The sequence below is a fragment of the Streptomyces sp. NPDC048424 genome (assembly GCF_040651555.1).
Taxonomy (GTDB): domain Bacteria; phylum Actinomycetota; class Actinomycetes; order Streptomycetales; family Streptomycetaceae; genus Streptomyces.
On record NZ_JBEZKE010000010.1, the window covers coordinates 52,710 to 105,813 of the forward strand.

Annotated in this window: 62 protein-coding genes and 1 pseudogene (2 of these 63 only partly in view); 33 read left to right on the top strand and 30 right to left on the bottom strand. The window is 71.7% G+C overall.

Going from position 1 to position 53,104, the window contains the following annotated elements:
* Positions 1-263, top strand: the final stretch of a protein-coding gene (locus tag AB0D29_RS16535; protein WP_362854787.1) for a LysR family transcriptional regulator. Its footprint begins 622 nt before the window's first position; 263 of the gene's 885 nt are visible here — the last part of the coding sequence; its start codon lies beyond the left edge, outside the window; it ends in the stop codon at positions 261-263.
* 157 nt (positions 264-420) lie between these two features.
* On the opposite strand, the gene AB0D29_RS16540 is transcribed toward AB0D29_RS16535, so the two are convergent.
* The gene (locus tag AB0D29_RS16540) at positions 421-1,125 is read right to left on the bottom strand and encodes a class I SAM-dependent methyltransferase (protein ID WP_362854788.1); all 705 of its coding nucleotides are present in this window, start codon (positions 1,123-1,125) and stop codon (positions 421-423) included.
* An 83-nt stretch (positions 1,126-1,208) separates the two neighbouring features.
* Here AB0D29_RS16540 and AB0D29_RS16545 point away from each other — a divergent pair, with 83 nt between their 5' ends.
* Positions 1,209-1,748: a GNAT family N-acetyltransferase gene (locus AB0D29_RS16545; RefSeq protein WP_362854789.1), complete on the top strand. Its 540-nt coding sequence runs from the start codon at positions 1,209-1,211 to the stop codon at positions 1,746-1,748.
* Positions 1,749-1,806: 58 nt separating this feature from the next.
* Here the strand turns inward: AB0D29_RS16545 and AB0D29_RS16550 are convergent, their stop codons facing one another.
* Positions 1,807-2,265 carry a VOC family protein gene (locus AB0D29_RS16550; protein WP_362854790.1) on the bottom strand — a complete coding sequence of 153 codons (459 nt, stop codon included), beginning with the start codon at positions 2,263-2,265 and terminating at the stop codon, positions 1,807-1,809.
* Between the two features lie 397 nt (positions 2,266-2,662).
* On the opposite strand from AB0D29_RS16550, the gene AB0D29_RS16555 reads away from it, so the two are divergent.
* On the top strand, positions 2,663-2,857 hold the full coding sequence (locus AB0D29_RS16555) for a hypothetical protein (RefSeq protein WP_362854791.1): 195 nt from the start codon (positions 2,663-2,665) through the stop codon (positions 2,855-2,857).
* 35 nt (positions 2,858-2,892) lie between these two features.
* On the opposite strand, the gene AB0D29_RS16560 is transcribed toward AB0D29_RS16555, so the two are convergent.
* Positions 2,893-3,150: a WhiB family transcriptional regulator gene (locus AB0D29_RS16560; protein ID WP_362854792.1), complete on the bottom strand. Its 258-nt coding sequence runs from the start codon at positions 3,148-3,150 to the stop codon at positions 2,893-2,895.
* A gap of 232 nt (positions 3,151-3,382) precedes the next feature.
* Here AB0D29_RS16560 and AB0D29_RS16565 point away from each other — a divergent pair, with 232 nt between their 5' ends.
* From AB0D29_RS16565 to AB0D29_RS16575, 3 genes are all read left to right on the top strand, one after another.
* Positions 3,383-3,691, top strand: a complete 309-nt coding sequence (locus AB0D29_RS16565; protein ID WP_362854793.1) for a hypothetical protein — start codon at positions 3,383-3,385, stop codon at positions 3,689-3,691.
* 76 nt (positions 3,692-3,767) lie between these two features.
* Positions 3,768-4,322, top strand: a complete 555-nt coding sequence (locus tag AB0D29_RS16570; protein ID WP_362854794.1) for a DoxX family protein — start codon at positions 3,768-3,770, stop codon at positions 4,320-4,322.
* Between the two features lie 68 nt (positions 4,323-4,390).
* Positions 4,391-4,741 carry an STAS domain-containing protein gene (locus AB0D29_RS16575; protein ID WP_362854795.1) on the top strand — a complete coding sequence of 117 codons (351 nt, stop codon included), beginning with the start codon at positions 4,391-4,393 and terminating at the stop codon, positions 4,739-4,741.
* Here the strand turns inward: AB0D29_RS16575 and AB0D29_RS16580 are convergent, their stop codons facing one another.
* On the bottom strand, positions 4,742-5,122 hold the full coding sequence (locus AB0D29_RS16580; RefSeq protein ID WP_362855122.1) for a toxin Doc: 381 nt from the start codon (positions 5,120-5,122) through the stop codon (positions 4,742-4,744).
* 82 nt (positions 5,123-5,204) lie between these two features.
* A complete protein-coding gene (locus AB0D29_RS16585) occupies positions 5,205-5,798 on the bottom strand; it encodes a TetR/AcrR family transcriptional regulator (RefSeq protein WP_362854797.1) in 594 nt (197 codons plus the stop codon).
* Positions 5,799-5,943: 145 nt separating this feature from the next.
* Between AB0D29_RS16585 and AB0D29_RS16590 the strand changes: the two genes are divergently transcribed.
* Positions 5,944-7,374, top strand: coding sequence for an amidase (locus AB0D29_RS16590; RefSeq protein ID WP_362855124.1), 1,431 nt, complete (start codon positions 5,944-5,946; stop codon positions 7,372-7,374).
* A gap of 31 nt (positions 7,375-7,405) precedes the next feature.
* On the opposite strand, the gene AB0D29_RS16595 is transcribed toward AB0D29_RS16590, so the two are convergent.
* Positions 7,406-8,401 (bottom strand): hypothetical protein, encoded by a 996-nt coding sequence (locus tag AB0D29_RS16595; protein ID WP_362854799.1) that lies wholly within the window; start codon positions 8,399-8,401, stop codon positions 7,406-7,408.
* Between the two features lie 145 nt (positions 8,402-8,546).
* On the opposite strand from AB0D29_RS16595, the gene AB0D29_RS16600 reads away from it, so the two are divergent.
* Positions 8,547-9,416, top strand: coding sequence for a trypsin-like serine protease (locus tag AB0D29_RS16600; RefSeq protein ID WP_362854800.1), 870 nt, complete (start codon positions 8,547-8,549; stop codon positions 9,414-9,416).
* A 69-nt stretch (positions 9,417-9,485) separates the two neighbouring features.
* Here the strand turns inward: AB0D29_RS16600 and AB0D29_RS16605 are convergent, their stop codons facing one another.
* From AB0D29_RS16605 to AB0D29_RS16620, 4 genes are all read right to left on the bottom strand, one after another.
* On the bottom strand, positions 9,486-10,352 hold the full coding sequence (locus AB0D29_RS16605) for an alpha/beta hydrolase (RefSeq protein ID WP_362854801.1): 867 nt from the start codon (positions 10,350-10,352) through the stop codon (positions 9,486-9,488).
* A complete protein-coding gene (locus tag AB0D29_RS16610) occupies positions 10,349-10,987 on the bottom strand; it encodes a TetR/AcrR family transcriptional regulator (RefSeq protein ID WP_362854802.1) in 639 nt (212 codons plus the stop codon). Before AB0D29_RS16610 ends, AB0D29_RS16605 begins: the two co-directional genes overlap by 4 nt.
* 103 nt (positions 10,988-11,090) lie before the next feature.
* Positions 11,091-11,228 (bottom strand): hypothetical protein, encoded by a 138-nt coding sequence (locus AB0D29_RS16615; protein ID WP_362854803.1) that lies wholly within the window; start codon positions 11,226-11,228, stop codon positions 11,091-11,093.
* Between the two features lie 209 nt (positions 11,229-11,437).
* On the bottom strand, positions 11,438-12,667 hold the full coding sequence (locus AB0D29_RS16620) for a serine hydrolase domain-containing protein (protein WP_362855125.1): 1,230 nt from the start codon (positions 12,665-12,667) through the stop codon (positions 11,438-11,440).
* A 379-nt stretch (positions 12,668-13,046) separates the two neighbouring features.
* Between AB0D29_RS16620 and AB0D29_RS16625 the strand changes: the two genes are divergently transcribed.
* Positions 13,047-13,823, top strand: a complete 777-nt coding sequence (locus tag AB0D29_RS16625) for a MerR family transcriptional regulator (RefSeq protein WP_362854804.1) — start codon at positions 13,047-13,049, stop codon at positions 13,821-13,823.
* Positions 13,824-13,872: 49 nt separating this feature from the next.
* Here the strand turns inward: AB0D29_RS16625 and AB0D29_RS16630 are convergent, their stop codons facing one another.
* From AB0D29_RS16630 to AB0D29_RS16640, 3 genes are all read right to left on the bottom strand, one after another.
* On the bottom strand, positions 13,873-14,118 hold the full coding sequence (locus AB0D29_RS16630) for a hypothetical protein (RefSeq protein ID WP_362854806.1): 246 nt from the start codon (positions 14,116-14,118) through the stop codon (positions 13,873-13,875).
* Positions 14,119-14,240: 122 nt separating this feature from the next.
* Positions 14,241-14,981 (bottom strand): ferritin-like domain-containing protein, encoded by a 741-nt coding sequence (locus tag AB0D29_RS16635; RefSeq protein WP_362854808.1) that lies wholly within the window; start codon positions 14,979-14,981, stop codon positions 14,241-14,243.
* 146 nt (positions 14,982-15,127) lie between these two features.
* A complete protein-coding gene (locus AB0D29_RS16640; RefSeq protein ID WP_362854810.1) occupies positions 15,128-15,859 on the bottom strand; it encodes an SDR family NAD(P)-dependent oxidoreductase in 732 nt (243 codons plus the stop codon).
* Positions 15,860-15,954: 95 nt separating this feature from the next.
* Here AB0D29_RS16640 and AB0D29_RS16645 point away from each other — a divergent pair, with 95 nt between their 5' ends.
* Positions 15,955-16,806, top strand: a complete 852-nt coding sequence (locus AB0D29_RS16645; protein WP_362854811.1) for a LysR family transcriptional regulator — start codon at positions 15,955-15,957, stop codon at positions 16,804-16,806.
* 179 nt (positions 16,807-16,985) lie between these two features.
* Positions 16,986-17,543, top strand: a complete 558-nt coding sequence (locus AB0D29_RS16650) for a GNAT family N-acetyltransferase (RefSeq protein WP_362854812.1) — start codon at positions 16,986-16,988, stop codon at positions 17,541-17,543.
* Between the two features lie 34 nt (positions 17,544-17,577).
* On the opposite strand, the gene AB0D29_RS16655 is transcribed toward AB0D29_RS16650, so the two are convergent.
* Positions 17,578-18,510 carry an AraC family transcriptional regulator gene (locus AB0D29_RS16655; protein WP_362854814.1) on the bottom strand — a complete coding sequence of 311 codons (933 nt, stop codon included), beginning with the start codon at positions 18,508-18,510 and terminating at the stop codon, positions 17,578-17,580.
* A 145-nt stretch (positions 18,511-18,655) separates the two neighbouring features.
* Between AB0D29_RS16655 and AB0D29_RS16660 the strand changes: the two genes are divergently transcribed.
* Positions 18,656-19,417: an SDR family oxidoreductase gene (locus tag AB0D29_RS16660; RefSeq protein WP_362854816.1), complete on the top strand. Its 762-nt coding sequence runs from the start codon at positions 18,656-18,658 to the stop codon at positions 19,415-19,417.
* Positions 19,418-19,507: 90 nt separating this feature from the next.
* Here AB0D29_RS16660 and AB0D29_RS16665 read toward each other — a convergent pair whose 3' ends face one another.
* Positions 19,508-20,134 (bottom strand): ATP-binding protein, encoded by a 627-nt coding sequence (locus tag AB0D29_RS16665; protein ID WP_362854817.1) that lies wholly within the window; start codon positions 20,132-20,134, stop codon positions 19,508-19,510.
* A 405-nt stretch (positions 20,135-20,539) separates the two neighbouring features.
* Between AB0D29_RS16665 and AB0D29_RS16670 the strand changes: the two genes are divergently transcribed.
* A complete protein-coding gene (locus AB0D29_RS16670) occupies positions 20,540-21,022 on the top strand; it encodes a lamin tail domain-containing protein (protein ID WP_362854819.1) in 483 nt (160 codons plus the stop codon).
* A gap of 246 nt (positions 21,023-21,268) precedes the next feature.
* Positions 21,269-21,496 carry a hypothetical protein gene (locus AB0D29_RS16675; RefSeq protein WP_362854821.1) on the top strand — a complete coding sequence of 76 codons (228 nt, stop codon included), beginning with the start codon at positions 21,269-21,271 and terminating at the stop codon, positions 21,494-21,496.
* Between the two features lie 14 nt (positions 21,497-21,510).
* Here AB0D29_RS16675 and AB0D29_RS16680 read toward each other — a convergent pair whose 3' ends face one another.
* Positions 21,511-21,795, bottom strand: a complete 285-nt coding sequence (locus AB0D29_RS16680; RefSeq protein ID WP_362854823.1) for a hypothetical protein — start codon at positions 21,793-21,795, stop codon at positions 21,511-21,513.
* A gap of 335 nt (positions 21,796-22,130) precedes the next feature.
* Here AB0D29_RS16680 and AB0D29_RS16685 point away from each other — a divergent pair, with 335 nt between their 5' ends.
* The 4 genes from AB0D29_RS16685 (at position 22,131) to AB0D29_RS16700 (ending at position 25,104) form a co-directional block, all read left to right on the top strand.
* Entirely contained in the window at positions 22,131-22,367 is a 237-nt protein-coding gene (locus AB0D29_RS16685; RefSeq protein WP_362854825.1) for a hypothetical protein, read from the top strand.
* Between the two features lie 117 nt (positions 22,368-22,484).
* Positions 22,485-23,603, top strand: coding sequence for an alpha/beta hydrolase-fold protein (locus tag AB0D29_RS16690; RefSeq protein WP_362854827.1), 1,119 nt, complete (start codon positions 22,485-22,487; stop codon positions 23,601-23,603).
* 243 nt (positions 23,604-23,846) lie between these two features.
* Positions 23,847-24,479, top strand: coding sequence for an NAD(P)-binding oxidoreductase (locus AB0D29_RS16695; RefSeq protein WP_362854829.1), 633 nt, complete (start codon positions 23,847-23,849; stop codon positions 24,477-24,479).
* A gap of 127 nt (positions 24,480-24,606) precedes the next feature.
* Positions 24,607-25,104: a hypothetical protein gene (locus tag AB0D29_RS16700; protein ID WP_362854831.1), complete on the top strand. Its 498-nt coding sequence runs from the start codon at positions 24,607-24,609 to the stop codon at positions 25,102-25,104.
* A gap of 39 nt (positions 25,105-25,143) precedes the next feature.
* On the opposite strand, the gene AB0D29_RS16705 is transcribed toward AB0D29_RS16700, so the two are convergent.
* Together AB0D29_RS16705 and AB0D29_RS16710 are read right to left on the bottom strand one after the other, a co-directional pair.
* Positions 25,144-25,329 carry an FAD-dependent monooxygenase gene (locus AB0D29_RS16705; RefSeq protein WP_362855127.1) on the bottom strand — a complete coding sequence of 62 codons (186 nt, stop codon included), beginning with the start codon at positions 25,327-25,329 and terminating at the stop codon, positions 25,144-25,146.
* Positions 25,330-25,416: 87 nt separating this feature from the next.
* Positions 25,417-25,662 (bottom strand): annotated as a pseudogene (locus AB0D29_RS16710) (SDR family NAD(P)-dependent oxidoreductase); the annotation flags it as partial.
* Positions 25,663-25,857: 195 nt separating this feature from the next.
* Between AB0D29_RS16710 and AB0D29_RS16715 the strand changes: the two are divergent.
* The 5 genes from AB0D29_RS16715 (at position 25,858) to AB0D29_RS16735 (ending at position 29,787) form a co-directional block, all read left to right on the top strand.
* Positions 25,858-26,373 carry an SRPBCC family protein gene (locus AB0D29_RS16715; RefSeq protein WP_362854833.1) on the top strand — a complete coding sequence of 172 codons (516 nt, stop codon included), beginning with the start codon at positions 25,858-25,860 and terminating at the stop codon, positions 26,371-26,373.
* A gap of 113 nt (positions 26,374-26,486) precedes the next feature.
* Positions 26,487-27,527 carry an AraC family transcriptional regulator gene (locus AB0D29_RS16720; RefSeq protein WP_362854835.1) on the top strand — a complete coding sequence of 347 codons (1,041 nt, stop codon included), beginning with the start codon at positions 26,487-26,489 and terminating at the stop codon, positions 27,525-27,527.
* 171 nt (positions 27,528-27,698) lie between these two features.
* The gene (locus tag AB0D29_RS16725) at positions 27,699-28,160 is read left to right on the top strand and encodes a hypothetical protein (protein WP_362854837.1); all 462 of its coding nucleotides are present in this window, start codon (positions 27,699-27,701) and stop codon (positions 28,158-28,160) included.
* A gap of 58 nt (positions 28,161-28,218) precedes the next feature.
* Entirely contained in the window at positions 28,219-28,626 is a 408-nt protein-coding gene (locus AB0D29_RS16730; RefSeq protein WP_362854839.1) for a hypothetical protein, read from the top strand.
* A 108-nt stretch (positions 28,627-28,734) separates the two neighbouring features.
* A complete protein-coding gene (locus AB0D29_RS16735; protein ID WP_362854841.1) occupies positions 28,735-29,787 on the top strand; it encodes a serine hydrolase domain-containing protein in 1,053 nt (350 codons plus the stop codon).
* 86 nt (positions 29,788-29,873) lie between these two features.
* On the opposite strand, the gene AB0D29_RS16740 is transcribed toward AB0D29_RS16735, so the two are convergent.
* The gene (locus AB0D29_RS16740; protein WP_362854843.1) at positions 29,874-30,989 is read right to left on the bottom strand and encodes an AI-2E family transporter; all 1,116 of its coding nucleotides are present in this window, start codon (positions 30,987-30,989) and stop codon (positions 29,874-29,876) included.
* A gap of 113 nt (positions 30,990-31,102) precedes the next feature.
* Between AB0D29_RS16740 and AB0D29_RS16745 the strand changes: the two genes are divergently transcribed.
* On the top strand, positions 31,103-31,651 hold the full coding sequence (locus tag AB0D29_RS16745; protein ID WP_362854845.1) for a GNAT family protein: 549 nt from the start codon (positions 31,103-31,105) through the stop codon (positions 31,649-31,651).
* 625 nt (positions 31,652-32,276) lie between these two features.
* On the opposite strand, the gene AB0D29_RS16750 is transcribed toward AB0D29_RS16745, so the two are convergent.
* The gene (locus tag AB0D29_RS16750; RefSeq protein WP_362854847.1) at positions 32,277-33,248 is read right to left on the bottom strand and encodes a WYL domain-containing protein; all 972 of its coding nucleotides are present in this window, start codon (positions 33,246-33,248) and stop codon (positions 32,277-32,279) included.
* A gap of 137 nt (positions 33,249-33,385) precedes the next feature.
* On the opposite strand from AB0D29_RS16750, the gene AB0D29_RS16755 reads away from it, so the two are divergent.
* On the top strand, positions 33,386-33,781 hold the full coding sequence (locus tag AB0D29_RS16755; protein ID WP_362854849.1) for a RidA family protein: 396 nt from the start codon (positions 33,386-33,388) through the stop codon (positions 33,779-33,781).
* A 116-nt stretch (positions 33,782-33,897) separates the two neighbouring features.
* Here the strand turns inward: AB0D29_RS16755 and AB0D29_RS16760 are convergent, their stop codons facing one another.
* Positions 33,898-35,133, bottom strand: coding sequence for a winged helix DNA-binding domain-containing protein (locus AB0D29_RS16760; RefSeq protein ID WP_362854851.1), 1,236 nt, complete (start codon positions 35,131-35,133; stop codon positions 33,898-33,900).
* A 197-nt stretch (positions 35,134-35,330) separates the two neighbouring features.
* Positions 35,331-36,242: a LysR family transcriptional regulator gene (locus AB0D29_RS16765; protein WP_362854853.1), complete on the bottom strand. Its 912-nt coding sequence runs from the start codon at positions 36,240-36,242 to the stop codon at positions 35,331-35,333.
* A gap of 70 nt (positions 36,243-36,312) precedes the next feature.
* Here AB0D29_RS16765 and AB0D29_RS16770 point away from each other — a divergent pair, with 70 nt between their 5' ends.
* The 3 genes from AB0D29_RS16770 (at position 36,313) to AB0D29_RS16780 (ending at position 38,835) form a co-directional block, all read left to right on the top strand.
* Entirely contained in the window at positions 36,313-37,251 is a 939-nt protein-coding gene (locus AB0D29_RS16770) for an NAD-dependent epimerase/dehydratase family protein (RefSeq protein ID WP_362854855.1), read from the top strand.
* A gap of 14 nt (positions 37,252-37,265) precedes the next feature.
* Entirely contained in the window at positions 37,266-38,150 is an 885-nt protein-coding gene (locus tag AB0D29_RS16775; protein ID WP_362854857.1) for an aldo/keto reductase, read from the top strand.
* Between the two features lie 205 nt (positions 38,151-38,355).
* Positions 38,356-38,835 (top strand): RICIN domain-containing protein, encoded by a 480-nt coding sequence (locus AB0D29_RS16780; RefSeq protein ID WP_362854858.1) that lies wholly within the window; start codon positions 38,356-38,358, stop codon positions 38,833-38,835.
* Between the two features lie 49 nt (positions 38,836-38,884).
* Here AB0D29_RS16780 and AB0D29_RS16785 read toward each other — a convergent pair whose 3' ends face one another.
* Together AB0D29_RS16785 and AB0D29_RS16790 are read right to left on the bottom strand one after the other, a co-directional pair.
* The gene (locus AB0D29_RS16785) at positions 38,885-39,697 is read right to left on the bottom strand and encodes a hypothetical protein (RefSeq protein WP_362854859.1); all 813 of its coding nucleotides are present in this window, start codon (positions 39,695-39,697) and stop codon (positions 38,885-38,887) included.
* 88 nt (positions 39,698-39,785) lie between these two features.
* Positions 39,786-40,268 carry a hypothetical protein gene (locus tag AB0D29_RS16790; protein WP_362854861.1) on the bottom strand — a complete coding sequence of 161 codons (483 nt, stop codon included), beginning with the start codon at positions 40,266-40,268 and terminating at the stop codon, positions 39,786-39,788.
* Positions 40,269-40,447: 179 nt separating this feature from the next.
* Here AB0D29_RS16790 and AB0D29_RS16795 point away from each other — a divergent pair, with 179 nt between their 5' ends.
* Complete coding sequence (locus AB0D29_RS16795) at positions 40,448-40,879, top strand: SMI1/KNR4 family protein (protein ID WP_362854862.1); 432 nt, start codon at positions 40,448-40,450, stop codon at positions 40,877-40,879.
* Between the two features lie 104 nt (positions 40,880-40,983).
* Positions 40,984-41,730 carry a hypothetical protein gene (locus tag AB0D29_RS16800; protein ID WP_362854864.1) on the top strand — a complete coding sequence of 249 codons (747 nt, stop codon included), beginning with the start codon at positions 40,984-40,986 and terminating at the stop codon, positions 41,728-41,730.
* An 83-nt stretch (positions 41,731-41,813) separates the two neighbouring features.
* On the opposite strand, the gene AB0D29_RS16805 is transcribed toward AB0D29_RS16800, so the two are convergent.
* On the bottom strand, positions 41,814-42,593 hold the full coding sequence (locus AB0D29_RS16805) for an NAD(P)H-dependent oxidoreductase (RefSeq protein WP_362854865.1): 780 nt from the start codon (positions 42,591-42,593) through the stop codon (positions 41,814-41,816).
* A gap of 151 nt (positions 42,594-42,744) precedes the next feature.
* Here AB0D29_RS16805 and AB0D29_RS16810 point away from each other — a divergent pair, with 151 nt between their 5' ends.
* Entirely contained in the window at positions 42,745-43,593 is an 849-nt protein-coding gene (locus AB0D29_RS16810) for a helix-turn-helix transcriptional regulator (RefSeq protein ID WP_362854867.1), read from the top strand.
* 112 nt (positions 43,594-43,705) lie between these two features.
* A complete protein-coding gene (locus AB0D29_RS16815) occupies positions 43,706-44,698 on the top strand; it encodes a phosphotransferase (protein ID WP_362854869.1) in 993 nt (330 codons plus the stop codon).
* 64 nt (positions 44,699-44,762) lie between these two features.
* Here AB0D29_RS16815 and AB0D29_RS16820 read toward each other — a convergent pair whose 3' ends face one another.
* The 5 genes from AB0D29_RS16820 to AB0D29_RS16840 all read right to left on the bottom strand — a co-directional run bounded on the left by AB0D29_RS16820 (position 44,763) and on the right by AB0D29_RS16840 (position 52,071).
* A complete protein-coding gene (locus AB0D29_RS16820; RefSeq protein ID WP_362855128.1) occupies positions 44,763-45,644 on the bottom strand; it encodes an ABC transporter substrate-binding protein in 882 nt (293 codons plus the stop codon).
* A gap of 106 nt (positions 45,645-45,750) precedes the next feature.
* Positions 45,751-47,838 (bottom strand): ABC transporter permease subunit, encoded by a 2,088-nt coding sequence (locus AB0D29_RS16825; protein WP_362854870.1) that lies wholly within the window; start codon positions 47,836-47,838, stop codon positions 45,751-45,753.
* A gap of 52 nt (positions 47,839-47,890) precedes the next feature.
* A complete protein-coding gene (locus AB0D29_RS16830) occupies positions 47,891-49,009 on the bottom strand; it encodes a glycine betaine/L-proline ABC transporter ATP-binding protein (protein ID WP_362854871.1) in 1,119 nt (372 codons plus the stop codon).
* Complete coding sequence (locus tag AB0D29_RS16835; protein WP_362854873.1) at positions 49,006-50,571, bottom strand: GMC oxidoreductase; 1,566 nt, start codon at positions 50,569-50,571, stop codon at positions 49,006-49,008. Before AB0D29_RS16835 ends, AB0D29_RS16830 begins: the two co-directional genes overlap by 4 nt.
* 15 nt (positions 50,572-50,586) lie before the next feature.
* Complete coding sequence (locus AB0D29_RS16840) at positions 50,587-52,071, bottom strand: aldehyde dehydrogenase family protein (RefSeq protein ID WP_362854874.1); 1,485 nt, start codon at positions 52,069-52,071, stop codon at positions 50,587-50,589.
* A 218-nt stretch (positions 52,072-52,289) separates the two neighbouring features.
* Here AB0D29_RS16840 and AB0D29_RS16845 point away from each other — a divergent pair, with 218 nt between their 5' ends.
* A protein-coding gene (locus AB0D29_RS16845; RefSeq protein WP_362854876.1) for a diacylglycerol kinase family protein crosses the window boundary here: on the top strand, positions 52,290-53,104 show its 5' portion. It continues 928 nt past the right edge of the window; only the first 815 of its 1,743 coding nucleotides appear in the window; it begins with the start codon at positions 52,290-52,292; its stop codon lies off the right edge, out of view.

The following is a 53,104-nucleotide window of genomic DNA, read 5'->3' on the forward strand; positions in this document are numbered from 1 at the left end:
GCGCCCTGCGGGACGCCGGTGCCCGGCCGCCGCTCGGCCCGCCGTTCACCGGGCTGCGCGAGACGCTCACCGCGATCGCCTCGTCCGCCATTCCCTCCTGGACCGTCTTCTACGAGGTCACGGGCCTGCCCACGCTTCCCGGCATCGCGATCCGTCGGCTCACCGCCCCGCCCCTGACCACCTGGCTCGCGGTCCCCGCAGGCCCGCCGGCGCCCGCCCTGAGACGTCTCTTGGCGGCGGCCACCGCAGACGAGCCGTGCTGACGGCGCCGCCGCCGACTGGATCCGGAATCTCCCGTGTCATATGCCTATCGGCTTGTCCGGCCCCGCGCATATGGTGTGGCTCCGGACCATCCCGGGCCCGTCGCCCTCCCGGCTCCCCACGGGAGGTCGCCGTGCGTCCGCGGGGCGGTGGCCGTGTCTAGGGCTCGTCCAGCGGCACCTCGACGACGAAGAACAGGAAGGTGGTCTTGCTCGAAAGGTCACGGAACTGGTCGGGGAACAGCTCGCGGGCGGCCGGGTCGGGCTGCGGCTCGCCGATGACGGCAAGGCGGAAGCCGGCGGTGGTGAAGGCATCGGTCATCGCGTGCAGCGGCTTGCGCCAGAACCTCATCGGGAAGGACTGCCCGTTGAACGTCCAGTCGAAGGCATAGCTGGTGGTCGCGAAGTAATCGGGCCGCGGATCCTGGAACGTGTAGGCCACGAAGGGGTGGTCCACCGAGGCGATCAACCGGCCGCCGGGCCTGAGCACTCGGCGTAACTCGGCCAGCGTCGGCCCCCAGTCCTGCAGGTAGTGCAGCACCAACGACGCGACCACGTCGTCGAAGGCGCCGTCGGCGAACGGCAGGGGGTCGCTCAGGTCGGCCACGTGCAGCGCCACGTCGTCACCCAGCCGCTGTCTTGCCAACCCCAGCATGCCGGCGCTGGCGTCGATGCCGGTGACGATCGCACCGCGGTCGCGTAGTGCGGCGGACAGCGGGCCCGAGCCGCAACCGGCGTCCAGGATCCGATGGCCGGCAACGTCACCGGCGAGCGCCAACATCGCGGGCCGCTCGTAGTACGCGTTCACGAGGCTGTTGTCGTTCTCCGCCGTGTAGGCCTCGGCGAAACTGTCGTAGTTGTTCACTTGGTCTTGATCTGCTTTCCGTGTCGTGGTGTCACCAGGAAATGGGATTGCCCGGAGGGCGGACCTCGCGTTGGCTGGGCGGCATGACTGAACTGCGTACCGATCGCCTCACCGTCCGCCGATGGCGTGACTCCGACCTCGAACCGTGGGCGGCTATGAACGCCGACCCCGAGGTTCGGGAGCACTTGGGCGACCTGCTGACCCGCGAACAGAGCGATGCCTCCGTGGCGCGGTTCCGGGCCGAGTTCGACCAGCGAGGCTACGGGTGGTTGGCGGTCGAGGTCCAGGCCACGGGTGAGTTCATCGGCTTCGCGGGCTTGGATCGGGTGGATGACGGCATGCCGTTCACCGGAGTGGAGATCGGCTGGCGGCTCGCCCGCTCGGCCTGGGGGAAGGGGTACGCTTCCGAGGCTGCGCTGGCGGTCCTCGCCCACGGGTTCGGCACGCTCGGGCTTCCCGAGATCCTTGCCGTGACAACGGCCGCCAACATCCGCTCACAGGCGGTGATGCGCCGCATCGGAATGACGCGGGATCCGGCCGACGACTTCGACGACCCCACCGCGCCCGAAGGGCCACTGCGTCCGAACGTGCTGTACCGCATCGCCCGGAGTGCCAGGGCCTGACGTTCTCCCCTCCGTCGGTACCTGCCCGGCCAGCCCCTCGGCGTGGCCGGCAGCCCGATCAGTTCTTCGGGCCGCCGAAGTCCGGCAGGGTGACCGAGCCGTCTGCGGCAAGGGGGAATCCCGGGTTGTAGGCGACTTCCCAGGCGTGGCCGTCCGGGTCGACGAAAGCACTGGAATAGAACCCGATCGCATTGACGGCCGCGGGCTTGGTGACGCGGCCGCCTGCCCGTCGTACCGCGGCCAGCAGCTCGTCCACCTCGGCCTCGGAGCGGACGTTGTGGGCCAGGGCGATCCCGCCGAAGCCGCCGACCCCGCCGACCCCGACGGCAGGTCCGGGCTCCACACCGCAGTCGCGAGCCAGCTTGTCGCGGTCCCACAGCACCAGCGCGAGTCCGCCGGCCTGGAAGAAGACCGTCTCCTCGACCTCCTGTCCCCGCCAGCCCAAGGCCTCGTAAAAGTCCTTGGCACGTACGAGATCGGACACTCCCAGAGTGACGAGGGTGATGCGCTGTTCCATGCGATCACGCTAACGCGGCTGGCCACGGCGGGCATACCCGTACGGACTGTGGTCCCCAGGTGCGGCTCCGTGCGTCAGCGCTTCGGCTGGGCGGTCCTGGTCTTCACCCTGGGAACGCTCGGCGTCCTGGCGGGCCTGGCCGCCTACAGCGGGGACGTTCCCCTGGGGAGCGCCAGTACCCGACTCGCCCTGACGGGGGTGCCGTACGCGGTGGCCGCGGCGTCCTTCGTGCCGAACCGGTGGGTACGGGTGGGGGCGTTGGCGGCGCTGGCGACCGCGGTGGCCTACGGGGGGGGTCGCCGGCCCGGCGCAGGCAGCGGAACGCCGGCACGAGGCACAGGTCGCCCGCTACCGGGAACGCCCGCAGCTGCTGTTCCTGGGCGACGCGCCGCCGGGCATGCGGGTGTCCCACGCCCGGATCGAACCCGCCGGCTTCAGCGTTGACTACCGCCCCGTCCGGGAAGGCTCCGATCTCGGGCACGTGGGCCTGGTCGTGCGCTCGGGGCTCACGCCGATGGACACCCTGCACCCCCTCTCGGACACGGAGTTGGAGGCGCTGATCCGGGACAAGCGGATCGTCCACGGCTTCTGAAGCCGCGCTCGCTCCGGGCGGCCGCCGGGCACGGGTCAGCCTGCCGATCGCGCGCGGGCGGCCCGAGCCGCGCGCCGCTTGGCCGCCCGGCGTTCCTCCTCGCTCATGCCGCCGCACACGCCGAAGTCCTGGCCGCCTTCGAGGGCCCACTGAAGGCAGTTCTCCCGGACCGGGCAACGGTGGCACACCGCTTTGGCCTCCTCGATCTGGACAAGGGCGGGGCCGCTGGAGCCCACCGGGAAGAAGAGATCGGGATCTTCCCACCTGCAGGCGGCCTCGTGGCGCCAGTTCATCGTCATTCCTCCATCCAATTCGTCCGCATCCTCACCCACCGCTCCTGGCCGGTACTGGCCGCTCTATTCAGTTCGATTCGGTCCGGGCGGGTGCTACCGCTTGCCGGCGCGGCCCCGGGGCGGGGGCTGCGCAGCGACACCCGGCAGGCGGATGTGCCGGGCTCGAGGAGGTTTGAAGCGCGAGACTGGGGCATCCACAACGCAGCCCTTTGCCAACCGACAGGAGGCAGCAGTGACCACCTACGTCATCACCGTGCCCGGCACGTTCCTGAGGGACGTCGACGATGCGGCTCGCTCCAAGCTGGCGAGGAGGCTGGCTTCGCACCACACCGACTTGAGCGAGGCCGAGGACGTGGAACTGCTCACGGTCCACGAGGGCGGAACCTTTTCCGTCCGGCTCGAAGTCGAGGCCCCGGACCGGGCCACGGCCGAGGACGAAGCCGTACGGCTGCTGGCCGGCGCCCTCGAGGAGCTGGGGTTCTCGGAGAAGGACGCGCCCCTGGGACCTCCGGCGGTCACGGGTCTCGAGGGTGAGTTCTGAGATCCCTTCGGCTCACGGCACGCCGCTGCGGATGGACGGGCCGGATGGACGGGCCGGATGTGGGCAACAGCGGGACATGGCTGTCGTACGAAAGCTCGCCCGTCCCCTGCTCGCCGCCCCCTTCGTCACCGGCGGACTGCGCACCCTGCGCCGCCCCGAGGCCGTCGCGGAAGTCGCCCGACCCGTCGTCCAACCCGTCGTCCGGGCGGTCGGCAAGCGCGTTCCCGCCCTCGCCGGGGATCCGCTGCGGCTGGTACGTGCCACCGGCGCGATCCAGGCCGCGGCGGGGCTGCTGTTCGCGACGGGGCGCGCCCCGCGCCTGGCCGCGCTCACGCTCGCGGCCACCCTGGTGCCGACCTCCCTCGCCGCACACGCCTTCTGGACGGTGGAGGACACGGAGGAGCGCGCGCGGCAGCGCGCTCACTTCCTGACGGACCTGTCCGCACTGGGAGGGCTCCTCATCGCCGCCGCGGACACCCACGGCAAGCCCTCGCTCGCCTACCGTTCCCGGCACGCGCTCGACCACCGGCGACGCCCGGTGACTGCCGTCCGGCGCCCCGTCGAAGCGGCCGCGGCGACGGCGGCGATCCGCGCCAAGTCGGTCGCGGCCTCTCTCACCGGCTCCCGCTGACGCGGCCACGACCCGCTTCGTTCGACCGGTTCTGTCACCGCACCCTCTGGCCCCTTACGCTGAGCCGCATGGCAGATGACCGGGGAGAAGCCCGCGTACCGCTCGTGCGGGTGGAACGCGGGGAACAGAGCGTCGTCGTACGAGTGAGCGGCGAGATCGACCTCGACCGTGCGCCCCTGCTGCGGGACGCTCTGGACACGGTGATCACCCGGCCCGACTGTCCGAACGAGATCGTCGTCGACCTGGGCGAGGTCACGTTCTGCGACTCCTCCGGCCTCAACACCCTCCTCCAGGCCCGCCTCACCGCCCACGAGCACGGCCGACGCATCCGCCTGCACGCCCCGACCTCGCAGGTCATCCACCTGCTGGAGCTGACCGGCACCGACCAGCTCTTCCCCATCACCGGTCTACGGCCTTGATCAGGACCCCGGACGCATGGAGCGCAGTCGGTCGGCCACGTCGTAGACGGTCAGGCGCAGTGCGCGGATGTCGTTGATCAGGTCGCGCCAGGGCTGGAAGGCGGTGTCCACGTCGTGGCCGGAGGCTCGGATGTAGGCCACCGCCACGCCGTAGCCGAAGTACTCGTTCCTGGCCGGCAGTGGCCGCAGGAGCACGATCTGCTCGAGCAGCGCCGCCGACCGCCAGTACGCGTCGGGCTCGTCGGTCGCCCACGCCGGGGTGTTCACGCGATGGCGCGCGACCGCGGCCACCAGGCCCGAGTAATCCAGCACCCCCAGCTCGTTGCCGAGGAGTTCCTCCTGCCGGTCCAGGAGCCAGCGGATGTCGATGTGCAGCTGCAAGATCAGGCCTCGAGTATGCATCGATGAATACCTCCAAGAATACCTTCCGGGAGGTTCGAGGTGACGCGAGGAGACGGACCCGCTACTTCCAGAGACCGGCCAGGTGCGCGTCGAGGACGTCGTGGGCCTCCTGCGAGGTGAGGTGGCCGATGAGGACGTGCGTGGTGAGGCCGTCCGCGAGGGCCAGCAGGCTGCGGGCCTCGCGTTGCGGATCGAGAGGCACGGCGCTGCCGGCGCCCTCGCTCGCTTCCGAGACGAGGCGGGTGAACGCCTCCTGCAGGGTGGCGTAGTTCGCCTGCAGCGTCCTCGCGAGCACCGGGCTGACAGCTGCCTGCGCAACGAACGCGAGCCAGACCCTGGCCTCGGCGCGGTGCTCTTCCCTGAGCAGCGAGATCTCGGTGGCCGCGTGCCCCAGGGCGGTGCCGGCCGACTGGGCCGGGCTCCGGACGAGGCGGGCCCGTACGCGCTCCATGATCCGCTCGCTGATGTACCCGAGAGCGAACACCAGCATCTCTTCCTTGGTGCGGAAGCACCGCTGAACGGCGCCCATCGACACCTGCGCGCGGGCCGCGACGTCGCGGAGGGTCACCCCCTCCAGCCCGCGTTCGTCGGCGAGGTGGCAGACGGCCTCGGCGATGAGGCGGCGTCGCCCCACGTGATCGACCTGCCTGGGCATGCCCGGTCCCCTCCCTGTTACACGGCGTTCCGCTTTCGCAGCACTTTATTCGATGCGGTCGCATCGGTTCCAGGGGTACGGTGGGCTCGGTTCCGATGCGAGCGCATCGGTACGGGAGAGGGAGGCAAGAGCCGTGCAGGACGACATGCAGGACGCCCTGTGGAAGATGCCGGCCGCCGCGCAGGCGGAAGCCGTGCGCAGCGCAGAAATCTCGGCTGTCGAACTGGTCGACAGCCACCTGGATCGGATCGCCGAGGTCAATCCGCGGGTGAACGCGGTCACGCAGCTCCTGGCGGAGCGTGCGCGGGAGGCCGCGGCGCAGATGGACCGTCGGCGGGCCGCCGGTGAAACGCTGGGTCCCCTCGCGGGCGTGCCCTTCACGGTGAAGGAGAGCACCGCGATCGAGGGCGTGCCGACCACGTTCGGCACGGAACGTTTCCGCGATCTCGTGGCACCGGCCGACGCACCCCCGGTGGCGCGGCTCCGCGCGGCAGGGGCCATCCCGATCGGGCACAGCAACATCCCCACCCTGATCCTGGCGGGGATGCACACACGGAGCGAGCTGTTCGGCGACACGGTCAACCCGTGGGACCGCGGCCGGACCCCGGGCGGCTCCAGCGGGGGTGACGCGGTGGCCGTGGCCACGGGCATGGCGGCGCTCGGACTCGGCAACGACTCCGGCGGTTCGGTGCGCATCCCGGCCCAGTTCTGCGGTGTGGCCGGGCTGAAACCGTCCACGGGCCGGTTCCCGGCCGACCACCGCGTTCTCGGCCCGGACGACCCCGGCCCGGCGTCCCAGATGCTGGTCACCGACGGCCCGCTGGCCCGGAGCGTGGGCGATCTTCGGCTCGCGTACGAAGTACTGGCCGGGACCGATCCACGGGACCCACGCGCCGTACCGGTGCCCGCATACGGCGAACCGCTCCCCGGACGCGTGAAGGTCGCGGTCGTGGCGGATCCCGGCGGGCACGGCGTCCACCCCACGATCCGCGCAGCCGTCGCGACCGCGGCCGACGCGCTCCGCGACGCCGGGTACGACGTGTGCGAGGTGGCGGACGTACCGCGGCTGGACGAGGCTCTCGAGGCGTACGGCCGGATCACCGTGACCGAGTTCGCGCCGACCTGGCCGGTGGTGCGCACGCTGCTCGGCAAGGGTGGGGACCGCTATGTCGAGATGATGATGGAGCAGACCCCGCCCGCCGGCGCGGACGCGTTCATGAAGCTGATGGGCACCTGGATGAACATCCGCCGCTCATGGGCCGAATTCCTCGACGAACACCCGCTGTTGCTCGGCCCGGTCTTCACCGAGCCGCCGGTCGAGCCGGGGCTGGAGTCGCGTGACAGGTCGGGCAGGGACCGGGTGGGGTCGGGAATGCGGCTGTGCACCGTGACCAGCTTCGTGGGCGTACCCGGTGTGGCCGTGCCGACCGGGCTGGTCGAGGGGCTCCCCTGCGGCGTGCAGATCGTCGGGCGCGCGTTCCGGGAAGACCTGTGCCTGGACGCGGCCCAGGCGATCGAGGACCGGCTCGGAGTCCTCACACCGGTCAATCCGCGCGCCGGAGGCCGGGATGCCTGAGCCCTCGTGCAGCAGGCCCCCGTGGGCGGACCTAGGCGAGCAGCCACTGAGGTGGGTGGCCTGGGTCGGCAGGGCAGGTGAAGACGTGCAGGTCCCGGTCCCGGCCGAAGCGGAGCCGGGTGGGGGTCGCAAGGGTCCGGTCGAACCGGATGGCGTCCTTCCCCCGCAGGGACGGGTCGCGGTCCTCCAGTGGAACCCAGCTGTGCGAATCGGCGTCCATCTCTTCGCCGGCGGCCGTCAGCAGCAGCCTCATCGGGGTCGCGCAGGACGCGCAGTCGACGGTCAGCGGGCCCGTCGACGCCCAGCTGGGAAAGCCGCCGACCCGCCAGCCGGGCGGGATCGACAGGTCGCACTGGTAGCTCGGCGCCATGCGCCCGTGCTGTGCCGACTGGGCATCCTCCCAGGCGTCGATACGAGCGATCAGCGCGGCGGGCAGCGCGTCTTCCTCCGCCCACGGGTAGGTGACCACCTGCTCGGGATGCAGGACGCACGGCTCGGGAAGCTCGTCCTCCCACCGGAGCAGGGGCAGTTGGGGAGGGGCCGCCAGGAAGCCTTCCGCGGCCTCGGTCTCCGCGGCCCGTCGCCACCGCAGGACGTAGCGGCGCTCGAGGTCCGAACCGTGCCTGAGCGGGCAGCGGAAGAGCTGCACCAGGTCCGCACCGCCGGGCCCGGCCGCCAGGCCGGGGACGTCCCGGCGGAAGAACTGGGCGAGCCCCGTGAACGGCACCGGTCCGCCCTCCCCCGGCGTTCCGCCGCCGGGCCACGGCCGGCTCGCCGGCCATGCGCCTGCGGCGCGGCCGCTGCGGATGTCATCCGGTGCGTACCCCTCGGCCTCCGGCCGGTGGGGCTCCTCGCAGACCGGCCACGGCTCGCCCACCGGCCACAGCATCGGCCCGCCGACATGACTGTCGCGCATGCCGGGCCGCCCCGGCCTCGGGTGCAGCCGCGTCGTCCGCCCCCGGTGCGCGGCCAGCTCCGGAGACACGGCCTCCACGGACACCGGCCTGGCCGGCGTGGTCCTCGTCATGCGCAGACCGTACGCGGCCGGGAAACCGACACGCGCACCTCCCGCGATCCCGGCCCCGGCCCGGGCCCGGGCCCGGGCGGAGACCCGGCGTGCGGGGTCGGTGCGCGCCGTGAAGTAGCCTGAGCCGATCTTGGGGGCGAACCACATGACATTCAGACGAGCTCGGGGCTGGGCGGCGGCGGCGGCAGGGGTGCTGCTCGTTTCGGTCGCCGGATGCGGACCGTCCTCCCACGCGGCGAAGGCAACCGAGGCCGTCCTGGCTCGTGAGGCGGCGCTCAGTGCGGCCGAGCAGCAGCGGGTCGAGCAGTACTGGGTGGGCCACGGTATCGCCGGGATGGCGCGGGCCGAGCGGTCCGAGGACTTCGTACAGCCGGAGTGGGACGAGGGGGGTGCCATCGCCCTGACCGTCGGCCGCCTCTATGCCACGGGCGGGCAGGACGCGGCCTGCACCGCGACGGTCGTCGGCACGAACACCGTCGTGACCGCGGCCCACTGCGTGCGCACGAGCCTCTCCAACGGATCCTCGCAGACGGCGACATGGGACGAGAACCTGTACTTCGTTCCCGGCTACCGGGACGGGCAGAGCCCCCACGGCGGGTTCACCGTACGCAGGGTGCACATGGCCGAGGACTGGCAGGCCGACGGCAACGATGTCGCGATGCTGGAGATGAACCACGCTGCGGATGGACGGACCGTCTCGGCGGTGGTCGGAGCCCAGAGGATCGCCTTCGGCGCGAAACCGGGAAACCCCACCCACCAGTTCGGCTACCCCTACACCAGTCGGGTGCTGCATTGCGAGGGCCCCGGCATCCAGCCGCGGCGTGCGCCGAAGCTCTTCCGGATCCCCTGTCTCATGGGCGTCGGTTCGAGCGGCGGCCCGTACGTCGTCGACCTCGATCCGGCGGGCATGGGAACGGTGGTCGCCGTGAACGTCAGCAGCGACGACTCCCACAGCTACGGCACTGCCCTCGGCCCCCTCGCCGCCAGGCTCTACGCCCAGTCGGAACACCCCTGACCCACCGGCTCCGCAGCCGGCCGGCCTGCTGGAGGCGGGGGCGCGGGCCGGGGCGGTGCGCGGGCTCGCTCATTCGGCCGTCTCCAGCGATTCCAGAAACGGGACGATCGCGTCGAGGAAGTGGTCGTTCCGATCGCCGGCCACCATGTGCCCGGCATCGAGGACATCGATGCGCCGCGCGCGGGGAACCCTGGCGCAGAACTGCTCCGCGACGTCCTCGCGCACCACGTCGCTGACCCCGCCGCGGACGAGCAGGATCGGCACGTCGGCGTGGCGCGCGGCGCCGAGGAGACGCTCCGCCATGCCCGGTGGGTCCATCCGGCCCTCGAAGCAGTCCAGCATCCGGGGGTCCCAGTGCCACACCCAGCGGTCGCCGCGGCGTCGCAGGTTGGTCCGTAGCCCTTCGGGGTCGGACGGCCGCGGGCGGCGCGGCAGGTGGGCGGACACCGCCGCGGCCGCCTCCCCCACGTCGGCGAATCCGTCCGGATGGCCGCGCATGAACGCGACGATCCGGCGGAACCCGCGGGGATCCGGTCGATGGGCGACGTCGACGAGCACCAGGGCACGGATCGCCGCGTGCGGTGCCTCTCCGGCGGCGAGCAGCGAGGCCAGGCCGCCGAGCGAGGCACCGATGAGTACCGGCCGGCTGCCGAGCTGGGCGGTGATCGCCCGGACGTCCTCGGCGAACAGGTCGAGGGCGTAGTCTCCGTCGGCCGACCATGCGCTGGTCCCGTGCCCGCGCAGGTCCGGGGCGATGGCGCGCCACCCCAGCGCGGCCAGCCGAGGACCGGTGCGGTCCCAGGCGTGCCGTGTCTGGCCGCCGCCGTGCAGCAGGACGAGAGGGGGAGAGGACCCCTCTCCCCACACGTCCGCCGCGAGCCGGATCCCGCCGTGGCCCACGAAGTCCCGGCGCCGTGGCGGGGCGCCGGCCGTCATACCGCGCCCCGGGCTCGCAGCGGCGCCAGCAGCTGGTCGCGGTGGGGATCCGCGGCCGCGGCGGCGAGCGCGACGTCCAGTGCGAACAGGGCGTTCGCGAGGAACTCGTCGTCATCGATCAGGGCGGCGACCCATCGGTGCAGCGCGCCGACACACGAGGTACTGACCACGGCGGCCAACGCGTCGGTGTCCACGTCGGCGCGCAGGAGGCCGCATGTCCGCGCTTCCGCCATGGCCCGGCGGAGCTGGACGAGCGGACTGCGGTCGAGTACGAGGCCGCTCTCCTCCCAGCCGCGCACCATGCGACGGGACACGACCGGGTCGCCGACGAAGAGCTGGACGGTCGACCTGACGACCTCCCGCGGGTCACCGGCTCCCAGCTCCGCCAACCGGTCCTCGAGTTCGTCCATGAACCCGTCGGCGAGGGCCTCCCAGATCTTCTCCCGCGGTCCGATCAGGTTGTACACGGTGGCCGGCGAGACCTCCGCGCGCTCGGCGATCCGCTCGGTGCTGATCACCGATCCCGGGCTCTCCCTCAGCAATTCGCGCGTCGCGTCGAGGATCCGGAACCGCCTCCGGGCCTTGTGCTGCTCGCGCAGCCCCCCTTCGGCTGTCTGCTCGCGCTCCGTCTGCACGGGCACCTCCTCCCCTCCCGCAAAACTTAGAGACACTTCTAATTTTAGAGATGCCTCCAGATTGAGTCCGGCAAACCTCCGCGCACGAGGGCCTTACGCCGCATCACGAGCCCGCGTCGACCGGCTCGGGGTGGTCCGACGTGACCTGCTCCACGGCGACGGACATGAACGCCGCGACGGTGTCGGCCTCTTCTCGGGTCAGCGAGAGGACGCTGCTGATGACGACGAGCGAACTCCCCACGCGTACGACCGTCGCGTAGGCGCTTTGCGCGTCGCCCGTGGCGCCTGTGGGGCTTGTGGGGCTCGGGGGGCCCGCCGTCACCGTCACCCGGGAACGAGTAGAGCGTCTCCATGCCGGGTATGACGCCGTACCCGACGGAGTGTCCGCCGCTGAACATGGCCGTCGCGGACGCAGACGATGCCGCCGTACTCGCGGTTTCGAGCTCTTCGTCAGTCGTCGATGGCCTGGTAGAGCGTGGTCCAGAAGTCGTGGATGAGCCGCGGTGAATCCGGGGTGGACATCCCGACCTGGGTGAGCAGGATTCCGGTGAGCTGGTTGGCCGGGTCGGCGTAGGCGGTGGTGCCCGTACCGCCGTCCCAGCCGAACTGGCCGACGGGCGCGTAGTCGACGCGACGGGTGCGTACGGCCATCCCGAAGCCCCAGCCACCGTGCAGTCCCTGGCCGACCGCGACATGGGCGATGTTCCCGTACATCGCGTCGCGGGCGGCTTGCTGCCCGGGCGTGAGGCGGTTGGTGGTCATCAGCTCGACGGCGGGCCGGGAGAGGATGCGTTCGCTGCCGTGCATCCCGTGGTTCAGCAGCATCCGGAAGTAGGCGTGGTAGTCGTCGACGGTGGAGACGAGCCCGCCGCCCGCTCCCTGGAACGCCGGAGGCCGGCTGGACCGTCCGCCGGCCGCCTCGTCCCACACGAGGAACTCTCCGGTCTGCGGATCGGGTCCGTAGAGGGGCGGCAGCCGGTCGATCTTGCCTGCGGGCACGTGGAAGGCGGTGTCCTTCATCCCGAGCGGATCGAGGATGCGTTCCCGCAGGAAGGTCTCCAACGGCCGGCCCGTGACCCTGGCGACGAGCACGCCGAGCACCTCGTTGCTGAGGTCGTACTGCCACCGCTCACCGGGCTGGTACGACAAGGGCAGCTCGCCGAGGCGGCGCATCCACTCGTCCGGGTCGGGCGCCGGCCCGGATGCCACGCTGTAGTCGAGGCGCTCGAAGGTCGCGGCCCTGATCGGGGAGTCCAGCAACTCGAAGTCCACTCCGAGCCCGAACGTGGAGGTCAACAGGTCGCGTACGGTGATCGGCCGCCGTGCCGGCACGGTGTCCTCCAGCGGGCCGTCGGGCCGCTTCAGCACGCGCCGGTCGGCGAGTTCGGGCAGCCACGGATCCACCGGCTCGTCCATCCGCAGCCGTTGCTCATCGAGCAGGATCATCACCGCTGCCATCGTGACCGGCTTGGACGTGGACGCCATCCGGAAGATCGTGTCCCGGCGCATCGGCGGGCCACCGTCATGGCGCATCGTCCCGATCGCCTCGACGTGCGTCCGGCCGCCGCGGCTGACCAGGGCGACGAGCCCGGGAATCCTCTTGGACTCGACGTGCCGTGCCAGTACGTCGCGCAGTGCGCGCAGCCCGCCTTCGGAGAAGCCGCCGTTGCTCGTTCCCATCATGATCTCCCTGTCCATGTGCGTGTCCATGTCCGTGTCCACGGTGTTCGATCCCACGGCAGCCCTGCCGAGTACCCGGCCCCTTCTCGGCGGCCATGCAATGACCATGGACCCTGACCCAAGGTCAAGGTCAACACCCTTCGCGATCACGGTTCGACCGCCACCGATCGCAGGCGTCGTCGGCTCGCCTCCCGGCCTCAACCGGCCTCAACCGGCCTCGGCGGCAAGGGGAATGCGCTCGAACGGATGCGCGCTACCCTCGCCCTTGTGATCACCCGCAACCCGAACCCCGAGGTGAGCCCGAAGGGTTTCCGCGCCCTCGTCGGCCCGGCGGTTCGCGCGACCACAGCCACCCACGATCCGAAGGGGTGCTGAGCCGATGGCAGACGGGCTCACGATCGGGCAGGCGGCAGCGTTCGTCGGCGTCACGATCAAGACCGTGCGGCACTATCACCGGCTCGGGCTGGTCGCCGAGCCGGAGCGTGACAGCTCCGGCTACCGGCGTTACGCGTCCGCCGACCTGCTCCGCATGGTCCAGGTCCGGACCCTGGCCGGGGCCGGCGTGCCGCTGGCCGAGATCGGCGACCTGCTCGACGCCGATCCCGAGCGGTTCGCCGCCGCCCTGGACGACGTACACCGCCGGCTCACCGAACGGATCGAGGACCTGATCGGGCGCCGCGACACGCTGCACCGGCTCGCCCATGGCGACCGGGTCCTGCTGCCCGACCGGGCCTGCGCGGTCTTGGACCGACTCGCCGATCTCGGCTTCGATCCCGACTACGTGGCCGGTCAGCGGGAGGCCCTGATCCTGGCCCGGGCGCTGGTTCCGGAGATCTTCGACAGCTTCCTGATCCGGCTCGAACAATCCCTTGAAGATCCCGAGCACGTCGAGCTGACCAAGCGCGGCTGGGATGCGAGGTCCTGGGATCCGGACGACCCCCGGATCGAGGAGCTGGCGTCGACCCTGACCAACAAGCTGCTGGCCAACCGCGACCTGCTGGCGACGCCGACCGGATTTCGGAACCGGTCCGACGCCGCCTCCCGCTACGGGGTGGTCAACCACCACCGCGAAGACGAGGCACCGTCCATCGCCCGGCTGAACGCACTGGTCGAGGCGAACCTGCGCGCGGCCGGCATCGCCGTCCCGCACCAGTGACGAACACCGGGAACCACTCGCCGCGGGTTCGCACTCGAGTCCGCTGGCCCTACGCGCGGTCGCCGAAGAACCGGCCCTGCTCGCACAGCTCGTCGATCTCCAGGTTCTCTTCCTCGCTCAGCTGCGCGTCGAGCGCAACGTCGATGACGCGCCGGGCCTGGGCCAGCCTGTGAAGGACGTCCCAGTCGTCGACGAACTGGCCGACGGTGCGCTCGTCGGCTGTTCCCGCCCCCTGGCGCGATCTGAGCCTGTCGAGAGAAACGACGAACTCGTTCAGGTCTTGCAGAACCGCCACGACCTGGTCGAGGGGGAGCGGACCTCCCGGGAAGCCATGTCCACCGGCCGAGTACACCACAGGTCATGGACGGCTCGGCCACAGGCGCCCGGCCGCCCCCCACCTCCCGACAACGGCGAAGGTCACACTCCCGCGCCGGCCCCGGCCGGTGCGGGAACCGGGCCGCCCGACATCGCGCGGGCCATCCACGCGGAGGAGCGCAGGGTCTGCGCGACGAACGCACCCCGGCCCACCCCCAACGCCCGCAAGGCCGGGCCGTGGTCCACCGCGACCAGGACGGCGGCGCCGGCCAGCAGTCCGCGCCAACCGGCCGTCACCGATCGACGGGCGGGCCTGGGCAGCCCGGCGAGGCCCTCGCGCAGGCGTAGGCAGTGGAAGGGAACGTGCCGTTCCTCGTCCGCCAGGATCCGGCCCGCGACCTCGGAGGCCAGCGGGTCGGCGACGCCGTCGCGCAGGGCCCGGTAGTACCCCAGCGCCACGACCTCGGCGATCATCAACACCAGCAGCTCCACCCGCAGTCCGAGCAGCCGCCGCACGCGGACGAAGGTCGCGTCGCTCCAGTGCCCGTCGAGGGTGCCCGCCCCACCGGCTGCCAGCAGGAGCTTCAGCATCCGCGCATGGTTCTGCTCCTCGGCGACGAAGAGCCGGACCGCCTCGGAGTAGACCGGATCACCCGCGAGATCGGCCTTGCCGCAGAGCGCGGAACCGTCGCCGTCCTCGCCGACCTGGAACTTCTGGATGCTACGGACGATTTCGGCCGGCAGCCGCGCGCCCTTCCCCCAGTCGGGGTCGCCCACAGCCGCCCGCCGCTCCCGCTCGGCCTGGAACTCGCTCACCCATGCCCCGTACCCAGTTTTGATCATGTTCAAGAACCTAGCGGTCGTTGAGCGTGTTCAAAAGTGCTGGAGTGTCATGGCCCCGTAACAGAACGACGCGGACCGCACCGCCGTCGGCGCCGAGCCGATGGGCGCAGCGGCATCAGCCTGGCGGGTGATGGCCACCGGGCACATCACCAGGGCACTGCGCCGGCGTCGTCGAAGAACTGTCCGGTGGGGCCGTCGTCGGGCAGGGTCGCGAGTGTGATGGCGATCGCCGCGCCCTGTTCGGGGGTGCGCACGCCGCGGAAGCCGTTGAGGTCGGTGGCGACGTAGCCGGGGCAGCCGGTGTTGATCAGGATGTTCGTGCCGCTCAGCTCCCGGACGTATTGGAGGGTGACGGCGTTCAGGAACGTCTTCGACGGCGCGTACGCCGCGGACACCGGACCCGCCGTCTGCTCGGCGGCGGGTCCCGACTGCCGGGTGAGGGAGCCGACGGTGCTGGACATGTTCACGATCCGTGGTGCTGCGGAGCGGCGCAGCAGCGGCAGCATCGCGTTGGTGACGCGGATGACACCGATCACGTTGGTGTCCACGACGGTGTGGATGGTGGCGGGGTCGATCCGGGTGGGCTCCTGTGGCATGTCGCCTGCGATGGCGGCGTTGTTGACGAGCACGTCGAGGCGTCCGGCCCGTTCCTCGATCAGCCGTGCGGCGGCGGTCGCGCTCGCGTCGTCGGTCACGTCCAGCGGTACGGCGAACGCGTCGATGCCGGCGGCGCGCAGTTTCTCCACCGCGGCGCTGCGGCGCTGCTCGTCGCGGGCGCCGACGCCGACGCTCCAGCCGAGGGCGCCCAGGCCTGCGGCGATCTCGTAGCCGATTCCCTTGTTCGCGCCGGTGACCAGCGCGATCGTCCGTTCAGTCATGGGGACGATGCTGCCTTCGGGCCCCGGCCGGGGTCCAAGACCAATCGGGTGCGCAACGATACCGCCAGGGTATTGATCCGGGATAGCGTGGCCGGATGGAGACCCGGGAACTGCGGTATTTCGTCGCTGTCGCCGAAGAGCTGCACTTCGGGCGTGCCGCGCAGCGGCTCGGGATCGCGCAGCCACCGTTGTCACGGGCGGTCCAGCGGCTCGAACGCCGGCTCGGGGCAGTGCTGTTGGATCGGACCAGTCGCACGGTCACGCTGACCGAGGCCGGCTCGGTGCTGTTGGTCGAGGGCCGGGCGGCTCTCGACGCGGTCGAGGCCGCCGAGCGGCGGACCCGCCGCGCCGCCCTTTCCGTGAGCGGCCGCCCCGGCCTGGTCCTGGTCACGAAGGCCAGCGCCTCCAGGGAACTGCTGGCGAGACTGCTCGACGCGTACGCCGCCGAACCCGACGCGGTCCCCGTCGAGGTCCTCCTGTGCGGTCCGGCCGAGCAGGAACGGCTCCTGCGCGAGGGCCGGGCCGATGTGGCGCTGCTGCACCGGCCGTTCGACTCGACGGCCGGATTCCACACCGAAGAGCTCAGCACGGAGGGCCAGGTCGCGGTCCTGCCGGCCGGGCATCCGCTCACCGCCCGGGCCCATGTGCACATGGCCGACATCACCGGGCTGCCGGGCCTGCCCCTCCCCCGCTGGCCCGACCCCGACGGCACCTACCCGCCCGGCCCGGGCCCGCAGGTCCGCGACCATGCGCAGTTGTTGCAGCTCGTCGCGCACGGCCGTGCCTGTGCGGTCTCACCGGAGTCGTGCCGAGCCCAACTGACCGCCGACCTCGCCGCCGTGCCCGTGCTGGACGCGCCGACCGTCACCACCGTGATCGCCTGGCCACCGCACAGCCGGTCCAGAGCCGTCGCCGACCTCGTCCGGACTGCGACACGTCTCCCGTAGCTCCCACCCGCCCGGCCTTCGCACCCTTCGTCCATGGCGTGTCCGGCGGACCGTTCCGGGCGGACGGCAACCGGCAGCTCGTCCGAGCGCGTCTCGGTGTGTGGCGACGTCAGAAGTCGTCGCCTGCCATGGCCGTACGAGGTCGAACCGTGTGGCCGAGAGGAATCAGGAGCCGTTCCATGCCGGACGAGACCACAGTGCACCCCGTCGCCTGGCCGCCTGCCCCGATCAGGACCGAGCGGCTGGTGCTCCGTGAGTCCGAGGCCCGGGACCGTGCGGCGTTCATCGAGCTGTTCGCCTCGCCAGAGGTGGGCACCTACACCGGCGGCTCCCGACCGCGTGACGAGCTCGAGCGCGCGATGCCCGAGGTGCCCGGGCGGCGCCCCGGCCTTTTCGTGATCGAGCTCGACGGAGCGATGGTCGGCATGACCACACTCGATCCGCGCGACGCGGAACGTCCGGGTCACGTCCGCCCGGAAGCCGGGGAAACCGAACTCGGCTACCTGTTCCTGCCGCGGGCATGGGGGCGCGGGTACGCCTCCGAGGCGTGCGCGGCGGCTCTCGACTGGTTCGCCGGCGCGCGGCCCGGCGAGCCGGTGGTACTCACCACCCAGGCCGCCAACGACCGTTCGATGCGCGTCGCGAAGAAGCTGGGGTTCACCGAGGTCGAGCGGTTCGAGGAGTACGGCGCCGAGCAGTGGTTCGGCGTGTGGTCCTCGGCCACGCCGTCCGATTGAGCTCGCACCACTTGAACTGGCGGACCGGGCGACGTCAGGGCCCGCCTGCCCGGTCGGGGACCACGGCCTGTCGGTCCCGGCTGAGCGAGACATCGAGCCTCAGCCGGGCGGCGTCCTTGCTGGGCGGAGTGCCGAACTGCCGCCGGTACTCACGACTGAACTGCGACGGGCTGTCGTACCCGACGCGGTGGGCGACCCCGGTGACGTCGCCGGGACCGGTGGCCAGCAGCAGCCGCGCTTCCTGGAGCCGGATCTGCTTCTGGAACCGGAGCGGGCTCATCGCGGTCACGGCCTGGAAGTTCCGGTAGAAGGCGGACTGGCTCATGCCGGACAGCCGTGCCAGGTCCTCGACCCGGAACGGCTGCGCGTAGTGGCTGCGGATCCACGCCACCGCCCGCGCCACATGGCTCAGGCCGCTGTCGGCGAGACCGAGCTGGCGTACGGTGCCGCCCTGTTCCCCGGTCATCACCCGCCACAGGATCTCGCGCTTGACCAGGGGCGCGAGCGCTGCGCGGTCGCGGGGCCGGTCGAGGAGCCGCAGCAGGCGCACCACCGCGTCGAGCAGTTCGTCGGGCGCGTCGCAGACGGCGAGCGCCGCCGCGGCGCCGCCGCCGGCGCGGGGGACGTCCCCGGGACCCGCGAGCAGCAGCAGTTCGGCGATGTCGGAGGGCTCCAGCAGCAGGCCGAAGCCCAGGGCCGGGCAGTCCGGTCCGACGCGCAGGAACTGGCCGGTGACCGGCAGGTCGACGGAGGCCACGAGGTACTGTCCGGCGCCGTACTCCAGCACCCGGTCCCCCACGGCCAGGCGCTTGGTGCCCTGCGCGATGACCGCGAGCACGGTGCCGGTGGTCGCCGGCTCCGGTGCGTCCGACCGGTCGACCTTCGATACGAGCACCCCGTCGATGGCCGTGGTCGCGTCCGGGCGCGCGTGCCGGGCGAGCAGGCTCCGCAGCTCTTCCAGATCCATGGTTCCAGTGCAGCACAGGACCGGCGTCCGCATCCCGCGCTCGGGAGGATCAGGCAAGTCTCCTGGACGATCGTTCTATCGAAACAGCAGGTCAGAGGCGTCCAATGGAGGTACCGAATCCCTACGGACTCCCAGGAGGACCATCATGAAGGTCGCCATCGTCACGGGCGCCAGCTCCGGTATCGGACAGAGCGCCGCCATCCGGATCGCCGAACGCGGGACCGGAGTGATCCTCACCTACGGCCGCAACCGGCTGGGCGCCGAGGACGCCGCGGCCGCCATCGAGAAGGAGGGCGGCACGGCCGTCGCACTGCACCTGGACCTCGGCGACAGCGCCGGCTTCGACGCCTTCCGCGAGTCCGTGGCCGAGGCGCTCCGCACGATCTGGAGCCGCGACACGTTCGACCACCTGGTCAACAACGCCGGCATCGCCCAGACCTCGCTGATCGAGGACACCGAGGAGGAGGACTTCGACCGGCTGATGCGCGTGCTGCTCAAGGGCCCGTACTTCCTGACCCAGCGGCTCCTCCCGCTGATGGCCGACGGCGGCTCCGTCGTCAACGTCAGCAGCAGCGCGGCGACCGCGACCTCCGGGCTGGAGCCCGGCTACGGGGCGTACGCGGCGATGAAGGGCGGCCTCAGCGTGCTGACCCGCTACATGGCCAAGGAGTTCAGTCCGCGCGGCATCCGCGTCAACGCGGTCTCGCCCGGCGCCACGCGCACCCGGCTCGGCGACGACGCGTTCACCCGCTTCCCCGAGGTCGTACCGGCCATCGCCGCGAAGACCGCCTTCGGCCGGGTCGGCGAGCCCGACGACGTCGGCTCGCTGATCGCGACCCTGGTCGGCGACGAGAGCCGCTGGATCACCGCCCAGGACATCGAGGTCTCCGGCGGCTACCAGCTGTAGGCCGCACGGCGGGATCCGGGGCGTGGTCCACGAGGTCGCCTCGCGACATCCTTTCGACAGCCTCTCGGCCGTTGAACTCGCGCTGATCCCTCAGTCGTTGCGCCGGTCGTCGACGTGGACCTCCAGATGCGGCCAGACCGTGGCCAGGCGCGCAAGGTCGCCGGCGGGCGGAACGGTCACCGAACCCAACGACGGGTCCGGCCTGAAATGGACCAGCGTTCCCGTCGTGCCGTCGACCTCCACGGGCTCAAGGCCGCTGACGGGCACGCCGTGTTCGTAGCGCTGGGTCCAGGCCCCGTTGAGGCGGCGGTTGGTATGGGCGAGCCACTCGCTGAGCGCCGCGACCACCGACATGCCGCGCCGGGGCCGGCCGTCGGGCAGCACCTCGGCCTGCGGGAAGTCGAAGAAGCGGAGATCCTTCGTGGCCATGACCGGCTTCTTCACGACCTGGCCGTGCTCGTCCACGCGGGTGTCGGTGCCCCGTCCGTCATCCCGCACGGACAGCGAACCGTCGGGGTGGAGGACGACGGCGCAGCTTCCCCCGCCCTTGCTCGCCGCTTCGTCGGCGGCGTAGGCGAGCACCTCGAGGACGAGGTGCCAGGGTCCGTCCGGAGCGAACTCCGCGGGATTCCGTCGGATGTGCGCCAGATGGTCGGCATCGACGAGGCCGGACCAATCGTGTGTCGTGTTGGCCCAGGAAGCCCTCGATACGTCCATCGGGCAAGTATCCCGCCCGGTGATGACGGCCCGGAGACCATCCCCCTGGCTGACGCAACGGGATCCGTACGGCGCGAGCGGCTGTTACAGGAGCCTGAACCCGTTCGGCGCACAGCGCACGGCATGGCGCGAATGAACTGGTTATGTGGCCGAAACCCTCTCTGCTCCGACAATGCGGAGGCCGCACCCACCGCTGCGCGATTCACGTCAACCGGGCCTTGACCCTTGCCCCGTACAAGCGAGAGTTACGGACATGTCCGCATTGAGAAACACACATCACGAGTTGTGGCGATTGGCGATGGTGCGCGCCAAAGTGTGGGTTCTCGGCAGGACGCCGGGAACCGCACGGAGCCCGCCCGGCTCGCACAACACCGGGCTGGGCTGACTGTTCAAGGAGCCATCTGCATGTCTGCTTCCCCCGCCACCCGCCGCCTCCTCGCCGCGGTCCTGGCCGCCGGCGCCCTGGTCGGCGCGGCCGCCGTTCCGGCCGCCGCCCACGACGACGACCGGCGCGGCCACCACGGCCGGCAGTCCTCGATCGTCATCGGCGACGTCCAGCACGACGGTCGCGGCCGCGACAGCCGCGCCCTGAACCGTGAATGGGTCGAGGTGAAGAACACCGGCCGGGGCGCCGTCAACCTCCGCGGCTTCACCCTCACCGACCAGGACGGCAACCGCTACCGCTTCGACCACCTCCGCCTGGACGGCCGCTCCAGCGTCAAGGTCCACACCGGCAACGGACGCGACACCCACCGCGACGTGTACCAGGACCGCCGCCACCAGATCTGGGACGAGCGCGACACCGCCACCCTCCGCGACGACCGCGGACGCGTCATCGACACCGAGAGCTGGGGCCGCCGCGGACACCACGACAACCACCGTCGCTGACCAAGACCGGCAGCCACTCCATCGGGGGCAGTGACCTGCCGGCCACCCACAGGGGCGTGCCGCGGCAACCAGCCGCGGCACGCCCTTCGTCCTCAGGTGGGCCGGGCGACGGCGGTGAAATTGCGGGGCCGTTGTCAGTGCCACCTGAGAGCATCGCTCGTGGCCGAACGGCCGACCACGACGGGGGGACAGGACATGGACGGCGAGAACGCGTACACGTGGCCGCGCGGGGCGGCTGCCTCGGCCATGGCAGAGCTTGAGGAGTGGCTGGCCGAGCGCGGCTGGGAGGTCGACCCGACGGTCTACATGGCCGGCGCCGGCGGCGCCGCCGTCCACGTACGGCGCGTCGGGGTAGCCTGGGGCGACAGCGAGGCCGGCCTGCTGATCCTCCCCGCCGAAACCGTGCTGTGGGACGGGACCCGCATGCGGATCGCACCCAGAACCGCCGTGCCCGCACGGTGCCCGGCCTCGTAGACCGCCGCCGGGCGCTAGGCGGAGGCGACGACCTCGCCTGCTGTGACCTGCGGCGCATTGGGGAGGAGCGAAGCGAGGTTCTCCCGCACGAAGTCCGCCGCTCTCTCGATCGACTCGTCGGCGCCCGCACGGTCCTGGAACACGCTCGTCGAAACCATCACCCCATCACCGGCATCGACCCAGTAGTAGGCCACGAATCCGGTGACCTGGCGCATGATCGGCACGAACCCCTCGTCGACGAGGCGCCCGGCTTCGGCCGGATCGGTCACGCCTTCGTACCTCCGGACTGCTGCGTACATGGCTGGTCTCCTCAACGGTGCTCGGCGTCTTCGCTGCGAAGATGACGTACCCCGCCCGCCCCGTGCGCGCCTCGCAACGCGCCCTCCCGTCACCGGAAGAGCCCTCCCCGGTCATACGAACGGTGGGCTCGTGCGGGTCGGACCGGTGCGCGCAGGCCGGCGCGGGAGGGGCGAGGCCACGGCCGTCAGCTGCGCTCCGGAGGCGTGCACGACCGGCGGAGGGCGCGCGGAGAGCAGCGCATCGGGTTCGACTCCCGAAACGACAGTGCGGCTCAGCAGCAGTGCAATGGGTTCCCAGGGGTGTGACCGGCGGTGCGGTACCGCGTTGTTCCGGCATGGAGATGGACGAAGAAGACTTCCTCGGCGTGCTCTTGGACGCCGTCACCGACACCCGCCTGAAGCTGCTCACCGGGGACGAAGCGCGGGCGGTCATGATGCTCCTCGGCGCGCTCGAGGAAGAGAGCCGCTCCGAAGAGGTGCGCCGGGCCGCCGAAGAGATGCGCTACCGCCTGGGCTCCCGCCTCGCTCTGCCCGTAGTCCCCGTTGCGTGTGCCACAGACGCACTCATTTGAAGACTAAACGACATTTACTGCATGTATGTGCAACCTTGGAGTCGAAAAGCGCATCCAAAAAGGAGGACCCACCCGTTCTGCCCGCCCGAGGGCAGCCGCCCCGTTCGGAGCAAGTTCGTGCACGAGTACCAGCAGCCGCAGCCGCAGCAACACAGGCGATCCCGCAAGAAGGTGTGGATCGGCTCCGCGGTGGCGGTGGCCCTGCTCGCCGGCGCCGGCGCCGGGTTGGTCCTCTGGACGACGGACTGGTTCGACGGGAACGGGGAGTCCGTCAGCTACGGGAAGCCTTCTGCCGGAGCGGCCAAGGACGAGGGGAAGGACAAGGCGACCGGCAGCGGGGGCGGAGGCGGAAAGCCGGCCTCCACGCCGAGCGCGGACCCGGACATATCCCTCCCCGCCGGTCCGTTCACCGACTTCAAACAGACGGTGAAGCTGGACGACGGCACCCGCATATCCAAGGCCCGGGTGAAGGGCGCCAAGTCCGGCTTCGAGGGCAGCGTCTGGGTGTGGACGCCCAAGGAGTACGACCGCCCGGAGTACGCGAAGAGCGCTTTCCCCGTCATGATCGCGCTGCCCGGAGGCAACGGGAACGCCGACAACTACTGGGCGACCATGCCGAAGCTGGGCCTCCAGAAGGCCATCGCCGAGGGCGCCGCAGCCGGCAAGAGCCTCCCGTACATCCTGGTCATGCCGATCCTCAACCCGGACAGCAAGTACTACTACGACGGCTCCGACATCCCCGGCCAGGCCAAGATGGGCACCTGGATCGGCGAGGACGTACCCGACCTCGCCCGGGCCAACTTCCGTACCTACAAGTCCCGCGACGGCTGGGCCTTCATGGGCAATTCCTCCGGCGCCTTCGTCGGCCTCAAGCAGCTCCTGCAGCGGCCGGACCGCTTCCGGGCCGTCATCGCCAACGGCGGCGAGATCGTCCCGGACTCCCCGCTCTGGAAGGGCCACCAGGCGGAAATGGACGCGAACAACCCCGAGAAGATCGCCCCGAAGCTGATCAACGGCAAGGGCCCCGAGGTGAACGTCCTCTTCCAGTACGGCACCAAGGAGGGCGGCCGCGACCGGATGGAGAAGTTCCAGCAGCAGTTCGGCAAGGGCCCGATCAAGGTCACGATCCACGAGATCCAGGGCGGCGACCACAACGGCTGGGACTACGTCCGGGGCATGCAGGAAGGCCCCCTGGAAGAGCTCAGCAAGCTGATGAAGGGCCCGAAGCCGCAGTAGGCGAGCCGCCTGGGGGCTCGCCGCCCGTTGACCGAGGGGTCCTCCTGCGCCCATCGTGCAGTCCTCGGTGCGCCGCGTTCGCGGAGCCCGCTGTGCGGAGTGCCGCGCGGCTAGGCTCGTAGTCGCGCTTCCGGCCGGCGGGGAGTTCCCGATGGTGGTCAGCACGGTGCGTCGCCCTTGGGCCGGTCGCCGTGGGGCCCGTACTCCGGACCCCGGGCCCCGCACGCAGAAAGAGGCCTGATCATGCAGCTCACCCTCCTCGGTGCCACGGGCCCCATCGGCCGGCAGGTACTCGGGCAAGCCCTCACGGCCGGGCACGGGGTCACCGTGCTGGTCCGTGACGCGGCCCGGCTGCCGCAGCGCGACGAGGAACGCGTCACCGTCGTCATCGGCGATGCCGCCTCCGCCGCGGACGTCGAAGAGGCGGCTCGGGGCAGCCGGGCCCTCATCTGTGCCCTGGGACCGGGCAAGGACTACAAGTCCACGCTCGCGACCCGCACCGCCGGTCCCGTCCTGGAAGCCATGGCCGCGGCCGGCGTGGAGCGTCTCGTCTGGCTCTCGGCTCTCGGCTCGGGCGACACCTCCCGGCGCCAGTCCCTCTTCCAGGCCACCGCTGCGAAGCTGGTGATGGGCACGCTCATGGCGGACAAGGGCATCGCCGATGAGACCATCGCCCGCAGCGACCGCGTCTGGACCATCGCCCTGCCCGTGATGTTCGCCAACGGCCAGACCACCGCCGACTACAGGACGATCCCGCTGGACGGAACCCGAGGACGCGTCGGCGGAAGGATCACCCGTGCCGACGTCGCGGACTTCCTGCTCTCCGCCGCGACCAGCGACCTATGGATCCGCCGACGCGTCATCCTCACGCGCTGAGCCATCCGAACGGCAGGCCCCGCAGCCCGCCCGCACGAGTCGAACGCGAAGAGCCCTCGCCAACGGGCCCGATCCGCTCCACCTCACCCGTTCGACCGGCATCCAAGGTTGAAGGGAAGATGGGCGGATGCAGTCGACCGAAGCAGCAGCCGGCGAACTACAGGACCGCGCCGCTCTCTGGAGCGTGGGCGAGATCCCCGCAGCCGAAGTCGTCAGCGCGGCCTGTGACGCGCTCGTCGCCGGCCTGGACGGCCCCGGGCTCCGGGTGCTGGCAGCGTGCACACGCGCCGAGGCGGACTACGACGTGCACGACTTGCTCCCCGAAGCGCTCGATGAGCTCGGCCTCATCCTCCATCCGGCCGCCAGCGAGGCCGGCCAGGAGGCCGCCGTGCGAGCGCTCGCCCGACGCATGCTGGCCGGCGAGCTGGAACCTTGGGAGCTCACTTTCCGGATCAACCGGCGTTACGGGCATGAGCTGCGCCTGGCAGCACGGCTCGCCGAACTCGATGACGAGTACGCCTTCCTCGAATTCGGCGGCGACAGCGCGGCGGCTCAGATCGATGCCGAGGTCACGGCCGAGGCCCGCCGCCTCGCCGCAGACCACCCCCGCGCTCCCACCGTGTGACCTGCCCGGCCTTGAGCAGGGGCGGTGCGGAACCGTCACCTACCGACGGGCGGGTTCGCAGTAGTCGCGGAGGGCGACGCGGTGGTCGCCGTGCGCGGCGGCCAGTTCGCCCGCCAGGACGTACGCGCCGACCAGGGCGAGCCCCGACCCCATGCCCGACAGCGAGGACGGGCAGTGGGTGGCGTCGCCGATCAGGGCGACCCGGCCGCGGGACCAGGCGTCCATGTGGACCTGGCCGACCGAGTCGAAGTAGAAGACGGCCTTGGCCTGGGCGTTGTGGCGAGCGCTTGACGAGAACGTCCAGACCGCCGCCAGTCCCACGACCAATTCCTCGAACAGCCGGTCCACCGCGCCGTCCTCGCCGAACCTCGCCCGGATCGCGAACGCCCGCCCGCCCGCGTCCTCGATCCGCGCCACGGTCTCCTTGGCCGCCTCGTCGTTGCCTCCGTAGTGGACGGCGACCAGCGCACCCTCGGCCGCCAGCCGCAGCGCGACCGCCCGGCCGATTCCCCGCGAGCCGCCGGTCACCAGTGCCGTCTCGCCGGTCAGGTCGTTCATCGTCGCTCCCTGTTCGGTGGCCGGTCGGCGGCGGATCCGGCCATGCCCCAACAGTCGCGGCGGGGGCTCACCGCACGCTCACCACGGGCTCACCGCGGGAGGCGAGGCCGTGGGAGTCATCCGGACTCCGCGGCGGGGGCCCGGGGTCCGGGCGGGGCGGCGACCGCTACCGTCGTGCCCTGAGGAGGGAGCCACATGCCCCGCACGTTCAGCGTTTGCGACACCATCATCGTCGCGGCCGACCCGTCGACGGTCTACCAGCACGTTTCCGACCCCGCTCTCATGGGCCGCTGGAGCCCGGAGAACCTGGGCGGGACCCCGGCCGAGGGACCCGGCACCGCGACTCGGGTCGGAATGGTCTTCGACGGCCGCAACAAGCGCGGCCCGTTCCGTTGGACGACCCGCTGCACGGTCACGGCCGCCGACCCGGACGAGGTCTTCCGGTTCAAGGTCCACGCCATAGGCCTGCGCCGCCCGTGGCTGCGCGGCCCGATCGCCACCTGGGAGTACCGTTTCGCCGCCGTACCGGAGGGCACCGAGGTGACGGAGACATGGACCGACGACCGGCGCGGCTGGCCCGACCCGGTGGCGAACACGTTCGACAGGATCGCGACGAGCGGGCACACCTTCGCCGAGTTCCAGCGCAAGAACATCCGGGCCACCCTGCGCAACCTGAAGTCGGAGCTGGAGGCGCACCCCGCCACTCCTTAGCACGCGTACAGCCTCGGAACTCTCCTGACAGGCCCCCTGAAAGCCGTACCATTCGGCGGAAAAGCCGGTGCGCGCGACCTGCTGATCACCGGCCGGAGACCGGGGGAGACGAGATGCGGGGCAGGTACGGGGAGCGCACGCGCGGGGCGGCGTTACGGGAACAGGGAGCGGGACCCGCCGGCCGGGGCGGACCGGCGGCCGGCGGGCCGCACATGCTGTTCGAGGGGGACGACGTCGAGGCGCTGGACGAGGTGGTGACCGAGGAGTTCTCGCCCCACCGTCTGCGCGTCGGCCGGGGACAGCAGGGGCCGGGCCGCTTCCGCCGCCTGCACCGGCGGGGCCTCGCGCTGTACGAGCTGGGGTGGGGCGCCCCGGTCGAGGTCGCGGCGGGCGAGCTGCCCGACTTCTACAACATCCACATCCCGCTCGCCGGTGACGGGACGGTCCGGGTGGCGGGCCGCGAGGTCACCACGTCGTGCTCGGTCGCCGGTCCCGGGATGACCCTGGGCATGTCCCTGTCGGCCAGGGCGGACACCCTCATCCTGTTCCTTCCGCAGGCAGCGGTCGACGACGCCGTCACCGCGCAGACCGGCGAACCACCCGCCGCCGCCCTGCGCTTCGCCCCCGCCCTCGCGGACGGCGACCCGGCGGTGGCCGCCTGGCTGGAGACCGCGCGGGCCTTCGCGCAGTTCACCGCGTCACCCCTCGCGGCCCGGTCACCGCTGGCCGCCGCGCACTTCGAACAGGTCCTCGTGCACGGCCTGGTGGACCTCCAGCCGCACGACCACTGCGCCGCCCTGCCCGCGCACGCCCATCCGGCGCTGCCGCGTGCCGTGCGCCGGGCCATGACGTACTGCGAGGAACACGCGGGTGAGCCGGTGTCGGTCGCCGACATGGCCGCGGCGGCGCGGGTGAGCCCCCGTACCCTCCAGGACCGCTTCCGGATCGACCTCGGGACCACCCCGGCGGCCCACCTGCGGCGCGTACGGCTGGACCGCGTGCACCAGGACCTGCTGCGCATCGCGGGCGGTTCCGCGTCCGAAACGGTCGCCGAGGTCGCGACGCGTTGGGGCTTCACCCACCTGAGCCGGTTCGCCGCGTACTACCGCGAGGCGTACGGGCAGGTGCCGTCCCGCACCGCCGAAAGGCGCTGACGCCCGCCGGGGCGGTTAGGATCCGGGCCGTCCCGGCGATCCGATACGCGCGGACCATTCGGCGGAGAACGGATAGAGGGCGGCCGTTCGCCCTTCATACGCTGAAACCGGGCCCGGAACACGGCATTTGCCGGCGGGTCTGCTCCTCGCCGGAATCCCGAAAGGCACAACATGTCCTTGCAGAAAGACGAGAACCGGAAGATGCGGCGGAACCGGGGGGCCCGGCTGACCCGGCGCGGTCTCGCCCTGGCGGGCGCGGGGGCCGTTCTGGCCACCATGGCGTCCGCCGGGCCCGCGTCGGCCGCGGCGGGCCAGGGCTGCACCCGCATCCAGTCGGGCGCGGGCGCCCTGTGCGTCGAATGGGACGCCCAGACGTCCAAGTACCTCAACACGATCACGGGGAGCTTCACCTCCGCCTGGGGCGTCGGCAACCCGCGCCTCCACGTCCGGGTCCTGGACGCCCAGAACAGGGAGATGTTCGGCAGGGACCGCTCGTGGGGCGGCAGGCGGCACGACGAGGGCGCCCGCTTCGAGGTCACGATCATGATGCCCCGCGACGCCGCGCGCGTCTGCGCCAGCCTCTACGAAGCGGGCGGCCTCATGGACACCGCCTGCAGCCCGGTCATCACCTGAGCCGGCAGGCATCCGCCCGGAAACCCCGTACGCCCGCTCCGAAAGGAAGAACGACAGCATGAAGCGCCGCATGTCCGCCGCGATGGCCGCGGGAATCGTCCTGGTGGGAATCGCCCCCGCCGCCGCCGAGGCCGCACCGCAGGACCGGAGGCGTTGTCAGTCGACCACGCTCTTCATCACCCACACACTGTGTGTGGACTTCGAGAACGACTGGTTCGACGCCGACGTCGTCAAAATGGAGGTCCGCGCCTCCACCACCACGAACCTGGGCCACTGGGAGCTGTACGGCCCGCACGGCACCGTCAAGAACAGTACGGACGGGGAGTGGAAGGACCGCACGCATTACTGGTCCGGGTACCAGGACGGTGCGAACGGCGACCGCTGGTGCGCGGTCTTCTGGATGAATGTCGGCGGCAGCTACATCAAGGGCACCCAGCCGCTTTGCGTGACGGCGGGCGGCGTCTGAGCCCCCTCCCCCGCACCCTCGCCGTACTGCTCAGGTCGCAGTGCCGGCGGCCGGAAATCATCATCTGGGCGCACCTGTCGCGAGGGGGGACGCCGCCATGATTCCGTCATGGCACAAGAACTCGCAACGCTCGCCCAGCAGACCGCGGACCGGCTGGCCGAGCGGCACGTCGGCGTGGTGGTGGCCGCGGTGGCGGATGACGTCGTGGAGATACGGGGTGCCGGAACCACCGGCGCAGACCGCCCGCACGTCCCCGGCCCCGGCACCCTGTTCGAGATCGGCTCGGTGACCAAGGCGTTCACCGCCCTGGCCCTGACGCGCCTGGCATCCGCCGGCACGGTGGGCGTGGACGAGCCGCTCGGCGATCTGCTGCCCGCCGGGACGGTCGTTCCGTCACGGGACGGTCAGCCGATCTCGTTGCGGCATCTGGCCACCCACACCTCCGGCCTGCCCCGATTGCCGAAGGGCATGCTGCTCCAGGCTCTGCTGCGCCCGTCGAAGCCGGATCCGTACGCCGGCTGCACGGCCGACGTCCTGCTGGCGGGGCTGGCCGGAACCCGTCTGGGGGCCACTCCGGGGAAACGGTTCCGTTACTCCAACCTCGGAGCCGGGCTGCTGGGGCTGGCGCTCGCCCGCCGGGCGGGCACGGGGTACGAGACCCTCATCACGCGTGAGATCTGCGCCCCGTTGGGCATGACCGACACCGTCGTGACGGTGGACGACGCCCGCTCGGAGCGCTCCGCGCAGGGTCACGTGCGCCGGGGGCGGCCCGCCGCACCGTGGCACCTGGCCGACCTGGCGGGAGCGGGCGGCCTGCGGTCGACCGCGACCGACCTGGTGGCCTTCGTACGGGCCCAGCTGGACGGCGGTCCCGCGGGGCTCGCCGAGGCGATCCGCCTGAGCCGTGCGTACGAGCACCGCAGGAACTCCTTCACCTGGGTGCACCTCGGCTGGATGGCCCACCGTCTGCACCCCCGGCAGGGCGGCCACCTCCAGATCTGGCACAACGGAGGGACAGGGGGCTTCTCCTCCTTCGTGGGGTTCGACCCGGAGAAGCGGCTCGCCGTCATCGTCCTCGGCAACACGCAGCGCCCGGTGGACGGCCCTGCCTTCGACCTCCTGCGCACCCTCCAGGCAGAGCGTGCGGCCACGCCGAACTGACCACGGCTCGGGAGGGCCGCGGCGCCGGCGTCCTTCCCCGGTGGCGGGGCGGGGCCGGGCCGGACGACGGGCGCCGCGGCGCGGTCCTACGACGGTGCGGGAGCGGTGGGCAGCCGTTCGTCGGCCTCCGGGTCGTGCGGTGGTTCGCTGAGCTGGTCGCGCAGGTAGTTCCATACGACGGCGAAGAGTGCGGTCGCCGGTACGGCCAGCAGGCTGCCCACGACGCCGGCCAGGCTGCCGCCCAGTGTGACTGCCAGCAGGACCACCGCCGCGTGGAGACCGAGGCTGCGGCTCTGGATCATGGGCTGGAACACGTTTCCCTCGAGCTGCTGCACCGCGACGATGATGGCCAGCACGATCAGCGCGTCCGTCAGGCCGTTCGACACCAGCGCGATGAGCACCGCCACCAGGCCGGCGAACAGGGCTCCCACGATCGGCACGAACGCGGAGACGAAGGTCAGCACTGCCAGCGGCAGCACCAGGGGTACGCCCACGATCCACAGGCCCAGGCCGATGAACACGGCGTCGAGGAGGCCGACGAAGGCCTGGGACCGGACGAACGAGCCCAGGGTCTGCCAGCTGCGCGCGGCCACGACCGGGATGTCGGTGGCGAGCCGGCCGGGGAGTTGGCGGGTGAGCCACGGCAGGAAGCGGGGGCCGTCCTTGAGGAAGAAGAACATCAGGAAGAGCGCCAGGACTGCGGTGATCAGACCGTTGAAGACGGTGCTCACCCCCGTGACGACGGTGGAGACCGCGCTGCCGACGCTGTTCTGGAGGCGGTCCATCGCGGCGTCGAAGGCGCCGGTGATCTGGTCGTCGCCGATGTTCAGCGGCGGCCCGGCCGCCCACTCGCGCAGTCGTTGGATGCCCTCGGACACGCCGTCGACCAGTTCGCCCGACTGGGAGGCCACGGGCACGGCGATCAGCGCCACGATGCCCGCGGCCACCAGGAGGAACAGCACGGTCACCGTGGAGGCGGCAAGAGCGGGCCGCCACCCGCGCCGGCGCAGGAATGCGGCCACGGGCCAGGTCAGGGTGGTGAGGAACAGGGCGACTATGAGCGGCCAGACGACCGACCACATCCGGCTGAGGACCCACAGGGCCGCCGCCGCCATGAGCAGGACCACCAGCAACTCGGCGGATACCCGTGCCGAGGTACGGAGCGCGGCAGCGGCCTTCGCGGAGCTCAATGTGACAGACATGGGGTCACCCTATTCACACTCCCCGCGCACCTGGGCACCGCCGATGACAGCGCGGAGCCCGGCGGCCGCAAATGGGTTTGCCGCCGACCAGCCTGGTCGGATAGGAACCTCGCATGCTAAAGGGCAGCAAGGTCGGGCTCAGAGCCCGGCACGACGATGACATCCCGATCCTGCAGACCGAGCTCCACGACGACGTGGTCAACTACTCGCGGTCCGAACTCCGGCCGTGGCGGCCGATCACGCCCGGCTCGAAGGACTCGCGGCTCGTGGTGGACGACAACGAGCAAGGGCACGTCTCGTTCTCCGTGGTCGAGCTGGACGGCGGCACGCTCGTCGGTACCGCGACGCTGTGGGGCATCGACAACCACAACCGGTCCGCGCACATCGGGATGGGACTGCGGCCGTCCTCCCGCGGCAAGGGCTACGGCACCGACGTCGTCGCGGTGATGTGTCACTACGGGTTCATCGTGCGCGGCCTGCAGCGGCTGCAGCTCGAGACGCTGTCGGACAACGCCGCGATGCTGCGCGCAGCCGAGCGCAACGGCTTCGTCCGCGAGGGCGTGCTGCGCTCCTCGGCCTGGGTGATGGGCGAGTTCCTGGACGACGTGGTGCTCGGCCTCCTCTCCCGGGACTGGAAGCCGGACCTGGAGGAGTCGGCCTAGGCCGGTGTGGTGTGCGTGAAGCCCCGGCGTGCGCGTGGGCTTCGCTGCCGGCCGATGCCATGGGCATCGGCCGGCGCGAGTGAGGGGGAGGGCGGCTCTCCCGCGGCGGTTACGCGAGCCAGAGCGAGCCACGCCGATGACGTGCCGGCGGTATGTCCACCGTGTCCGCGGCGTCGAGTGCGAGTTCATCGGTGGTGGAACGCACCAGCCTCAGGACAGTCCCTACTTGGGCTCGCAGCCGCTGGCGCGCCCGGCGTTCCTCCGCTGCGGAGGCCCAAGCGACGGAGCGGTCCTGCTGGTATCGAGGGAACGAGTAGACGTCCACCGTGCGGCGGACCATGCGAGGTTGGGGCCTTCGGGCCTCTCGTGTCGCGTCGCTGAAGGTGAGCGCGCTGTACCTGAGGTCGTAGAGAACCACAGAACGCCAAGGGCCTCCTGATGCGCGGTCGTGTGCGTTCCGGCTGTGTGAAGGGGGAAGATGACGAGCGGTGCGTGTCACGGGACGGACTCCGTTCGCGGCAACCGCCAGGTACCTCCTGGCGGGCTACCTGAAGCCCGTTGGCCCTGTCGAACGTTCGTTGTCCATGCGCGCAACCCTAAACGGTCCGTGGGACCCGCGTCAGGGTCAGTCGCCGTACCGGGCGGCCATCGCCGCGCCGCGGTTGCGCAGGGAGGTGCGCAACGACTGCGGGGCCAGGGCTTCCGCGTCCGTGCTGAGCTGCCACAGTGCCCATTCGGCGTGGCGGAAATCCTGGAAGGTCACCTCCAGCCGCAGCCGGCCGTCTGCGTCGGGTTCTTCCGCGCGGACGGCCAGCGCGGTGTCCAGCAGCTCCTCCCGCCGCGCCGGGTCCATCCGTACCAGCACGGTGATGTGGTCGCCGCCGGACAGGAACTGCGCGGAGCGTTCCCGCCAGATCCGGTCCAGATCGACGCGGTTGGGTCGCTGTGCCGGTTCGGGGAGCTCCTCGGCGGCCAGCACCCGCGACAGCCGGTAGGTGCGGTCCTCGCCGGATCTCGTGGCCAGCAAGTAGCCCCGGTCCCGTACGGTGACCAGGCCGATCGGGTCGACCGTGCGCCACTGCGGCGTCTGTCCCGTGGCCGCGTAGTGGATGCGCAGCTTGTGTCCGGCGAGCACCGCACGCCTGACCTCGAACATGGTGGTGTCGGGGACCTCCTCGGTGACCGGGCGGCGGCGCGAGAGCAGGTCGGCCTCCGGGTCTACGAGGAATCGCCGGGCCGCGTCGCTCGCGGAGGTCCGGTGGCCTTCGGGGAGCGCGTCGACCACCTTGCGCATGGCCGAGGCGAGCGCCGGGCCGAGCCCGAAGACCTGGTCGCCGCGCCCCGATCCGGCGGTCAGCAGGGCGAGGGCCTCGTCGTGGTTCAGTCCGGCGAGCTTGGTCTGGAAACCGGGCAACAGCGCGAAACCGCCGTGCCTGCCGCGTTCGGCGTAGACCGGGACGCCGGCCGCGGACAGTGCCTCGATGTCGCGCAGCACGGTGCGGGTGGATACGTCCAGCTCGCGGGCCAGTGTGTCCGCCGTCAGCTGCCCGCGTTGGCGCAGGAGCAGCACCAGTGAGACCAGCCTGTCGGCACGCATACGAGAACGTTAAGGGAATACATGACGGAGGGTGTCGTGATTTGTTGCGAGGCTCGGTGACGCGACGTCAAAGCGGGTCGGTCGGCTCGCCGATGGACGTACGCACTCGCGATGAATCGAATGGAGCTGATGTGGCAGTGGAGCGAACAGCGGTCAACCCGGTGTCGTGGTCGGAGGAGCTGGGATTCAACCAGGGTGAGCTCGTCTCCGGGCACACACGGACCTTGTACGTCTCGGGGCAGACCGCGATGAGCGGTGACGGCAAGCCCCAGCACGACGGCGACATGGCCGGGCAGTTGGCGCTGAGCACCGCCAACCTGGAGGCGGTGCTCGGCGCGGCCGGCATGTCTCTCGCGAACCTCGTGCGGCTGAACGTCTACACGACCGACGTCGATCTGCTCTTCCAGCACTACGGCGTGCTGGCGGCGCGGCTGGTTGCCGCCGGGGTGGCGCCGACCTCCACGATGCTCGGGGTGACGCGATTGGCGATCCCGGGGCAGATGGTCGAGCTCGAGGGAACCGCCGTCGCGTGATGCGACCACGCCGGCCCCTGCTCCTCGTGCCGGTTCAGCCGGCACGGGGAGCAGGCAGGTGCACCGTGTGGCTCCGGGCATGACCGGCCTCCACGACACGATCGCGCGCGAAAGGGTCAGGCGTGGGGGCCTACGGTGAGTTTGCCGAGGGTGAGGTCCGCGGTCGCCTCGAGTACGGCGGCCGTGCGCTCCACCTGTTCGTCCAGTGCGCGGCGGTGGGGCGCGTTCAGTCGGCCCAGTGGCTCCACGGTGAGTGCGATGCGGCGGCCCGTGCGGCGCTGGTGCCAGACGCCGGCGACCGTACCGTCGATCAGGAGGACGGGGTGGTTGCCGGCCTGGCCGCCGGCCAGGGCGCGGGTGGCCGCGGCGCCGGGGAAGAGCAGTTCGCGGGGGCGGCAGGCGATGACGTACGCGTCGAAGTAGGGCAACAGTCGCAGACCGCGCGGGGGTTCGTCCGGGAAGGCGGTGTCGCCTGCGGCGAGCCATGCCCGGCCGGACACGAAGGCCACCTCCTCGATGCGGTCCTTCTCGGCGAGGGAGGCGAAGAGTGCGGCGGCCCAGCCCTTGGGGGCGGCGAGCCAGGCGGCGAAGTCCTCGGCGGTGGCGGGTCCGTAGGCGCGCAGGTAGCGGTTCACCAGCTCGTGCAGTGAACGGGTCGGGGAGGCAGGGGTGCAGCCGGGGTTGGTGTACGTGACCTTGCGGCCCCGGTCCCGGCCGAACGCCAGCACTCCGCGGTGCGCGGCGGTGTGCGTGACCTGGCGCCAGCGCGGCCACAGGGTCTGGAAGGCGGGCATGACCGGGTCCGCGGCCCAGGAGCCGGTCCGCGCCACGATCGCCTCGGTGAGCTCGTCCACCGTCAGTTCGGCGCCGGTCAGTGCGTCGCCGATCGCCGCGAGCACCTCGTCCGTCTGGGCGGCCGTCATCCGGGCTTCGGGGCTGAAGGTGGTGGGGCGCGCGGGCAGGGCGGAGAGGGCCCCGGTCCACCAGGGCAGGTCCTGGGCGGGCAGCAGATGGATGGTGCCGCGCGGACCGAAGGTCTTGACCAGCGTGCCCTGTCGCGGTCGGGGTCCCGGGCCCTGTCCGCCGGCCGAGTGCTGACCGCCGGCCGCGTCGTGTCCGCCTGTCGGGGCGTGTCCGCCGGCCAGTGCGTCGCGTACGTCCGTGCGGGTCGCGCCGTCCAGGCGTAGCGCGATGGAGAGTTCCGCCGCGGAGGCCACCTGGGCGTGCGCGCCGAGCATCCGCCCGGCGATGTCAGCGGGCGAGGCCTCGGCGGTCGGGGCAGGGGTGAGGAGTCCTTGCCGGTCCATCCGGCGGGCGCCGGCGGCGGCCCAGGACACCGGGATCTTCTGCATGCGGGCACGCTACGTCTCGCTGGGCGGGGCCGTGGCCATCGGCTGTGTCCGCCCCGGAATCCTCACCCTGGGGGCGGGGGCGCGCAATGATGCTTCGTACGGTGCGGATGCGCCCCTGTGCGCCCGCGTGCGCCGACGCGGCGCCCGGCGCCCGGCGCACCGGTGCGGTCGGCGCGGTCGGCGCGGTCGGCGCGCGGTCAGCTCGCCCTGTGCAGCTGCTTCGACTCCTCGCGTAGGGCGTGGATGAGCGCCGTGACGTGGGGTCGGTCGCTGCGGCTGAGCGCGGCGACGCCGATGTGCCGGATCGGGCCCGGCGACGCGATCGGGACGGTGCGCAGGCCCGGGATCTCGGGGGCGAGCGCGATGGAGGGGATCAGGGAGATTCCCATGCCCGCGGCGACGAGCGAGCGGGCGAAGAAGTAGTCGGTGGTCGTGCCGCGCACGTCCGGGGCGAAGCCGGCGCGCTCGGCGTAACGGCGCAGGTACGCCTCGGTCTTCAGGCAGCCGAGGACCCAGGGTTCGGCGGCGAGTTCGGCGAGGTCGAGCGTGTCGCGGTGGGCGAGTCGATGCCCTTGCGGCAGGACGACGTGGAGGGGGTCTTCCAGGAGCGGCGTCCACTCCAGGCGGGCGCTGGGGCCGGGGCCGACGGGGAGCGGGCCGTCGAAGTGGTAGGCGAGGGCGAGGTCCACGGCGCCCTGGCGGACCAGCGGCAGGGTGTCCTCGGGTTCGCCTTCCCTGATGTGGAGGACGGTGCCGGGGTGGGCTGCCGTGAGCCGGGTGAGGGCGGCGGGCAGGAGGAGCCGGCCGCCGCTGGTGAAGGTGGCGACGCTGAGTTGGGTACGACCGGTGCCGAGCCGGGCGACCTGCTGTTGTGCGTGTTCGAGCTCTGCGGCGACGGATTCCGCGGCGCCGACCATGATCTGGCCGGCCGGTGTGAGGGTGACGCCGCGGGTGCTGCGGGCGACGACCTGGGCGCCGAGGCTGCGCTCCAGGGCGGCCACGTGCTGGGAGACGGCCGAGGGGGTGAGGCGCAGGGCCGTGGCCGCCCGGTTGAAACTGCCGTGCTCCGCCACTGCCCGCAGGACGCGGAGCCGTTGCACATCGATCAACAGTTTTCCTTTATACGCATCCAGTAGGTCGGGACTTCTGCTGATGACGATAGGTCTCCAGGATGGGGGCATGCAAAGGATCTGTGTCATCGGCGGAAGCCGGTACTTCGGAAAGCTCCTGGTGAAGCGCCTGCGGGACGCGGGCCACCAGGTCACGGTGATCAACCGCGGCTCCACCCCGCCACCCGCCGGTGTCGAGCACCTCGTTGTCGACCGGAACGACGAGAGCGCCCTGACGGCCGCGCTCGGCTCCCGTACCTTCGACGTCGTGGTGGACCAGGTCTGCTACACCCCCGTACAGGCCGCCATCGCCGCCCGCGCCTTTGCCGGCCGCATCCGGCGCTACGTCATGACCTCCACGATCGAGGTCTACGACCCCGCGACGGCCGCGCTGCCGGCGGTACCGCCGGGCACGCCGGTGCCGGAGGAGAACGTGGACCCGGCCGCCTGGCCGGCGGTCATGGACCTTCCCTGGCACGACGACGCGTACCTGGAGGCGCGCTACGCCGAGGGCAAGCGCCAGGCGGAGGCCGTCTTCGCCCACGCCGGCGGCTTCGCGTTCGCCAGTGTGCGCAGCGCCCATGTACTCGGCGGCGGCGCCCAGGAGTTCACCGGCCGGCTGGCGCACTACGTCGGGCGCATCGGCATGGGCGAGGAGATCACCGTGCACGCGAAGGCGCTGCCCACGGTCTTCATCCACTACGAGGAGCTGGCGGACCTGCTGCTGTGGGCGGCCGCGGCCGAGTTCACCGGGCCGGTCAACGCCTGTTCCGACGGTCCGCTCGACGTACGCGACCTCGGCGCGGTCATCGCTGCGCAGGCCGGCCGGAAGCCCGTCTACCGGGTGGTCGCGGCGGGCGAGGAGGCTTCCCCGTTCTCCTTCGACCGCCACTACGCCATGAGCAACGCCCGCGCGAAGGAGCTGGGGTTCTCCTTCTCCCACACCGCGGACTGGCTGCCCGGCGCCGTCGCCGAAGCCCTCACCGCCCAGCCGTCACCCACCACCTGAGGAACGGAGCCGCCGTGCAGTACCGCAGCATCGCCCGCACCGCCGTCAGCGCCATCGGGCTGGGTGCCATGCCGCTGTCCATCGAGCACCGCCCGGACGAGGCGCGGGCCGTCGCCACCGTCCACGCCGCCCTCGACGCCGGTGTCACGCTCATCGACACCGCCGACAGCTACCACTGGCATGCCGGCGAGGCGGGCCACAACGAGCTGCTGATCGCCCGCGCCCTGGCCCGCTACGGCGGCGACACCTCCGACGTCCTGGTGGCCACCAAGGGCGGCCGCGGCCGCCCCGGCGACGGCAGTTGGACCGTCACCGCCGCGCCCGCCCACCTGAAGCGAGCGGCCGAGGCCTCCGCCGTGCGCCTGGGCGTCGACGCGATCGGGCTGTACCAGCTGCACAAGCCGGACCCGGCCGTGCCGTGGGCGGAGTCCGTCGGTGCGCTGCGCGAGTTGCTCGACGCCGGCACGATCCGCGCCGCGGGGATCTCCAACGTCACGACCGCCCAGATCCTCCAGGCGCATCAGATCCTCGGCGACGGACTCGTCTCCGTGCAGAACCGGTACTCGCCCGCCGTCCGCGACAGCGATCCCGAGCTGCGCCTCAGTACCCGGCTGGGTCTGGCCTTTCTGCCCTGGAGCCCGCTCGGTGGCATCGCCCGCAGCTCCCTCGACGGCCCGTCCGGCCCCACCTCCGTCGCCACCGCCTTCCACCGCGTCGCGGCCGAGCGCGGCGTCAGCGCGCAGCAGGTCGCCCTGGCGTGGCTGCTCGCCCGCTCCCCCGCGGTGATCCCGGTACCGGGAGCCAGCCGCCCGACCTCCATCACCGACTCGGCCAGGGCCGCGGAGCTCACGCTGAGCGCGGAGGAGCTGGCGCGGCTCGAGGACCCGCTACCGGGCTGAGGCGGGTCCCGGACCTGCGGAGCGGGCACACCGTCCCCGCCGTCGTGGAACACGGTGTTCGCGCTGGTCAGCGCCCTGCTCGACGCCGCGCGCGCCGGCCTCCCCCACATGCGATAGTGGAAAGGATCCAGACACCCCAGTCGGGGAGCATGTGATGAGAAAGCATGGCGTTCTACTAGCCGCACTCCTCACGTCCAGTGTCCTCATGACTCCCGGCCATGCCGAGGCAGACGTCTGGCACCAGTCCACCCGCCTGACGAACCTGGCATCAGGCCTGGACGCGTCGATCCAGGGCAGGTGCGACAACCAACCCTGTATCAACGGCAAGGGCCTTGCCCTGGGGCGGGAGAGCGGCAACATCTTCGGGATGGTCGAGGTCGCGGGCGGCCGTCAGATCCGGTGGTTCGGCGACTGGTGCCTGGACGTCGACGGCACGACGAACGGCACACCCGTCGTCATGCACAAATGCGCCGACGGCGCCACGGGGCAGTTCTGGACGCCGTACGTCGGCTACTCACCCATGGACCCGTACAACGCCGTCGAGTTCGTGAACGTATGGAGCGGCAAGTGCATGGACGCCCGCAACCCCTCCGTCCAGAAGGCTCCCCCGGCGGGCGCGGTGCTGCAGATCTGGGACTGCAATGATGCCTTCGCCAACAACCAGAGATGGATCTTCCACTTCTGACGCCCCCAACGTTGCGGCAGCGCTGCTGGTGCCCAGCCTGAGGCGGTGGTCAGGTCGCGGTGGGGAGGTGGGGTTCTGCCGCGACCCGGGCCATCGTTCGGAGTTTCGTGAAGTAGCCCGCGCAGTACTCCTCGTTGATCAGGGGCACGATCGTGTCGAGGTCGGCGATGTAGCCCCGGAGTTGGCCTGTGCCGCTGTCGTCGAGTCCGTGCGTCAGCTCCGTGTACACGAGGCCGGCGACGTTGGCGTCGAGGAGGACCAGGTCGACGCCGTCGAAGTCCACGCCGCGGAAGCCGTCGGGGAACAGTGCGCGCCGGTGCTCCTCCCACAACCTGTCGAGTACCCCTTCCGGTGCTCCGCCCCCGTCGGCGGCTGTCGCCTCTGCCCCGGAAGGTGGGCGGAGGAGCAGGGAGACGGCGTCGAAGACGGCGCGCAGCATGTGTACGGCCTGGAACAGTCTGAGGGCGGCACTCGACGCGGCCCCCTGCGCGAGCTTGTCGCGCAGCAGTCGGCTGCGGTCGAGTTCGGCGGCGAGTTCGGCCGTGATGAGTCCTGTGTCGACGGCCCTCGCGATCAGGGCGTGGAGCGGTTCGTTCACGGCCAGACGCTCGGCGAGGACGTGCTCCAGGGCGAACAGGGAGTGCGTGACGGCGACGGTGGCGAACTCGTACCGGTAGTAGGAGTGCCGGATGAGCTCTCGGGCGGTTTCCATCGCGCTCATGACGTACATCGACGCGCCGCCGGGCAGGACCAGGTCGGCAGCCAGGTCGTGCATGCCCGCGTAGTCGGGAACGTCGTAGCGGGCGCGGGGGTCCCGTACGGGCAGGAGGAGCGGGTCGGGCGGCGGCGGCAGGGTGTTCACCGGTGCAGTCTCGTTGCCGGAGGACTGTCGTGCCATTGGATTTGCTCGTGCCGTGGGTGAGCGCTCCTACCGCCCCGGTGTCGCCGGTTCACCACCGGGCGCGCGGGGCGAGCCCGGCGCGCACCACGTCGAGGGTGGCGCCGGTGAGCCGGTGCCGGCGGGAGGCGTTCCCGACGTACCCCTCCTCCAGGATCAGCGCCTGACGTACGGCGAGGGTCGCGCGCACGCGGGCCCAGAAGGCCTCGTCCGCGGGCTGCGACGCTGCCGGTTCGTCGTGTTGCGCCGCATGCGGCGAGCCCGTCAGCCGTTCCGGGAAGAGGCCGAGGGCCCGGGTGCGGGCCACGGCGCCCCCGCAGGGCTTGTCGCTTCCCACGTAGACGTACTGGTCCCACCCGACGTGCACGGTCAACACACCCTCCACCTCCAGCCGGCACCAGGCGCCGCTGTCGCGGAGCATGGCCCGGACCAGTTCGAGGGCGACGGCGAGGGACACCTCGGCGCCGTCGTGGTAACCCGTGAGGTCGGGCGGGAAGAGCCCGGCGGGGCCGCGGTTCACGACAGGCGGCTGCACGCTGCTCCGCTCCCTGGGGTGGTCCCTGCTCCGGCACGGTGCTGCGCGCGCCGCTCACGGATGCTACGAGCCCGGCCGGAAGGGGTGCCAGCGCATTTGCCCCTGCTCTCCACGCCCTCCGCCGCCAACCGGTTGGGCCCCGGATAGGGTCGCAGAGGAGATGCGGCCTTGGAGGAACTGTGTGGCGCGAGCTCGTAGGACACTACGACGAAGTGGAATGGGAGGAGCCCGCGTCCGAGCAGGATCTGAGGGAGCTGGAGCTCCAGTTGGGGCAGGCGCTTCCGGCGCCGCTGCGAGAGCTGCTCCTCGAATGCGATGGCGTAGTCGATGAAGACGGAACGGACGTCGTCTGGAGTGCGGCCCAGATCGGCCTGAAGAACGGGGAGTTCAGGAGCGGAGGAGATTTCTCGGCGCTGTACATGCCGTTCGATGCGCTGATGTTCTTCGGTGACAACGGCGGCGGAGATCAATTCGCCTTCGTGCGTACCCCTCAGCGCTCCGACGTCTTCGTCTGGGACCACGAGAACGACAGTCGGACCTGGGTGGCAGCCGATCTGGAGACGTACCTCCACCGTGCGCTTTCCCGCGCCGGCGAAGATTGGTACCGCTGACCACCAGGCCCTACCGGCCGCCGCCGAATACCCCCTCGCCGAGGTTCCGCGTCCCTTCTGGAACGCCGCCGTTGTGGGTGATGACGGTGAAGTAGCGTTCGGGCATGACCATGCCACCGCCCCAGCAACCCCTCGGCCAGTTCGGGCCCCCGCAGCCCTCGCCCTACCCGCACCAGCAGCCGTACCCCGTGCAGGGAGCGTGGGGGCAGCCTCCGGTGGGACCGCCGCGCAAGAACCGCACGGGCCTGGTGATCGCGATCGTCGTGGGCTCGCTGGTGGTGTTCGGCGCCGTCGTGTCCGCCGTGGAGAGCGGAGGCTCGTTCCCCGAGGCGAAGTACCGGCTCACCGTTCCCAAGACCGTGCTGGACGGCAAGTACACGCTGGTCCAGGACCTTTCGGACACCGAGGGCAAGCAGGCGCTCGAGGGCAGCCGCGACGCGCGGATACGCGATCCGAAGCCGGTCGTCGCGCAGTACTCGTCCGACTCTCCGGAACCGGGGAGCGCCCTCGTCATCTCCGGGATGTACGGCCGGTTCAAGGACCCCGAGGGCGCCCGCAAGAAGATGCTGGCCGGCGCGGAGGACGCGGAAGGCGCCTCCCTCGAGGTACCCGCCCGGGACATCACGCCCGCCGGTTCCGACATCACCGTGTCGTGCGAGGTGCTGACCATGAAGAAGGGCAGCATCAAGAGCACCCTGCCGATGTGCGCCTGGGCCGACGAGAACACCGGCGCCTCGATCGGCATCTTCACCCCGGAGATCGCACGGCAGGAGCCCGGGGCCGTCGACCTCGCCGAGATCGCCGCGATGACCCTCAAGGTGCGTGCCGAGTCCCGGCAGCCGATCGGCTGACCGTTGCCGCCGGCTCCGCCGCCACCCTCGGGCTCCTCCTCGGGCTCCTCCTCGGGCTCCTCCTGCGTGTCGCGCGCCGCCGGTCAGCCGCGCACGTGGAGCCCGAAGCCCGTGCGGCCCGTGGGCTCCAGGCCCTCTTTCAGGTGCAGCGAGGGGATCTCGTAGTCACCGAAGTTCTGCCGCCGGAAGGGGATCGGCTCGGTCGACTCCAGGGTGAGCAGGCGCTGTTCCCAGGCCTTGGTGACGTCCGCGTAGTCCTCGTCGGTCATCCGGTCGATTCCGTACAGGACGAACGGCGGCAGCGACTCGATGCCCGGGTAGTAGAGGACGCCGTGGTGGATCGGGAACAGCAGGTCGTCGATGGGGCCGTTGATCCCGCGAGCGGCGTAGTGCGACTCCGGGCCGCCGACGGTCACCGACAGCAGGGCCCTCTTGCCCGCGAGGGTGCCTTCGCCGAAGCGCTCGCCGTACTTGGTGGCGCTGTGCTCTCCGACGCCGTACGCGAACCGGTGGGTGAACACCCGGTCCACCCAGCCCTTGAGGATCGCGGGCATCGAGTACCACCACATGGGGAACTGGAAGATGATCGTGTCGGCCCACAGCAGCTTCTCCTGCTCGGCGAGGACGTCAGGGGTGAGCGTCCCGGCCTCGAAGGCCAGGCCCGAGTCCCGGGCGACCTTCAACGGGCTCGAGGCGTGGGGGCCGTAGTCGGCGGCGTCCACGACCGCCTTCCAGTTCATCGCGTAGAGGTCGCTCACCCGCACCTCGTGCCCGGCGGCCTCCAGCGTGGCCACCGCCAGGTCCTTCAGTGAGCTGTTGAGCGACCGCGGCTCGGGGTGGGCGTGGACGATCAGCGTCTTCATGGGAACTCCTCGGGATCGGATGCCCTCGATCCTGGCCGCCGCGGCGCCCGCCGTTCAGGGGCGCCGCTTCCATCGGACCGGACTTCCTGGTACTGGCAGGGCCACCCTCGCGGGCGGCACCGCGGGCGCCGCCGCGGTCATACTGGGGGGCATGGACGATCTTGCGGGCTTCCTGCGGACCCGGCGCTCCCGGGTCGACCCGGCGTCCGTCGGCATACCCACCGACAGTCGCCGCCGGGTCGAAGGGCTGCGCCGTGAAGAGGTCGCGCACCTGTCCGGAGTCAGCGTCGACTACTACGTACGCCTGGAACAGGGCCGCGCGACCCAGCCCTCCGAGCAGGTCCTCGACGCGCTCGCCCGTGTCCTCGGCCTCGACGAGACCGAACGCGGCCACCTGTACCGGCTCGCCTGTCAGCGCCGCCGCCCCGCGAAGGCACCGGGCGGGAGGATCCGGCCGGAGGTGCTGCGCGTCCTCCACCTGGTCGCCGACGCACCCGCACTGATCATGGACCACCGCCTGGACGTGCTCGCCGGGAACCGTCTCGCCGGGCTCCTCTTCGGCCGTCCGATGCCGGGGCTGAACACCGCCCGGCACATCTTCCTCGAGGAGGCCGAGCGCGGCCTCTACGCGGACTGGGAGCAGTGCACCCTCGACGTGGTCGGGCACCTGCGCCTGGCCGCCGGCCAGTACCCCGATGACCCCCGCCTGGCCTCGCTCATCGGCGAACTGGCCATGGGCAGCGAGCGCTTCCGCCGCCTCTGGGCCCGCGCGGACGTGCGGGCCCGCGCACACGGCCGCAAGGCGTTCCGGCACCCGCTGATCGGGGTGCTGGAGCTGCACCAGGAGAACTTCGGACTGCCGGACGCCCCGGGCATGGAGCTGGTGGTGCTGTCCGCGGCCCCCGGCAGTCCCGCCGAGGACGGGCTGCGCCTGCTCTCGGGCCTGGACGCGGACCGCGGCGCCGAGCGCGCCGCGGTGAACGCTCAGGTCCGCGAGTAATTCGACCGCGCAGAGAACAGCACCGCGGCGATCAAGTCGCCGTGCGCCGTGCGCCGGTGGATCTTCCGCGTTCCGGCCCTGGTGCGCCGCTCGTGGCGGATAGTCTGCTGCCATGGGTTCGGGTGCGGGGGCGACCGAGGACTTCGGCGCGGAACAGGACGGTCAGGACTGGGGCGCCACGCGCGCCTGGGTGGAGAAGGGGCTGCCCGGGGCGGAGCACATCGAAGGGGTCGTACGGCTGCGCGGCGGCTGGACGTCGGAGATGCGGCGGCTGGACCTCCACGGTCCGGACGGTCGGCGCTCGCTCGTCCTGCGTTCCTTCGTGAAGCCCTTCTACCTTCGGCATGCGGAGGGCCTGCTGGCCCGTGAGGCGAGCGTCCTGCGCCTGCTCGGTGCCACGGAGGTTCCGGCGGCCACGCTCGTGGGGGTGGATGCGACGGCGCAGCACTGCGATCACCCCTCCCTGTTGATGTCCCTGCTGCCGGGGGCCGTGCGCCTGGACGATCAGGGCGCCGACGAGCGCGCCGAACTGCTGGCCCGGCAGTTGGTACGCATCCATCGGCTGCCGGTGGCCGCACACGAACGGCCCCGCGTCTACCAGGCCTGGGCCTCTCCCGAGCGAGTGACCCTGCCCACGGCCACCGCCACCGGGCGGTCCGAGCTCTGGCGGCGGGCGGTCGACGTCATCCGCCGCGAGCCCCCGGCCTATCGGGGTTGTTTCCTGCACCGGGACTTCCACCCCGGCAACGTCCTCTTCGCGGGCACCGGCAGTGACCTGCGGGTCAGTGGTGTGGTCGACTGGGTGGAGACGTCCTGGGGGCCGGCCGACCTGGACGTGGCGCACTGCTCGACGGCCCTCGCCCTGCTCCACGGGGTTCCCGCGGGCATGCGCTTCGCCGATCGCTACGTCGCCGCGGGAGGAACCCTGACGGAAGACGGCGCCGCCCATCTCTACTGGCGCCTGCTGGACGCGCTGGGCTTCGCCCCGGACGCGGAGAAGGTCGCCGTCCCCTGGCGTGAGCTGGGCCGCGTCGATCTGACGGCCGGTGTCCTGACCCGAAGGCTGGAGGGATACATCGAATCCCTCTTCCGTCGCTACACCTGACCGGCCCTCCTGCTCCCCTTGCGCGCTCCCTCCCCTCTCGGGAGGGGAGGGAGCGCGGGGGTGGTCACTCCATCCAGGGCTTCCACACGCTCTCGTTGCGCTCCACCCACTTCTTCGCCGCCTGCTCCGGCGACAGCTTCTCCTCGGCGATCATCAGGGAGACGTCGTTCTGCTGCTCCTTGGTCCAGTGGAACTTCTTCAGGAAGGCGGCCGCCTTGCCGCCCGACTCCGCGAAGCGCGTGTTCAGGTACTTCTGGAGCGGTGTGTGCGGGTAGGCGCAGGCCACCTTCTGCGGATCGTCCGCACAACCCTCGGTGTACTCGGGGAGCTTCACCTCGGTCATCGGGACGCGTTCGAAGAGCCACTGCGGCTCGTACCAGTACGTCAGGAAGGGCTTGTGCTCCTTGGCGAACTGCTTGATCTGGGTGATCTGGGCCGCCTCGGAACCGGCGAAGACCACTTCGAAGTCCAGGCCCAGGTTCTTCACCAGGGCCTTGTCGTTCGTGACGTAGGACGGGGAGCCGTCCATCAGCTGGCCCTTGCCGCGGCTCTCGGGGGTGCGCAGCTGGTCGGCGTACTTGTCGAGGTTCTTCCAGTCGGTGACGTCGGGGTGGGCCTCGGCGAAGTACGTGGGGACGAACCAGCCGATGTGGCCCGTCACTCCGAGGTCCCCGCCGGGGGTGATGGTCTTCTTGCCCTCGACGTACCGCTTCTCCTGTTCGGGGTGGCCCCAGTCCTCCAGGATCGCGTCGACGCGGCCCTGGCTGAGGGCGTCCCAGGCGGGGACCTCGTCGACCTGGACGGTGTCCACCCGGTAGCCCAGCTCGTGTTCGAGGAGGTAGGAGGCGACGGCGGTGTTCGCCTGGGCGCCGACCCACGACTGGACGGAGAGGGTGACGGTCTTCGCGCCCTGTGCGGCGGCGTACGGGGAGGACTGGCGGGTCATGTCCGCGGCCCCGCAGCCGGTGAGGACGGCGAGTCCGGTGGCTGCGGCGAGTACGGCCGCGCAGCGTCGGCGGCTCAGGGGGCGCCGGGTGTGTGCGTCGCGCATGTCAGGCCTCCTTCGCGGGCTGGGTGACGCGGTCGAGGAGCAGGCCGAGGCAGACGATCGCGGCGCCGGCCACCAGGCCGGTGGCCAGGTCGCCCTGGGCGAGGCCGAGGACGACGTCGTAGCCGAGGGCGCCGCCGCCGACCAGGCCGCCGATGATGACGACGGCGAGGACCAGGACCACGGCCTGGTTGACGGCGAGCAGCAAAGCGGGCCGGGCCAGGGGCAGTTGGACCTGCCGGAGCAGCTGCGAGCGGGTCGCGCCGAGCGAGCGGGCGGATTCCACGACGGTCGGGTCCACCTCGCGCAGGCCCTGGACGGTGATCCGGACGACGGCCGGCAGCGCGTACACCACCGCGGCCGCGGCGGCCGGTGCGCGGCCGACGCCGAACAGCGCGACCACGGGGATGAGGTAGACGAACTGCGGCAGGGTCTGGCAGATGTCGAGGACGGGCCGCAGCAGCCGCTCGGCCCGGGCGCTGCGGGCGGCTCCGACGGCGATGGCGAAGCCCAGGACGAGCGTGACCGCGACGGCCGCGAGGACCTGGGAGAGCGTGTCCAGGGAGGCTTCCCACACGCCGAGCACTCCGACGGCGCCCAGGGCGAGGACGGCGGTGAGTGCGGTGCGCCAGGTGCCCGCGAGCAGGGCGAGTGCGCAGGCCACGAGCAGGAGCAGCCACCAGGGCGCGGCCTGGAGTCCGCTGCGCAGCGGGTCGAGGATCCAGCCGGTGAAGCGGGCGGCCCAGTCGGCGGTGCCGCCGACGACGGGTACGCCGGAGTAGAGGTGGTCGGTCATCCAGGCGACGGCCGAGTTCACGGGGTCGGCGAGGGAGACGGTCCAGGACTCGGGCCACAGGGAGCTGCCGGCGATGTGGCCGGCGACCGCGGCGGCCACGGCGGCGAGGAGGGTGAGCAGGCGGCCGTACCAGCCGGAGAAGACCCGGCGCAGCAGGTGCTGTTCGCGGGCGGGTACGGGGTCGGCGCCGATGCGGCGGCCGGCGGCGTCGGCGGTGCGGTCCAGCACCACGGCGAGGAGCACGATCGGGATGCCGGCGGCGAGGGCCGCGCCGACGTCAACGGAGGCGAGGGCCTGGTAGACGCGGTCGCCGAGGCCGCCCGCGCCGATCACGGAGGCGATGACGGCCATGGACAGGCCCGTCATGATGGCCTGGTTGACGCCGAGCAGGAGCGGTCGGCGCGCGAGGGGAAGGCGTGCGGTCAGCAGCCGTTGGCGGCCGGTGGCACCGAGCGAGGCGGCGGCTTCCATGACGCCCGCGTCGGCCTCGCGCAGCCCGAGGGCGGTGAGGCGGGCCATGGGCGGGGCGGCGTAGACGACGGTGGCGAGGACGGCGGCGGGCACGCCGATGCCGAAGACCAGCACCATCGGCAGCAGGTACGCGAAGGCCGGCAGGATCTGCATGGTGTCGAGTACGGGGCGCAGGATGCGGTCGGCGCGCGGGGAGAGCCCCGCGGCGAGGCCCAGCAGGGCGCCGAGTACGACGGAGGCGGCGACGGCGACGACCATCAGCGCGAGGGTCTGCATGGTCGGCACCCACATGCCGAGCAGTCCGCAGGCGGCGAAGGCGGCGGCGCAGGTCAGGGCGAGCCGGATGCCGGCCAGGCGCCAGGCGACCAGGGCGGCCAGGGCGGTGACCCCGGTCCATCCGGCGGCGAGGAGGACCACGTACACGGCGCGGACGGACACGACGACGCCGTTGCTGACGTGGCCGAAGAAGTAGAGGAACAGCCAGTGGTTGTCGCGGTGGTCGATGATCCAGTCGCCGGCGCGGCCGAGCGGGCCGGACAGGTCGACGGCCAGGGCCGCGGGCCAGCTGCCGGCGCCGGGGAAGACCACGGCGAGCGGGATCAGCAGGGCGGCGGCGACGCCCATCGGGATGAGGAGTCCGCGGCGCCCGGCGAGGCCGGGCAGGGCTCTGCGGGGGCGGTCCAGCGGAGCGGACGCGGTACGGGAGGGGCGCGCGCCGGCGGGCCGTTCGGAGGACTGCGGGGCTTTCGAAGGGGCGGCGGCGCGGGCGTCGGGCCGGGTGTGGGCCGGTGTGTGGTCCGGCGTGTGGGTCGGGGTCGCGGTCATGCGCACCACCTCCGGGCATCGGGGACGGGGGTCGCGGGACGGGCGGGGCAGGTCATGCCGCCATCCCCCGTCCGGTCGTGGCCGGGAGTCCGGCGACGACGGCGAGGAGTCCCGCGTCGTCGACGACGCCCAGGCAGCGGCCGCGGTCGACGACGCGGGCCGGACCGCCGCTGATGGCGACGGCCTGGATGGCCTCGGACACGGTGGTGGTGGGGCCGAGGGCCGGTCCCTGTTCGGCCTCGCCGGCCGTGGCGGGGCGCATCGCGGTGCGGACGGTGAGCACCTGTTCGCGGGGGACGTCGCGGACGAAGTCCCGTACGTAGTCGTCGGCGGGCGAGCCGACGATCTCCTCGGGCGTGCCGAGCTGGACGATGCGGCCGTCGCGCATCAGCGCGATCCGGTCGCCCAGGCGCAGGGCCTCGGCGAGGTCGTGGGTGATGAAGACCATGGTGCGGCCCTCTTCGTGGTGGAGCCGGGCGACCTCCTCCTGCATCTCGCGCCGGATGAGGGGGTCGAGTGCGCTGAACGGCTCGTCGAACAGGAGCACTTCGGGGTCGGCGGCGAGGGCGCGGGCCAGGCCGACGCGCTGCTGCTGGCCGCCCGAGAGCTGGCCGGGGCGGCGGTCCTCCAGGCCTTCGAGGCCGACCTTGGCGACGAGCTCGGCGGCCTTGTGCCGGCGCTCGCCCCGTCCGACGCCCTGGATCTCCAGTCCGTACGCCACGTTGTCGAGGACGGTGCGGTGCGGGAGCAGGCCGAAGTGCTGGAAGACCATGGCGGCGCGGTGGCGGCGCAGGGCGCGCAGCCGGGTGGCGTCCATGGCCAGGACGTCCTCGCCGTCGATGGCCAGGCTTCCGGCGGTGGGCTCGATGAGCCGGGTGAGACAGCGTACGAGGGTGGACTTGCCGGAGCCGGAGAGGCCCATCACGACGAAGACCTCGCCCTTGCGGACGTCGAAGGTGACGTCGCGGACGGCTGCGGTGCAACCGGTGCGCTCGCGCAGTTCGCCGGCGGACAGGTCGGCGTCGGCGGAGCCCGGGACCTTCGCGGCGGCCTTGTCGGGGCCGAAGACCTTCCAGAGGCCGTCCACGGAGAAGACGGGGGACGCGGCCGGATCGCCGGCGGGTGCGGAGGGGCCGGTGGGGGTGGCGGGTGCGGCGGGGGTGGTGGTCATCGGGTACCACCGTCCCGGGCGAGCAGTTCGGCAGCCTTTTCGCCGACCATGAGCACTCCGATCATCGGGTTGACCGCGGGCATCGTGGGGAAGACGGAGGCGTCCGCGATGCGGATGCCTTCGAGCCCGCGGATCTTCAGGTCCGGGCCGACGACGGCCCCGGGGTCGTCGGTGGCGCCCATCCGGCAGGTGCCGGCCGGGTGGTAGACGGTGTGCGCGACGGAGCGGGCGTAGGCGCTCAGCTCCTCGTCGCCGGTGATCTCCGGGCCGGGGCAGACCTCGCGCCGCAGCCAGCCCGCGAGCGGCTCGGTCGCGGCGATCTCACGGGCGAGCTTGATGCCGTCCACCAGGGTCCGGCCGTCGTAGTCGTCCTCGTCCGTGAAGTAGCGGAAGTCCAGGGCCGGTTTGACCTCGGGGTCCGCGCTGGTCAGGTAGAGGCGGCCGCGGCTGCGGGGCTTGGGGATGTTGGGGGTCATCGACACGCCGTGCGCGGGGCGTTCGTAGCCGATGCGCTCGGGGTTGTCGGTGAAGGGGACCTGGTAGAAGTGGAACATCAGGTCGGGTCCCGCGGAGTCGGGGTCGCGCCGGACGAACAGCCCCGCGTCGCTGTCCATCGCGGAGTTCTCCGGTATCGGGCCGTCGGTCTCCCAGACGATCACGGACTCGGGGTGGTCGAGCAGGTTCTCCCCGACCCCGGGCAGGTCGTGCACCGGCGGGATGCCGAGGGCTTCCAGGTCCGCGCGCGGGCCGATGCCCGAGTGCAGCAGCAGCCGCGGCGTGTCCACGGCGCCGGCGCACACCAGGACCTCGCGGCGCGCGGTGACCAGGGACTGCGTACCGTCCGAGGAGCGTACGTGGACCCCGCGCGCACGGGGGCCGTCGAGTTCCAGGCGGTAGGCCCAGGTCTCCAGGAGGATCCGGAGGTTGGGGCGTTCGTCCATGACGGGGTGGAGGTAGGCCACCGACGCGGAGGAGCGCTTGTTGTCCTCGGGGTGGTAGGCGAGGTCGAAGAAGCCGGCGCCCTCGTGGAAGGGCTTGCGGTTGAAGCCCTCGACGTGCGGGACGCCCAGGGCGCTCTGCGCGGAGTCGACGAAGTCGCGCGCGATGGCGTTGCGGTCCTTCTCGGCCACCGGAACGATGTTGTTGAGGAGCTTGTCGAAGTACGGGTCCATGGCGGCCGCGTCCCAGCCCTCGGCTCCCGACTGCTCCCACTCGTCCCAGTCGGACGGGAGCGGCTTGAAGGCGATCAGGGTGTTGTGCGAGGAGCAGCCGCCGAGGACGCGGGCGCGGCTGTGGCGGATGTGCGAGTTGCCGCGGGGCTGCTCGGTGGTGGGGTAGTCGTAGTCGAGCTCGCCGCCGAGCAGGCCCATCCAGCGGCGCAGGGTGAGCACGTCGGGCCGGTCGACGTCGCTGGGGCCGCCCTCGATGACGGCGACGGTGACGTCCGGGTCCTCGGTGAGGCGGGAGGCGATCACCGAGCCGGCGGTGCCGCCGCCGACGACGACGTAGTCGTACTCCTGCTCCTGCCCCGCGGGCGTGGGGGTGTGCGTGGGGGTGGTCATGGCTCTGTTCCTCCTTCAGCCCGCGAACCAGCGCACGGGGCGCGGGGCGAGGTTCTGGTACACGTGCTTGGTCTCGCGGTACTCGGCCAGGCCCGACGGGCCGAGCTCGCGCCCGATGCCGGACTTGCCGAAGCCGCCCCACTCCGCCTGCGGGAGGTACGGGTGGAAGTCGTTGATCCAGACGGTGCCGTGGCGCAGCCGGCCCGCCACGCGGCGGCCGCGGCCGGGGTCGGAGGTCCACACGGCGCCGGCGAGGCCGTACTCGGTGTCGTTGGCGAGCGCGACGGCCTCGGCCTCGGTACGGAAGGTCTCGACGGTCAGGACCGGCCCGAAGACCTCCTCCCGTACGACGCGCATCCCGCGGTGGCAGCCGTCCAGCACGGTCGGCCGGTAGAAGTAGCCGGGCCCGTCGGGCCGCCGGCCGCCGGAGCGCAGTACGGCTCCCTCGGCGAGGGCGGAGGCCACGTACCCCTCGGTGCGTTCGCGCTGGGCGGCGGACACGAGCGGTCCGCACTCCACGTCCGGGTCGGTGCCGCGGCCGAGGCGGATCCGGTCGGCGCGGCGGGCGAGTTCGGCGACGAAGCGCTCGGCGACGCTCTCCTCGACGATGAGCCGGGAGCCGGCGGAGCAGACCTGGCCGCTGTGCATGAAGGCGGCGTTGAGGGCCTGGTCGACGGCGGTGTCGAAGCCTTCCTCGGTGGCGCAGGCGTCGGCGAAGACGACGTTGGGGTTCTTGCCGCCGAGTTCGAGGGCGACCTTCTTGACGGAGTCCGCGGCCGCGCGCATCACCTTCGTACCGCTGGTGAGACCACCGGTGAAGGAGACGAGGTCGACGTCGGGGTGGGCGGCGAGGCGCGCGCCGACGGGGTCGCCGGGTCCGGTGACGAGGTTGGCGACGCCGGCCGGCAGACCGGCCTCCGCCAGCAGGCCGATGAGGGCCACCGTGGACAGCGGGGTGATCTCGCTGGGCTTGAGCACGAAGGTGTTGCCCGCGGCGAGGGCCGGGGCGATCTTCCAGGAGGCCTGGAGGAGCGGGTAGTTCCACGGGGTGATCAGGGCGCAGACCCCGACGGGCTCGTGGACGACGACGCTGTGGACGTCGGGGGTGCCGGCGTCGACCACGCGGCCGGCGCCCTCGCCGACGACGAGGTCGGCGAAGTAGCGGAAGGCGTCGGCGACGCAGTCCACGTCCACGCGGCCCTCTTCCAGGGTCTTGCCCGCGTCACGGCTCTCCAGCAGCCCGAGGATTTCGCGGTCGCGGTGGAGCAGGTCGGCGGTGCGGCGCAGCAGTGCGGCCCGCTCCTGGACAGGGGTCTGGGGCCACTCCCCGCCGTCGAAGGCGGCGCGGGCGGCACTGACGGCCGCGTCGGTGTCGGCGACGCCGCCCTCGGCGACGACGGCGAGGACCGTGGCGTCCGCCGGGTCGAGGATCTCTCGGGTGGCTCCTGAGACCGCGGAACGCCAGGTCCCGGCGATGTGGATGGTCGTCTGCTCGGACACGACGCGCTGTACCTCCGATTCCGGCACCGCGGCCTACCCGCGGTGGTGCTGCTCGTGCGCGCTTGCCCCGGTCTTCGGAAGCCATGTCCCATACGTCACTGGAAGTGACGGGAGTCACTCCCCGTTGCCCCGAAGGGAGATGGGTCGATATATGGACATTTCAGACAGTCGGTGGGCGTCGGGCGCATCATCGGGCCGTCTCGGGCAACACGGGGGCCATGACGACGCGAAGCGGCACGGACGTGAGACGTTCACGGTTCCTCTGGCTCCTGCCGGCCCAGGCCACCGCGATGGTGGCGCTGGGCCTGTTCGTGACCGCCGTACCGGCGGGCCTGCGGCTGGTGTCGCCGGAGGACCGGGTCACCGACGCGTTCGCCGCGCACCGGACCCCGTGGGCCGACTCCGTGTCGCAGTGGCTGTCCGTCGTGGCCTCCACGGAGGGCATCGTCGGTGTGACGCTGATCTGCGTCATCGCCCTGCTCGTGCTGCCCCGCACCCCGCGCCCGGCCGAGGCGGTCTTTCTGGGCGGGTCGGTCGCCGTACAGTCGGCCGTCTTCCTCATCGTGACGATGTGCGTGGAACGCCCCCGGCCCGACGTGCCCCGTCTGGACGGCGCGCCGCCCACGTCGAGCTTCCCGTCCGGCCACGTCGGCGCCTCCGTGGCCCTGTACGGCGGGCTGGCCGCGCTGGTGTGGACCCGGCTGCGCGGCCCGTGGCGGTACGTCGCGGCAGCGGTTCTGGTGCTGGTCCCGTCGGCGGTCGGGCTGTCCCGGATGTACCGGGGCATGCACCACCCCTCCGACGTGGCGGGCGGCCTGGTCAACGGCATCGCCACGCTGCTCGTCATGGGCGCGGTGTTCCTCTCCGGCCGCACGCGCAACACGGACGGCGCCCGCGGGACCGACCACCGGCCTGCCGAGAGGGTCGCCGCGGGGCGCTCCGGTCAGCGGGCCGTCGTGGTCCGCCACCCGCACGGCTGCGACGACGAACTGGCGGAAGAAGTGCGCCTGTTCCTCCACCGCCACGGATACGC

Bases quoted from the DNA above. Each gene is read 5' to 3' on its own strand.
- AB0D29_RS16730 (WP_362854839.1), top strand. From the start codon at position 28,219: ATGAAGCGCCGCATGTCCGCCGCGATGGCCGCGGGAATCGTCCTGGTG.
- AB0D29_RS16815 (WP_362854869.1), top strand. From the start codon at position 43,706: ATGGGTTCGGGTGCGGGGGCGACCGAGGACTTCGGCGCGGAACAGGAC.
- AB0D29_RS16810 (WP_362854867.1), top strand. From the start codon at position 42,745: ATGGACGATCTTGCGGGCTTCCTGCGGACCCGGCGCTCCCGGGTCGAC.
- AB0D29_RS16600 (WP_362854800.1), top strand. From the start codon at position 8,547: ATGACATTCAGACGAGCTCGGGGCTGGGCGGCGGCGGCGGCAGGGGTG.
- AB0D29_RS16650 (WP_362854812.1), top strand. From the start codon at position 16,986: ATGCCGGACGAGACCACAGTGCACCCCGTCGCCTGGCCGCCTGCCCCG.
- AB0D29_RS16550 (WP_362854790.1), bottom strand. From the start codon at position 2,265: ATGGAACAGCGCATCACCCTCGTCACTCTGGGAGTGTCCGATCTCGTA.
- AB0D29_RS16680 (WP_362854823.1), bottom strand. From the start codon at position 21,795: ATGTACGCAGCAGTCCGGAGGTACGAAGGCGTGACCGATCCGGCCGAA.
- AB0D29_RS16625 (WP_362854804.1), top strand. From the start codon at position 13,047: ATGGCAGACGGGCTCACGATCGGGCAGGCGGCAGCGTTCGTCGGCGTC.
- AB0D29_RS16675 (WP_362854821.1), top strand. From the start codon at position 21,269: ATGGCAGAGCTTGAGGAGTGGCTGGCCGAGCGCGGCTGGGAGGTCGAC.
- AB0D29_RS16640 (WP_362854810.1), bottom strand. From the start codon at position 15,859: ATGACTGAACGGACGATCGCGCTGGTCACCGGCGCGAACAAGGGAATC.
- AB0D29_RS16595 (WP_362854799.1), bottom strand. From the start codon at position 8,401: ATGACGAGGACCACGCCGGCCAGGCCGGTGTCCGTGGAGGCCGTGTCT.
- AB0D29_RS16740 (WP_362854843.1), bottom strand. From the start codon at position 30,989: ATGTCTGTCACATTGAGCTCCGCGAAGGCCGCTGCCGCGCTCCGTACC.
- AB0D29_RS16770 (WP_362854855.1), top strand. From the start codon at position 36,313: ATGCAAAGGATCTGTGTCATCGGCGGAAGCCGGTACTTCGGAAAGCTC.
- AB0D29_RS16555 (WP_362854791.1), top strand. From the start codon at position 2,663: ATGCGGGTGTCCCACGCCCGGATCGAACCCGCCGGCTTCAGCGTTGAC.
- AB0D29_RS16805 (WP_362854865.1), bottom strand. From the start codon at position 42,593: ATGAAGACGCTGATCGTCCACGCCCACCCCGAGCCGCGGTCGCTCAAC.
- AB0D29_RS16655 (WP_362854814.1), bottom strand. From the start codon at position 18,510: ATGGATCTGGAAGAGCTGCGGAGCCTGCTCGCCCGGCACGCGCGCCCG.
- AB0D29_RS16665 (WP_362854817.1), bottom strand. From the start codon at position 20,134: ATGGACGTATCGAGGGCTTCCTGGGCCAACACGACACACGATTGGTCC.
- AB0D29_RS16800 (WP_362854864.1), top strand. From the start codon at position 40,984: ATGACCATGCCACCGCCCCAGCAACCCCTCGGCCAGTTCGGGCCCCCG.
- AB0D29_RS16700 (WP_362854831.1), top strand. From the start codon at position 24,607: ATGCAGTCGACCGAAGCAGCAGCCGGCGAACTACAGGACCGCGCCGCT.
- AB0D29_RS16705 (WP_362855127.1), bottom strand. From the start codon at position 25,329: ATGGACGCCTGGTCCCGCGGCCGGGTCGCCCTGATCGGCGACGCCACC.
- AB0D29_RS16560 (WP_362854792.1), bottom strand. From the start codon at position 3,150: ATGAACTGGCGCCACGAGGCCGCCTGCAGGTGGGAAGATCCCGATCTC.
- AB0D29_RS16585 (WP_362854797.1), bottom strand. From the start codon at position 5,798: ATGCCCAGGCAGGTCGATCACGTGGGGCGACGCCGCCTCATCGCCGAG.
- AB0D29_RS16745 (WP_362854845.1), top strand. From the start codon at position 31,103: ATGCTAAAGGGCAGCAAGGTCGGGCTCAGAGCCCGGCACGACGATGAC.
- AB0D29_RS16685 (WP_362854825.1), top strand. From the start codon at position 22,131: ATGGAGATGGACGAAGAAGACTTCCTCGGCGTGCTCTTGGACGCCGTC.
- AB0D29_RS16645 (WP_362854811.1), top strand. From the start codon at position 15,955: ATGGAGACCCGGGAACTGCGGTATTTCGTCGCTGTCGCCGAAGAGCTG.
- AB0D29_RS16835 (WP_362854873.1), bottom strand. From the start codon at position 50,571: ATGACCACCCCCACGCACACCCCCACGCCCGCGGGGCAGGAGCAGGAG.
- AB0D29_RS16830 (WP_362854871.1), bottom strand. From the start codon at position 49,009: ATGACCACCACCCCCGCCGCACCCGCCACCCCCACCGGCCCCTCCGCA.
- AB0D29_RS16575 (WP_362854795.1), top strand. From the start codon at position 4,391: ATGGCAGATGACCGGGGAGAAGCCCGCGTACCGCTCGTGCGGGTGGAA.
- AB0D29_RS16735 (WP_362854841.1), top strand. From the start codon at position 28,735: ATGGCACAAGAACTCGCAACGCTCGCCCAGCAGACCGCGGACCGGCTG.
- AB0D29_RS16820 (WP_362855128.1), bottom strand. From the start codon at position 45,644: ATGACCCGCCAGTCCTCCCCGTACGCCGCCGCACAGGGCGCGAAGACC.
- AB0D29_RS16780 (WP_362854858.1), top strand. From the start codon at position 38,356: ATGACTCCCGGCCATGCCGAGGCAGACGTCTGGCACCAGTCCACCCGC.
- AB0D29_RS16605 (WP_362854801.1), bottom strand. From the start codon at position 10,352: ATGACGGCCGGCGCCCCGCCACGGCGCCGGGACTTCGTGGGCCACGGC.
- AB0D29_RS16660 (WP_362854816.1), top strand. From the start codon at position 18,656: ATGAAGGTCGCCATCGTCACGGGCGCCAGCTCCGGTATCGGACAGAGC.
- AB0D29_RS16715 (WP_362854833.1), top strand. From the start codon at position 25,858: ATGCCCCGCACGTTCAGCGTTTGCGACACCATCATCGTCGCGGCCGAC.
- AB0D29_RS16545 (WP_362854789.1), top strand. From the start codon at position 1,209: ATGACTGAACTGCGTACCGATCGCCTCACCGTCCGCCGATGGCGTGAC.
- AB0D29_RS16620 (WP_362855125.1), bottom strand. From the start codon at position 12,667: ATGGGAACGAGCAACGGCGGCTTCTCCGAAGGCGGGCTGCGCGCACTG.
- AB0D29_RS16695 (WP_362854829.1), top strand. From the start codon at position 23,847: ATGCAGCTCACCCTCCTCGGTGCCACGGGCCCCATCGGCCGGCAGGTA.
- AB0D29_RS16720 (WP_362854835.1), top strand. From the start codon at position 26,487: ATGCGGGGCAGGTACGGGGAGCGCACGCGCGGGGCGGCGTTACGGGAA.
- AB0D29_RS16635 (WP_362854808.1), bottom strand. From the start codon at position 14,981: ATGATCAAAACTGGGTACGGGGCATGGGTGAGCGAGTTCCAGGCCGAG.
- AB0D29_RS16725 (WP_362854837.1), top strand. From the start codon at position 27,699: ATGTCCTTGCAGAAAGACGAGAACCGGAAGATGCGGCGGAACCGGGGG.
- AB0D29_RS16670 (WP_362854819.1), top strand. From the start codon at position 20,540: ATGTCTGCTTCCCCCGCCACCCGCCGCCTCCTCGCCGCGGTCCTGGCC.
- AB0D29_RS16590 (WP_362855124.1), top strand. From the start codon at position 5,944: ATGCAGGACGCCCTGTGGAAGATGCCGGCCGCCGCGCAGGCGGAAGCC.
- AB0D29_RS16825 (WP_362854870.1), bottom strand. From the start codon at position 47,838: ATGACCGCGACCCCGACCCACACGCCGGACCACACACCGGCCCACACC.
- AB0D29_RS16570 (WP_362854794.1), top strand. From the start codon at position 3,768: ATGGCTGTCGTACGAAAGCTCGCCCGTCCCCTGCTCGCCGCCCCCTTC.
- AB0D29_RS16750 (WP_362854847.1), bottom strand. From the start codon at position 33,248: ATGCGTGCCGACAGGCTGGTCTCACTGGTGCTGCTCCTGCGCCAACGC.
- AB0D29_RS16760 (WP_362854851.1), bottom strand. From the start codon at position 35,133: ATGCAGAAGATCCCGGTGTCCTGGGCCGCCGCCGGCGCCCGCCGGATG.